Raw genomic sequence first — 48,217 nt, forward strand, 5'->3', positions numbered from 1 at the left:
GTGCGCCGTTCAATAGCCCGGGTGCGCTCATCAAACCGATCCATTGACTCGCGAAAAAACTGGGCCAGCATCGCCTGTCCTTCCCGCAGCTCTTGAATCAAAACCTGCTGGTTTTGTTGGACAAGGCGCAGCTCCTGCTGAGCGGCCTGCAATTCTCTTTGGGAGGCTTGCAATTCTCTCTGGGAGGCTTGTAGCTCCTGGATGGCTTGAATCAGCCACTGCTCTTGCTCAGGGGTCATGGTTGCTGAAGCACTACAGAATAAGGAAATCCTACCACTGCCAATTCTCCTCTCCCTCTGGGTGAGGGCCTCAGCAGCGCGGAGCGCTCGAACACCCCCTTGGGCCACCCAAAACAAAAACCCCTCTCTCTTTGGAAGAGGGGCTGGGGTTGAGGACGGAAATTCAAGCTCGATCAGTAAAGGGCTTCTTCTTGGTGGGTGATGATGGTGCAGTCGGAAGTAGGGTAAGCCACACAGGTCAGCACATAGCCCTGCTCGATCTGATCATCATCCAGGAAGGACTGATCGCTTTGATCCACCGTGCCGCTCACCAGCTTGCCGGCACAGGTCGAACAGGCACCGGCGCGGCAGGAATAGGGCAGCTCGATCCCTTGCTCTTCCGCCACGTCCAAAATGTACTCATCGTCCGGCACATCGATGGTGACGTTTAAGCCTTGCTCCTCGTTGATCAGAGTGACCTTGTAGGTAGCCATCCTGGGTGTGTCTCCAGAAAAAACATCCACTCCTCATCCTGCCACCCTTCTGCCCCGGATCAAGCATCCTTTTGTGAGGAAATAGGCAAATCTTCCGGTTTTTTCCAGGTGGATCCGCAAAAGCCATGCCGGGCAAGGATTCTGACTGCTCTTCCGGTGGCTCCACCTGCTTTGCTCCCAGAAGCCGCCACCCGACTCCTTCCCGGGACCCTGCCCGGTGTCTGTGACCCACGTCACCTTTGATCTTGTCCAGAAAAAATCGGCAGTACTTGCCAAAGCGAGCTGATTGACTTGTATGATAAGCAGAGTAAACGGACGAGCCGCTTATCCAAGCGCGTGTGCGTCTTCCCTCGATTGGCTCTTTCCTACGGCCTGGCTTGCCCTGGGCGAGTTGATCGGGTAAGTTAAGGGAAGTGTTCAGCCGAACCCTACTTTTTTGGTTAAGAGGAGAACAATGAACGGAACAATGCACAAGTGGCTGCTGAAGTCACTCGGGTCTCTGTCTCTGGCTTCCACAGTGGTGCTGCTGCCCCTGCTGCTCACCGGCTGCGGTGAAAGCAGCACCGGCACCGTCACACCCGTACCGCCGCCGCCCCCACCACCCCCACCGGCTCCCCCGGCTCCCCCGGCTCCGCCGCCACCAACTCCAACCCCGGTGGGACGGGTTATCGCCATTACCCCGGCGGATGGCACCACCAACGTTTCTATCACCACCAGCATTGTTATTCGCTTCAGCGAGCCGGTGCGCGAGGCTCCCTTCACTCAGGCCTTGAGCATCACCTCGGTGGCGCCGCAAGCGGGAGTTGTGCCGGCTCGCGACTTGGCCTTCAATGCCGACCGCACTCAGGTCACCATCACCTTCCGCACGCCGCTCACCAACGATGCCGTGTACCGGGTTGTCATCTCGCGGGCAGTGCCGGACTTGTTTGCTTCTGGGCGCAGTCTGCCGGAAGACTTTGTGGCCACCTTCACCACCGGTGCTGTGGCAGCTCCGGAGGGTCCCATCAGCCTGCTGCCGACGCAACTGGCCGCCATCACGCCAGGTGGACAGATTTTCTCCAGCCCAGTTGTTATTCCGGTAGGTTATGGCATTCGCCGCGCAGGTGCGGCTGAGAACCTGCCGGTGGGGGTTTACAGCGACTATCGGGCGGTGCTGTCCTTCCCGATTCCGGCCAGCATTCCGGGCAATGCGGTGGTGCAGGCAGCCCAGTTGACGCTGGTGCAGTTGCCCTCCAACGACTCGGCAGTGTTTGGTGATTTTGGCGACAGGGGACGGGGCTTCTTCTTCCTGGATCCGACACCGCACAACCTGCCGTCCAACAACGTGGTGTTCCAGGAAGTGACCTTGGGTGCGCCCAACAACGTGGTGTCCAGCGACTTCTTTGCGCCGGCTTCCACGCCCACCTTTGTGGCTCTGAGCATCAACGGCAACGTGTTGGGTGGGGATGTGTCGGCGGGGCCGCGCACGGCGGATGTGCGGCCTGGGGTGCAGCGGTCGGTGTCGGCGCCAGGCCCGCGCTTCTACCAGGTGCGGCTGCAGTGTGCGCGGGAAGTGTGGAACAACCAGGCGACCCCGGTATTTTTGGTTACCACGGGGACGACGTCGGTGACCACCACGGGCATTGTGACGGCGACGCAGCGCTTCAATGTGACGGCAACGCAGACCTTTGCCATCACGGGCGTGGTAAGCGCGACGGTTTCTCAGACCGTCACGGGCGCGGTAACACTCACCATCTCGGGTACTGCTAGTGCAATTACATTAGGTCAAACTTTCATCTTCACTGGCATTGGGATTGCCTCGATCTTCTTTACCGGTTCCCTCACAGGGGGCTTTGGTGCGACCTCTGTAGCCTCGGCAACGGTGTCGGCTGCTGTCACCGGTACGGTTGTCGGCTCCGAAACCCGCTCCGAGACGGTCACGGTCACTGGCTCCGTCACGGCTTCTGCCACCACCACCGTCTCTCCCTTCGAACGTCTTTCTCCCCCCAATCCTGGCTTTGAAGTCAGCCAGGGGACCAGCGGGGTCTGCCGCGCCGAGTTCGACAGAGAGCCGGCTGCTGGAACAGGCGCTCTGCCGATTACCACCGCTCGCGGCCCACGTCTGGACATCACCTTCACCATCCCGCGGTAGTCCATACACTCTATCTGGCTTTAGGGCTGGGTCTGTTGACTTTTAGGCGGCAGGCGTTCAGATGGAAAAGGTGGGTGGGTCTTAAGTGCCTACCCACTTTTCTAGGCTGTTAAGCCTACCAAAGGCAGGTGAAGCACTATTCGTTTGATAGAATTGTCTAAGTTAAGACTCAGGGATATGGGAACCGAAATTCAAAAGCTCCTTAAGCAAGCATTTGGCCATCATCAGTCGGGCGAGTGGGATCAGGCCGAGGAATGCTACCTAGAAATCTTAAAGCTAGAACCCAACCATCTTGATGCTACTCAGTATTTGGGTATACTGGCCTACCAACAACAACAGTATGTCAAATCTGTAGAATACTTAGAACGGTGTATAGGTCTTGGTCAAAGGTCGGCATCGTTGTATGTCAACTTAGGTGCAGTCTACGAGAAGCTAGATCAGCTAGAAAAGGCCCTAGAATGCTACCGACAAGCTACCCAAATAGATCCAGAAAGTCTCAACGCAAACTTTAACTTAGGTCTGGCTCTAATTCAACTCGAGCAGTGGGAAGAAGCCCAGAAAGCCTTTCTAAAAGTTTTAGAGTTGAACCCTCAAGAGTATGAGGCAGCTTATTTTCTTGGGCAAGTCTTGCTGAAGTTAGGTCAGGTCAATAGTGCCATCAGCATCCTAAAAAAAGCAGTAAAGGACAAGTCGGATTACGTTGAGGCTCATCTTCAGTTGATTGATGCCCTCTCTTTAGCTGGAAACAAAGAAGAGGCAATTCAACACGCGAGACAAGCAGAACCGCAATTTCCGGCTAGTGCTGATTTACAGCTTAAGCTAGGTTTATTGCTGGCAGAGTCGATGCAGTATGAAGATGCGATTGTTGCCCTAGAGAAAGCCTTGATGATCAAGTCTTCTGCTGTTATTCATCTAAATCTTGGGAAAATCTATGGCGAAATTGGTCAAGAAGATAAGGAAATAGCGCACTACAAAAAAGCTATAGCAATCAATCCAACCTATGCGAAAGCCTACAATAACTTGGGGGCGGCACTAAGCCGAAAGATACGACACCAAACTGCAACAGAGATAGCTGCACAGGAACTAAGCTTGGGAGGTAAAAAAGATCTTGAAAGTCAATGCCAAATTATTCAAGCTGCAAGAGACTGCTTTCAGATTGCTATTTCTCTAGATTCGGAATACGCTGAAGCTCATCACAACCTAGGTATTCTCTACAGGGCAGAAAAGCGGCTAGATCTAGCCAGATATCATATATGCCTTGCTATTGAGATCAACCCAGAAGAATCAGATTACTGGCACAGCTTAGGATGCTGCTACTTAGACTTGGCCATAGCCGACAAGGCAGTTAGATGTTTTGAGCGAGCGATCGGCTTAGATCCAACATCTGCTCGAGCATATAACAACTTGGGTCTTGCTCATCGACTACTGCAAAATAGAGAGGAAGCAGAGTTCGCTTTTCACAGAGCTGCAGAGCTTTCGCCGGACCTTGCAGAAGTCTATTGCAATATCGGAGTCAGACTCTTCGAGCAGAAAAAGTACGATGATGCTCTGGAGCACTTCCAGGAAGCGATAAGACTTAAGCCTGAGCTAGCCGATGCCTATTTTTACAAGGGCTTAACCCTTAGCAAGCAATCCCGGACTCAAGACGCGATAGATAGTTATTTGCTAGCTATCGAGAGGAAGCCAAACTTTGCTGCTGCATATCAGAGTTTGGGTGGTGCTTATCTAGAGCAATGCAGACTGGACGAAGCTCTAGAGAACTACAGGAAGGCCCTGGAAGTTGCTCCTGGCTTCGCAGGTGCAATGTCGAATATCCTAATGGTTTCACATTATTCTGAGAAGTTTGACCCTGTGGAAACATTTATAGAGCATCAAAAGTGGGGTATTTCCTACCAAAGCCAGTATCAAAGCCACTGGAGACCTTATGCAAACTCGCGAACTACCCAGCGTCCCCTCAAGATTGGCTATCTATCGGGTGATTTTCGATTGCACTCGGTACATTTTTTCATGAGCTCAATCTACGATTGCCACAACCAGGAAAAATTCCAAATCTACTGCTACTCAAATGTTGATCAACCTGACACAGTAACTGAGCAGCTCTCCAAATGGTCAACGGGATGGCGAGATATTCACAAGCTAAGTGACGAGAAAGCTGCAAAGTTAATCAGAGAAGATCAGATTGATATTCTAGTGGATCTAAGTGGCCATACCGGCGGCACAAGAGTACACTTAATGGCTTTGCGTCCGGCCCCTGTACAAGTTACGTACCTTGGCTACCCCGACACCACAGGTATGACCGTCGTGGACTACAGGATAACAGATAGTTTTGCCGATCCTTATGATGTAACCGATAGTCTGCACACAGAGAAGTTGATAAGGATGCCTCATAGCTTTCTTTGTTACAAGCCCTCTCGTGAGGCACCGGAGATTGTGGATCCTCCTGTGGTTAGAAACGGCTTTATCACGTTTGGATGCTGCAACAACCCTTCCAAGATCACTCCCAGAGTCATTAAGTTATGGGCAGATGTATTGAAGGCAGTGCCCCATTCAGTTCTGCGCCTGAAAAATCAGCGATATAGAGATGAAAGCACCCGTAAACTCTTTTTGGAAAGAATTGGAAGACACGGCATTCCAGACGAGAGAGTCAAGCTAGAATATGATAGACAGGGCTTTGCCGAGCATTACGCAGCCTATGGAGAAGTGGATATTGCTCTGGATCCCTTCCCTTACAACGGAACAACGACAACCTGCGAAACATTATGGATGGGAGTTCCGGTAATCACTCTGGAAGGTCTAGCACATGTTTCCAGAGTTGGAGTATCTATCTTGAGAACAGTGGACTTGCCGGAATTAATCGCACAGACGGAGCAAGACTACATTCGCATTGCCTCAAGGCTGTCTGAAGACATAGATCTTTTGGTCTGGATAAGGAGAACCATGCGGGAGCGACTCTCGCAATCACCACTTCTTAACGGCAAAACTTTTACAGCTTTCTTAGAGAAGGCTTACATCCTAATGTGGGAACAGTATTGCCAAGATAGAAAAGCTAGAATTAGGTTTACAGACTTGCCGTTCAAGTTTCGCAAGCACCCAAACTTAGCTCAACTCAGAAAGTAAGTTAGCTAGTAGGAGCAGACGACGAGAATGCTTAATCTACACATCGGTGGTAAAGAACCACATCCTGACTGGAAAATACTTAATATTTCGCCCTCTCCTGAGGTTGACTATGTTGCAAACGCAATAGATCTCAGTATGTTTGAGAACGAGAGCGTAGATCAAATATATGCCTCTCATGTTCTTGAGCATCTTAGTTGTCAAGAAGCAGGTGTGGCCTTAACAGAGTGGTATCGAGTCCTCAAGAAAGGAGGAAAGTTATTTGTTTCTGTACCTAATCTAAAGACGCTGTCCAAGCTTATACTAAGAGATGATCTCTTGTACGACGAATTGATACATGTTATTAGCATGATTTACGGCGGTCAAATTGACCAGTATGACTTCCATAAATACGGCTATACCATTGAAAACCTGACTCACCTGCTTAAGACCGTTGGTTTTGGCTTTATCATTCAAGTAGACCAATTTGGCATGTTTAGAGATGCAAGCACAATTGTCTACTGCAACGAACTTATCAGCCTAAATGTAATTGCCCACAAAGAGTGAGGGGAACCATGTCTGAGCTGTCCATAGCCTCTGTTTTGGGAACCTCAATGCCTCGGATTAAAGTAATTGCCGTAGGGGCATCTGATATTGGAGCTCCTGAGATATATGCCGAAATCATTCGGAAGGACTATGGAGAGTTAATTGGATTCGAGCCTGATCCTGAGGCTTACAACCGCTTAATTGAGAGAATTCGACAAGGTGATGGCAGTTCTAACGTCTTATACCTTCCTATGGCGGTTGGCGATGGTTCTGAATCTAACCTTTACCTGACCAACAGCGGAATGACATCCTCTCTGTTTAGACCCAATTATCATCTGTTGGAAAAGTTTCACGATCTGGCTGAGCTTTACCAAGTTGTCTCAGAGAAGAAAGTAAAGACTGTTCGATTGGATGATTTGGAAGAAGTCTCAGACGCTGACTGGCTTGTTATGGATACTCAAGGCAGTGAGCTAAATATTATTCGCGGAGCTAGCCGTCTCCTAGAGGAGAGCATTGTAGTAGTTCAAACTGAGGTTCTATTTATCCCTCACTACATCGGCCAGCCGTTGTTCTCTGATATAGATATCGCTCTGAGAGAATGCGGCTTTCTAATTCATAGCTTAACCGGGATTTCCTGTCCACTTATGAAGTCATTTCCGAAGAGCCTTACGTCTTTGCGCACTCAGGCATCTTGGACAGACTTTATTTATGCAAAAGACTTTATGCGATTGGGAGAGCTGACATCAAGAAAGCGGCTAGCGCTTGCCACGATCCTCCATGAGGTCTATCGTTCTTATGACTTATGCTCTCACGTTCTCAGAACTCATGATGAGATAGAAGGTACTTCATTTTACGACATCTACATTTCAAAGCTCTAGGATCTTAGACTTTTTGCCTTTGATTTGAGGAAAGACCACATTCGCTTAGCGGCCTGTTCCCAGGTCATGCTTTTCGTATAATCTAATCCTCGTGAGACTATGGTATTTCTATACCTTGTATCTCTTAGCTGATCAATAGTCTGCGATATGACATGCGGCTGCATGGATATCTCAATCCAAGGGTCAGTTTCTGTAGGCTGCCTTAATTGATGATCTTCAGATTCTCTCAAGATAATGACCGGGCAACCGCATCTCATTGCCTCGAAAGTGTAATTGCCCATTCCAAGTTCAGGTTCAATCTCAAACAATCCAACAGCTCCTGTGTAAAGCAGTGGTAAATCATCAGAACAAAGCCTAAGGTTATGGATTCGAGATCGAATTGGCTTGGATAAATCCATAACAGATTCTAGTGGCACATCAACTTTACTTCCATCAACTGATAGGTAAACAAGCTCAGGGACTTGTCCAGATACTAATTCGCTTACACTATCCAAGAGAGCAAATAGAGCTATCTTTCTTCGTTCCCCCGTTCCCGCTCTAAAAATGATATAGGGACGAGTTAGGTCTTTTTCTTCCCGAAACTTTCTTACCTTTAGAGGGGGCGATGGCATCAAGTCACTGTGCAGACCTGGGTAGATAACCCCAATATCTTCACTAGAAATACCTGGATATTTCCTCATTAAATCTGATGACACCCGCTTGGAAGGACATATAAATGCCGATGCAGCCAAAATGGTATTATGTTTCTCCTGTGCTGCTAAGCTTGGTAAGAACTCTTGGACTTCGTCCATACTATAAACCATAGCTACGCTTGAGGTTTTGAGGGGATACGTATACAAAGTTGAGATAAAAATGGATGCATTGACTTGATCACAGGCACTTTGCAGACCTATATGATCAGACTCAGCATTCTCATAGCTGTAATCAGGGATTAGGGCTACAACAGTGTCGCCTGGAAAACCTATACGTTGGCTTTCTCTCACTAAGACTATAAAGTCTCGAGTATATCCAAGCCTTACCCACTCACCTATGACGTTGCACCAGAAACTTGTAATAGAGGGTGGAGTCTCTAAATTAGGCTGTAGGGCAACACCATCAACAACGATCATTGCTTTTCCTCAACCAGATCCCAAAGTAAAGAAGACAGGCTTGGATCAAGCTCTTTGGAGGGGAATGAGCCTTCTTCTAAGATACCCTCTCTCTTAAGGTTCACGTAGCGAGCTTCCGGCACCGCCACTAAGTTTACAGTCGAGAGGTTGCGAGCTTGTTTGCGAGCCATTGATAACTCATTCAAAGCGGGGTTATATGCAAAGAAAGTATATCCTAGCTCTGATAAGTAAGAAGAAACTTCTCGTGATGCAGATCCTAAATCACCTTTTGCCTCTACTTGAATGATGGGGCTACAACTCTTTATGAGTTCTCGGCCACCTCGTATAACGTCAAAGGAGTCGGTAAAAACATCCACCTTGATCATATCAACTGAGGGGCATTCCAGAGAGCGCCACCATTCGTCTAGTGTAACTTTTTGAACGGTTTTTACAGGATGAGTTATTCCAACTAGACTTTTTACTACTCGATTACACGCGCTATCATCACTTTCTAGGAAGTATGCCTTTCCTGACTCACTATCCAGCGCACAAGGGATTACTGTAACTTGTGGTAGCTGATTCATGTTTGCATTGTGTTTCAGTATTTCCACACAAGCCTGAGTCGGCTCAAATGCAACTACCTTTCCTTCAGAACCTACTGCCTGAGCCGCAACAAGAGTGTATGAACCTACGTTTGCCCCCACATCTATAAATGTCATTCCCGGTTTTAGGTAAGACTTGACAAAGTCAATCTCCGCCTCAAACCATCTTCCTTGGGCCAAATGACAATGGGTAACGACCGAATCCAGACTGCCTTCCAGACTCATGATGTGGTTTTCATATGGCACATCAATAACTTCTATTGAGTTCTTTTGACTTGATAGCTTTGGATTATCCGTTTTTCCTCGAAAGAAACTCACAGATACTTGAAAGCAAGCCTCAGTCCACTTTCTAATGGCTTTTGTGGTTGCTTGGGCTTGATTTTGCCTCAGGTAATGTATACCTTCGACCTGCAAACTTCTGGATAATCCAAGACCTACGACTGCTTGGGCTTGTAAATCCTTTGGGTAAATGGCTGCGGCAATGCGCCAGAAGGGCATCGCCTGAGGTTGGTAGTATAATGCTATCCTTTCAGCTATCCAACGAGCTAGGTAGTACAGGTACTGATCTACAGACGGAAGAGCCAGACCAAAATCGTCTTCTAGCTGAAAGTAGGGAGAATCAATCCGCCATGCTAGTTCGTAACCTTCTGTGTTGGGAGGGGGAATATCTCTCCACTTCTCTGGGTCTAGCTCTAGCTGGTTCAGAAGCTTTACTGCTTCTTCCATAACAGTGAAAGAGACCCCTAGAACCCAAAGCGAATGGAGTCTATTTAATAAGCAAGGCAGATGATTTGGTTCAACGTCAGAGCCTTGGTTCCAGTAGTAAAGCGCTACTGACCAAGCATTTCTTCTTTCCTTGGACGTGGGAGCTGTCGCCGCTATGCGAATTTGATTAATCCCAAGGGTGTTCCAGGTTGAGCCTGTTTCGAAAGATGTAGCTACCATTCTCTATACCTAGATTTAACTCAGAGTCTGGACAGGATTAGACCACCTAAAATAGGTACCGGTAAGAGCTCTTGACTTCGCCATCTAATCACCTTAATCATTGCTGAGCAGGCTCAAATTTTTCTTGATCCAAAACCTATGTCTGGGGAAATCTTCATTACATAAGAACTGTGCCGGAACTATTCCGAATGAGTATCATTCCGAATGAGTATCATCTTTGAACATATAAACTCACCACTCTCACCAACATGAGGGAACCGCAGCCACAGTCTTTCCGAGGACCACTAAATGCTATCATAGTTTTCATCCTGTAGGATCCCGTTAGAGAGTCAGCTTGGGTAAGTCTAGGTTAAGTATTGTGTAGGAAGCACTGCGCAAAGTTGGAGGATCCCTTGTCTGCCCGTTGTCTGTGGAGTTGTCTGGCCAGGTTTTGGCAGGTTGGGTATCTCTTCAGCCGCATCTCAGAGCTCAAGCTGTATAATTCGCCTTTGCCTTCTCAGCTAACATCTGTCGAACTTGCCCTGAGGCAGTGCATTTTGCGAGGTTACACTCATGTCGCGATACATCAGTACCTATGCTCTCATCTTTACCTTGGGCAGTGTAATCGCCTGCACACAGGCAGCTCCTGTGCAAGCTCCTGACCAGGTGGTGAAAACGTTTATCGCAGCCACCGAGAAGGGAGACTGGGGCACGGCAGACGGCTACCTGACGGAGCGCTTCAGCAATGCCCTCCGGCCGGGATCCCTGCCTTCGATTTGGGGCACGGTGGGGGAGAACGTGCAGGTGCGCAACCAAGAGGTGACCGGGAAGACGGCCTATGTCTGGGTGGAGGGCACCGACTCGCTGGAGGATGCGGCCCAGCGCCTGGGGCTGGATCCCTTGACGTTGCGCAAGTATTTGACCCAGCCGGATCTGGCGGATCCCACCTATCAGCAGTTGGCCCCGCAGTTGGTGGGGATGCGCCTGGAGGGAGAGACGGTAACCTCCCGCGTCAAGATCACCCTCTACCAGCAAGACCGCGGCTGGCGAATTGAAGTGTGGCAGCCGGATAAGCCACCTGCTGCTTCGGGATCCCAGCCGGAAAAGCCAGAAGAGACGGAAGCAGCGGATCCCGGTGAAAATTCTGCATCTCCAACCGAGAACCCCTAGGACTGTTACCTGCAGGGAGATTGGGGAGGGTGTGGATGTGAGAGCGTGGTTTTTCTTGGTGCTGGCTCTGCTGCCCCTGGGGGGTTGCTGGCAGGCCAAAACGGCGGAGGAAACGCTGCAGGCGTTCGTCCAGGCGGCCAATGCTCGGGATTTTGCCACGGCAGAAGCCTTGCTCACCCCGCGGCTGCTGAAAGGGATCCCTCCGGGGGCCTTGGATCAATCATGGCCCTCGGCGGAGGAGTTCACCCTCACCCCTATCCAAGAGGTGGGCAATACGGCCATTTTCCGGGTGGACTCGATCCTAAGGCCAGAAGCAGTGGTACCGACTTTGCGCTTCCAGTTCACCACCGAGGAGCTGCAACAATTTTTAACAGACCCGGAGCGGGAGGATCCCCGTTTTCGCCCTTTTCGCTCCCAGTTGGGCTTCTACGAGCCTTTGCCGGAGGGTCGTCTGCGCTCGGTTATGGAGGTTACCCTCTATCGCCAGGCTCAAGGGTGGCGGGTGGAGTTGGCTCGGCTGCAGCCTTTAAATACAGAGGTTCTCTACGAGCCAATCAAGTTAGCGGAAGAAGCACAGCCTTTCCAACTAACTGGGACGGTGCGACTTCTCAACCGCAAGGAGGGCTGGATTGGGGTCAACTTGGAAAAAGTCAGCCCCAGCTTGGAGCGCTACGCGGGCACGTGGGTCTCGGTGGTTCCTGCTGAGGATGTTCAAGTGACCCGCCTTGGCCGTTCTGCCAGTTGGCTGGATCTGCGCCCAGGCGATGCGGTGGAAATGGAAGGCACTGTTCGGTTCGCCGTCAACGTCGATGCGGAAGGATCGATCCCAGCGGCCATTCGGGCCGAGCAAATCAGGGTACTCAAAGCAGACTCAAAAGCAGACTCAGAGGGATCCGGATCCCAGCCTTAGGTGGGACAGCTCCTGAGGGAGCAAGTCCTGTTAACGCAGGGGAGAGTCCAACAGCACCACCAGCCGCTCTTCCAGGAACTTGAGATTGGCCACCACTTGGTTAAAGGCCTCTTCGGGGGTCCAATCCATGAGATCTACCGCCTTGGCCGCCAGGGCCTGTACAGGAACAGGCTCTTCTCCAAAAACATCGATCAACCAGCGCACCGAGAAGGGATCGATGGTGATGTTGCCCTCGGAGCCGGGCCAGCCGTTGATGTTGACCGGGCCATTGTCGCGGATGGCATTCTCAAAGGCAGCCTTGGCATTGAGCCTCAGCAGCAGGGGATGGGCGTGTACCGAGCCATTTCTCCATTCCTCGCTGCTGAAGGGTTGAGGAGAAGTCGCTCCGGTGGGGTGGCCACACCAGAAGTCGATCAGGCGGGTCAGGTTAGGAAAGATTAACTCGATAAAGTGCAGCAGCTCCTCTTGGTTGAGCTTTTTGATTTGGCGCAGAGCGTAGGGAACGGGCTTGGTGAGGACCCGCTCCAGCTTCCACTGCTGCCAATTGACCATACTGATGAACTCCAGCCCGGCCTGGCGGAGCATCTGGAAAACCTGAGGCACGGTAAAGCCTTTGTCGCTGCGCAGCAGAAAGTTGGCCAGGATCCCATTGGTGGTTTTGATGGCATCCCCCTGCCAGTGGCTTTTGACGAAGCTGCCCTCGTGGAGGGCATCCATCACTTCCCTCAAGATGGGAACGGCTTTGGCAGCCGGCTCATCCATCACCCCCAGCAGCTCCATGGCATCCTGCATGTTGAAGATAAACTGGCGCTGGTAAAGGCTGTGGACATTGGTGCGGATGATGCCGTCCGGTTTGAGGACTTGGCGCATGCCTTTCAGCCCCGCCACCGGATCGTCCAGCAGGTAGAGCACGTCGTTGCAGGCGATGAAATCGAATTGCTCCCCCAAGGCCCTCAGGTCGGTGATGTCCATCACCTCGAAGCGCACGTCTGGAATCTGGTGAAACTCAAAGCGCTGCCGGGCCATTTTCAGGGATTCTGCCGAGATGTCCACCCCGACGAAGGTGGCACCCGGATTGGCCGTGGCCAGCACAAGGGTTTCCCAGCCGGAGCCACAGCCGGCGTTGAGCATTACTTTGCCCTCCGGTTTCACCACCTTGCGGTTGCGGCGATAGTAAGCGGTGGTGAGGCTGTTGGCAAAAAGCGCGAAGTTATCCGTAACCGTCTGCTCAATCGGGACATTCGGGTAGGGAAATTCGTCAAACTGCGCCTGAACCAAGCGGGACGTCGATTGCTCCGGCATAGGGATCCCTGCCTCTGTAGGACTGATTAGGATTCTAAAGCGATTCCAGGGTTTAACCTAGGCGCTGCTCGGTTTCGGGATCGAACAGGTGGAAGCGATCCATGTCGAAGATCACTTCCGCCCACTGGTTGACGCGCAGCTGGGTACGGGGATCCACGCGGGCAATAAACTCCTGCTCGGCCAGGATCCCTTCTCGGTCGCTGGTGCTGAGATAGAGGATTACTTCATGGCCCACCAGCTCCGTTACCGAGACCTTAGCCCGCACCGGGGCAGGTTGGATCCCTGGGGGTTGGTAGTGGGGATCGTGGATGTTTTCCGGGCGGATGCCGAAGATGACCGACTTGCCGACGTATTGCCAATAGGGCTCTGCCTGGTGGGGCGGGATGGCCACGCGGAAGGCGCCGGTATCGATCCAGAGGGTGCCCTCCTGCTCCCGCAGCTTGGCCTGGAAGAAATTCATGGCGGGGCTGCCGATGAACCCGGCCACAAACAGGTTGGCCGGGCGGGTGTAGAGGGTGTGGGGGGTATCCACCTGCTGCAGGCGGCCATCCTTCATGACGGCGATGCGGTTGCCCATGGTCATGGCCTCCACTTGGTCGTGGGTGACGTAGATGAAGGTGGTGCCCAGTTGCATGTGCAACTTGCTGATCTCGGCCCGCGCCTGTACCCGCAGCTTGGCATCCAAGTTGGAGAGGGGCTCATCCATCAAAAACACCGCCGGATTGCGCACAATGGCCCGCCCGACGGCAACCCGCTGCCGTTGCCCACCCGAAAGTTCCTTGGGCTTGCGGTTGAGCAGGTGTTCGATCCCAAGGCGCTTGGCCACCCCTCTGACCCGGCTTTCGATCTCCGCCCGTGGCAGGCCGCGCAGCTTGAGGCCAAAGGCCATGTTCTCGGCCACGGTCATGTGGGGGTAGAGGGCGTAGGATTGGAAGACCATGGCGATATCCCGATCCTTGGGGGGGACATCGTTCACCCGTCGATCGCCAATGTAGATGGAGCCGGCGCTCACTTCTTCCAAGCCGGCCAGCATGCGCAGGGAGGTGGTTTTGCCGCAGCCGGAGGGGCCGACAAAGACGAGAAATTCCCCGTCTTCGACGGTGATGTTCAGGTCATGGACGGCGGTGGTGTCTCTGTAGCGCTTGGTAACGTGTTCGTAGGTAACGCTGGCCATGCTCTCAACCTTGGCTCCGTTGCGCACTCAAACCCTATCCAAAGCGGCGGGCAAAAGTCAAATGGGGTTCGGTTTAAGTTCGCTAGGGAAGGCTGGGGATCACTGCAGCGAACCCGATTTATTCCTGCTTGAAATGAGCGCAAGCTGAAAAACCAAAACGCAAAAAAGGACTAAAAAAGGGTAGGCGATGAGCCTACCCCTATGGGATCTTTTTTCCTCATGGAAAATTGCCTAACCTCAGAGCAGCTTCAGCTACGCCCATCAGGAGACAACGCTCACTTTAACCACTTGGGCTTTTTCAGAGTCTGCCTTGGGCAAGGTGAGGGTGAGGATCCCATCTTTGTATTCGGCTTTCACCTGATCGTGTTTGATCCGGTTCGGCAGTGGGATCACCCGTTGGAAGCGCCCATAACGGAATTCAGTCCGGGTTACCCCTTTGTCTTCAGAGCGCTTCTCAAATCGCCGTTCCCCGGTGATGGAGACCGCTTCGGCTGTCGCTTGGATATCCAAGTCGTTGGGGTTCAAGCCGGGCAGCTCCAGCTTCAGGGTAATGGTTTCGGGATCATCGTGCATCTCCACTGCCGGCATGAAGGCGAAGCCGTCAGCTTCGGTGGTGCGAGGGATCAACCGGTCGAACATCCGGTTCATTTCCCGTTGAATTTCGTCAATTTCACGAAATGGATCCCAGCGGACAAGAGCCATAGAGCATCCTCCTCCTCTGTTTTGCTTTTTTTGACTTCCACTTCGAGTTTGGAGCTTAGCTTTTGGGGCTCAACTTTAGAGGTGCAAGCAAAACCTCTATGCTTCTAGTGTAGTCAAATCCGTTCCGGGAAATGTAGGGTTTTCTGGAATGTTTCTTAGGTATTTACCCTACAGGTTTATCTATCCAAAACCCTCTAGGACTCCGTATGTTTGGGGCGGCGATGGGGTTTTGTTGGTAACCACATACTGAGGCCGGTTGCCACCATCACCAGCAGCCCCAGTCCGTTTAAGAAGGGGTAAACCGCTTGCAGGTCGAGGGGGCCCCACTGCCCTTTGTGGATTTGGATCAGCCAGTAGTAGTCGAAGTTTTCGTTAAGGCGGGCAATTTGATAGAGGGATCCCGTTAGCACCGTTACCACCAAAGGCAAGGCCAGGATGGGGGCAAGGGTGCGGTGGATGCGGCGGATCCTCTTTGGATTCAGGGCCATTGAGCTTTCTCCAGGGCAATGGGGCGATCCCTGCCATGCTATCAGGGCAGCTAGCCCCTATTCTCGCTCAAGAACGGCTCCTGGACAGCTCCTCCACGTGCTGCCGCGGGATGACCCGTCCTTCGTCCTCAAAGCCAGGGATCTCGTGGAAGTTGAGGTAGCGGTACAGCTCGCCGGCAAAGGGCTGGATCTTGGTGGAGACGATCTCTCGGTACTCCTCAGGGGTGGGGATCCGGCCCAAAAGGGCGCAGGCGGCGGCCAGCTCGGCGGATCCCAGATAAACCCGCGCGTCTTTGCCCATGCGGTTGTTGAAGTTGCGGGTGGAGGTGGACATGACGGTGGCCCCGTCTTCCACGCGGGCTTGGTTGCCCATACACAAGCTGCATCCCGGCATTTCCGTTCTGGCCCCGGCGGCAGCAAAGATGCCGTATACGCCTTCCGAGCGCAGTTGTGCCTCATCCATGCGGGTGGGCGGACAGATCCAGAATTGGCGCACCTTGGCCCGCCCTTGGCCTTCCAGGATTTTGGCGGCGGCGCGGTAGTGGCCGATGTTGGTCATGCAGGAGCCGATGAAAACTTCGTCAATCTTGATCGGCGTATCGGGGTTGCCGGCGGCGTGTTGGGCATGGACTTCGCTCAGGGTCATCACCTTGTCGGGATCGTTGGGGGCACAGACAATTGGCTCGGTGATGGTGCTGAGGTCGATTTCGATGACTTCGGCGTATTCAGCGTCGGCATCCGCCTCCAGGAGGGTGGGGCTGGCCAGCCAGGCTTCCATTTTGGCGATGCGCCGCAGCAAGGTTCTCGCATCCTGATAGCCGCGGGCGATCATGTTCTTCAGCAGCACCACGTTGGAGCGCAGATATTCTGAGACCGTCTCGAGGCTCAGCTGGATGGTACAGCCGGCACAGTTGCGCTCTGCCGAGGCATCGGTAAACTCAAAAGCTTGCTCCACCTTCAGATGCGGCAGGCCCTCGATCTCCATGATGCGCCCGGCAAAGACGTTTTTCTTGCCTTTTTTCTCAACGGTGAGCAGCCCCCTCTGAATGGCCACGTAGGGGATGGCATGGACAATGTCCCGCAGGGTGATCCCCGGCTGCAGTTCCCCCTTAAAGCGCACCAGCACCGATTCCGGCATGTCCAAGGGCATCACCCCCATGGCGGCGGCAAAGGCCACCAGACCGGATCCCGCCGGGAAGGAGATCCCCAAGGGGAAGCGGGTGTGGGAGTCGCCCCCGGTGCCGACGGTATCCGGCAGGAGCATGCGGTTGAGCCAGGAGTGGATAATGCCATCGCCGGGACGCAGGACAACGCCCCCGCGGGAAGCGAAAAAGTCGGGCAGCTCTTTGTGGATCTGGATGTCCACCGGCTTGGGATAGGCGGCGGTGTGGCAGAAGCTCTGCAGCACTAGGTCGGCGTTGAAGCCCAGACAGGCCAGCTCCTTCAGCTCATCGCGGGTCATGGGGCCGGTGGTGTCCTGGGATCCCACCGTGGTAATGAGGGGCTCACAACTGGTGCCCGGGCGCACGCCTGGCAGCCCACAGGCTTTGCCCACGATTTTTTGCGCTAGGGTATAGCCTTTGCCGGTGTCTGCCGGTGGAGTGGGGCGGATAAACAAGGTCGAGGGAGGCAAACCCAAGGCTTGGCGGGTTTTGTCGGTGAGGGCACGGCCAATCAACAGGGGAATACGTCCCCCCGCCCGCACTTCGTCGGGGAGGGTCACGGGCCGCAGGGAAAAGGTGGAGAGAACCTGGCCGGCCTCAGAGCGGATCACGCCTTCGTAGGGGCAAATGGTAACCACCATGCCGGTTTCCAGGCGGGAGACATCGCACTGGATGGGCAAGGCCCCGGCATCTTCGGCGGTGTTGAAGAAGATGGGCGCAATGGTGCCCCCCAGGATGACCCCCCCAGCCCGCTTGTTGGGCACATGGGGAATGTCGTGGCCGATGTGCCAGAGGAGTGAGTTGAGGGCGGATTTGCGGGAGGATCCCGTGCCTACCACATCCCCCACAAAGGCGACCGGATGGCCACGGCGCTTCAGCTCGGCAATGGCGGCCAGGGATCCCGGAGCGCGGGACTCCAGCATGGCCTGGGCGTGGAGGGGGATATCCGGGCGGGTGGTGGCGTGGGCGGCGGGGGAAAGGTCGTCGGTGTTGATCTCGCCGGCAACTTTGAACACCGTCACGGTGATGGCTGCGGCCAGGGGGTCTTTGGCGGTAAACCATTCGCCATTGGCCCAGGACTCGATCACCTGTTGGGCATAGGCATTGCCGGACTGGCTCAGCTCCAGCACGTCGTGAAAGGCATCGAAAACCAGCAGGGTGTGGCTGAGGGCGCGGGCTGCTGCCGCTGCAATCTCACTCCGGGGATCCCGCAACAGATCCAGCAAAACCTGGACGTTGTAGCCCCCCAGCATGGTGCCCAAGAGCTCCACCGCCCGCAGGGGAGTGATCAACGGGGATTCAACCTCCTCCTTGGCCACAGCGGCCAAAAAGCCCGCTTTCACATAGGCGGCTTCATCGACCCCCGGCGGGACGCGCTCTGTTAAGAGGTGCAACAAAAAGGCTTCTTCGCCAGCAGGCGGGGCCTTCAGGAGCTCGCACACCTGGCTGGTCTGGGCAGCGTTTAAGGGCAGCGGCGGGATCCCTTGGGCCTCGCGGGCAGCGGCGTGTTGGCGGTATTCGGCCAGCATGGGGGTTTAGGCACTCGACGTGGGTATTTATTCTACCGCTAGCTCGGCAGAGGAAAGGTCCTCGAGAAGGGATCCCATTCGCTGGCGGTAACTCAGTTTGGCCTAGGATAGCTCCGCCAACAGCTCTTTTTGGTAAAGGCCAATACAAGCTTGGATCAAGTCGTCCAGCTCCCCATCCAAGATGGGCTGCAGAGGGAAATTCTGGTTAAGGCGGTGGTCGGTAACGCGGTTGTCCTTGTAGTTGTAGGTGCGAATTTTTTCCGAGCGGGATCCCGTTCCCACCTGCATGCGCCGAGCAGAGCTGATGGAGGCCTGTTGCTCCTGCAGCTTCATCTCGTAGAGTTTGGCCCGCAAAATCTGCATGGCCCGCTGGCGGTTCTGCAGCTGGGAACGCTCCTCGGTACAAAACACCCGGATCCCGGTCGGCTTGTGAATGAGATCCACTGCCGTCTCCACCTTGTTGACGTTTTGGCCGCCTGCCCCCCCGGAGCGTGCCGTTTTGATTTCGATGTCTTTCGGGTCGATCACCACCTCCACTTCATCCACTTCCGGCATCACCGCCACCGTTGCCGTCGAGGTGTGGACACGCCCTTGCGCTTCTGTAACAGGCACCCGCTGCACCCGATGCACGCCGGCTTCAAACTTGAGCTTGCTGTACACCTGATCCCCTTGAATCTCCAGGATCGCCTCTTTGTAGCCCCCCAGCTCTCCTTCGGAGAGGCTGGCCAGACGCACCGACCAGCCCAGCTTCTCGGCGTAGCGGGTGTACATACGGGCCAGATCTGCCGCCCACAAAGCGGCCTCCTCTCCCCCCGTGCCGGCGCGAATCTCCAACATGATGTTCTTGTCGTCGTTGGGATCCCGGGGCAGCAGCAGCAGAGTGAGTTTTTCCTCCAGTTGCTCTTGGCGGGCACGCAGTTGCTCCAGTTCTGCTCTTGCCATCGCCTCCAGCTCCGGGTCGGAGGCCGATTCCCGCAAGAGCTCTTCCGTCTGCTGCAGATCGCGGTTCAGCTTTTGCCAGTCGTGAAAAGCCTCGACGGTGGCCTCTAGGGAGGAGCGGGCCTTGGCGATCCGCTGCAGCTCAGCGGGATCCGTGGCCACGTCCGGATCCGCCAAACGCACCGTCAGCTCCTGAAAGGTGGCTTCAACATTCTTAAGCTGGTCGATCAGTTGAGCAGAAGCCATAGATTCGCAATACCCAGGGATCCAAGCGTTGCCCACACCCGGAGGGGGGAACCTCTACTTGGCCTTTTTGCCACCTCCCATGCCGTATTTGCGCATGAACTTCTCCACCCGGCCTTCGCTGTCGATGATCTTCTGGCTGCCGGTGAAAAAGGGATGGTTGCCCGACCAAACATCCACCTTGAGCTCCGGCTTGGTGGATCCCACCGTCATCACCACTTCGCCGTTGCAGATGACTTTGGCTTCTGGATACCACTGCGGGTGCAATCCTTTCTTGGGCATAACCCTTTCCTCCTCTGGGCCTGTTTCTATACCCTTGTCTATCAACATCTTCCTCTAAAAACAACGGCAGGGATCCCTAGCGCTTCGAGTACTGGGGAGCCTTGCGGGCCTTGCGCAGGCCGTATTTCTTCCGCTCCACGGCGCGCGGATCCCGTTTCAGATAACCCTCTACTTTCAAAGGGCCGCGATTGGCCGGATCCACCTCGCAGAGGGCGCGCGCCACCCCCAGCTTGATCGCATCCGCCTGGCCGTGAACGCCGCCGCCATGGGCTCGCACCAGAATATCGTAGGAGTTTTCCAGACCAAGGATCTCCAGCGGCCCCTTCACACTGGCCAGCAGGGCTTCTTGATACTGCAGATACTGGTCTCCCGGCCTGTCGTTGATGATGATTTTGCCCGTGCCGGGCACCAAACGCACGCGGGCAACGGCGGTTTTGCGGCGTCCCGTTCCCCAATAAACGGCTCGTTGGCTGCTCGCTTGAGTCATGCTTTGGCTCCTGGGATCGTGTTGAGCGGATAAACTTGGGGCTGCTGGGCCTCATGAGGGTGGCTCGGCCCGACATAAACTTTCAACTTGGTGAATTGCCGCCGGCCCAAACGGGTGTGGGGCAACATTCCCTTGACCGCTTTTTCCACCACCCGCTCCGGCAGGCGCGCCTGCAGTTGGGCAAAGGTTTCTACTTTCATGCCGCCAGGACGGCCGGAGTGGCGGCGGTAGAGCTTTTGGGTGCGCTTTTTGCCGGTGACCACCACTTTCTCAGCGTTGATCACAATTACATAGTCCCCCGTATCCAGGTGAGGGGTGAAGTCCGGTTTGTGCTTACCCCGCAAGAGGGTGGCCACAGCGGCGGCCAAGCGGCCCAGGCGCTGATTAGCAGCATCCACCAGATACCAGCGGGGCGCCAGAGTTTCGGGGTTGGGAAGGGGAGTTTTGTTCATGGCAGGCAAGGAAACATATCAGGACAAGCTTGGAGATCGCCCAGATCAACCGCAGGAATGGGCCAACGCAGCCGGCGACCGGAGGGCGGAGGGAGGCTCTGTGGGCAAGGCCCAAAAGGGCAGCGAGTGGGCGAACTGTTGACCGAAGGGATCCGCAGCATAGCCCACATCCGTCAGGCACAGCCCTTGCGGAGGAGCGCTGTAGCGGGTGCGCATCTGGCTCCAGTCGTTGTGTTGCCACAGGTGGACAAACTGTGCCGGGCTGAGCTGGCCCCGGCCCACCACCTCTAGGGATCCCACCAAGAGCCGCATCATCCGGTAGAGGAAGCCGCTGGCCTGCACCTCAATGCTGATCAAGTCCCCCAGCCGCTGGCAGAGCACCTCCTGCACCTGTACCCGCGAGTGGGGCCGATCCGATCCCCGCCGCCGGAAGGCTTCCAAGCTGTGCTCCCCCAGCAGGGAATTCAGGGCTTCCGCCATCGGCTCCACCTGCAGAGGCCAACGCACTTGCCAGCTAAAGAGGCGCCAGAACACATCCGGTCGCTCCCGGTTCAGGATCAGGTAGCGGTAACGGCGCCAGCGAGCCGAAAAGCGGGCGTGCCAGGAGTCAGGCACTTGAGCAGAAGCCAGCACTACCACATCTTCCGGCAGACAGTCGTTCAGCACCCTCGACCACTCCGCCGCAGGGATGCCGGAGGTGGTGTCGAAGTGGGCCACCTGGCCTGCAGCATGAACCCCCGTATCGGTGCGACCGGCCCCATAGAGGGTTACCGGATGCCCCGCCCGCGACGCAATCGCCTCCTCCAGCACCCCTTGCACGGTACGGCGGGCTGCCTGGCGCTGCCAGCCATAGAACCTGCTGCCGAGGTACTGAATTCTCAGGGCAATGCGACGGTACGGCATGGATCCCTTTCCGCTACACCAGCTCGATGACCGCCATTTCTGCTCCATCCCCCCGCCGATGCACGGTGCGCAAGATGCGGGTATAGCCACCGGGCCGATCCCGGTAGCGCTCAGGAGCCTGCTCAAACAGGGAGCGCACCAGCTCCTTGTCGTAGATGTAGGCCAGCGCCTGTCGCCGCGCCGCCAGGGATCCCTCTTTGGCCAGGGTAATCATCTTCTCAGTGGTGGCCCGAATGGCTTTGGCGCGGGCTTTGGTGGTGGTGATCCGCCCTTCCCGCAGGAGAGCCGTGGTCAGCGCCCGCATCAGGGCCTTGCGCTGGTCGGCGGGCTTGTTGAGGTGGGGGGTACGACGGCGGTGGCGCATGGTAACCTCTGCCTTTTGTCCTACAGTCTTCGGGGATCCTTGGGTTTTGACGCGGTCGTGCCGGCGGTGCCGATACTTTGGACGGAACCTGAACCCTACGCCTTGCCCTTTTCGCGGGTGCGGGGCAGCGTCAGACCAAAGCGGTTTTTCAAGGCCTGCACCACCTCTTCGGCAGATTTCTGGCCAAAGTTTTTGATCTCCAGCAGATCTTCCTCGGTGTAGACCAGCAGATCGGCCACCGTGTTGATCTGAGCTCGCTTCAGGCAGTTGTAGGCCCGCACCGATAGCTGCAGCTCCTCGATGGGGATCTGGTTTTTCTGGTTGTCCTCGGCTGGCTGGGGCGGCACAGGGGTATCGAAGCTGACCTCCTGCAGCGGCGAGAACAAGCCCACCAAAATGCGGGCGGCTTGGCTGAGGGCCTCTTGCGGGGTGAGGCTGCCGTTGGTCCAGACTTCCAATATTAGCCGATCTTTTTCCAAAGATTGGCCGACCCGGGCTGCTTCCACGGCGTAGTTCACCTTGCGCACCGGCATGAAGACAGAGTCGATCTGCAGAAAATCGATTGCCATCGCCTTGCTGTCAGAGTAATCGACGGCGCGGTAGCCATGTCCTCGGCCAATCATGAACTCCATTTCCAAAATTGCCCCTTCCGCCAGGGTGGCAATGTGGTGACGGGGGTTGATCACCTCCACGTCGCTGGGCAATTGCAGCTTCTCGGCGGTGACTTCCCCTGGCCCCTGAGCCACCAAACGGCCCACCTGAGTATCGGGAGCGGTGGAGCGCAGCACCAACTCCTTCATGTTCAGAAGGATCTCCATCACGTCTTCCCGCACCCCCGGCACCGTGGAAAACTCGTGGCTCACCCCGGCAATGCGTACAGCGGTCACCGCCGTCCCTTCTAGATTGGAGAGCAACACCCGCCGCAAAGCGTTGCCCACCGTGATCCCTTGGCCGCGCTCCAGTGGCCCCAGAGCAAATTTGCCGTAGTGAACGCCGTTATCATCCCGATGAGATTCAACACACTCGGTCTGGTAAGCAACAGCGCTTGAGCTCGCTTTGCTGCCGAGAGAGTGGGGGAGGGTTCGGCTGGTTTGAATCATCATAGTGGCCCCGTCCGTCTGGCTCGATATCCGTTTGGAGAACTGATGAAACTTCGAGGTCATCTCACGCTTGGGCAGACCTTCGCTGGGGCATGGCGTAGCTCTGGAGAAAACCCCCTACAGACGCTCGACCAGCCCTCAACGCGGGATCCTTCAGACACGCCGCCGCTTGGGAGGACGGCAACCGTTGTGGGGAATGGGGGTAATATCTCGAATCAGAGTAATTTCCAGGCCCGTTGCCTGTAGAGCGCGAATGGCGGTTTCCCGACCGGCTCCCGGCCCGCTCACCATCACTTCGATCTGGCGCATGCCGTTCTCCATGGCTTGACGCGCCGCACTTTCTGCTGCCATTTGGGCGGCGAAGGGAGTGCCCTTTTTGGCCCCTTTGAAGCCCGTAGAACCTGCCGAGGCCCAAGACACCACATCGCCGTTGGGATCCGTGATGGTGACGATGGTGTTGTTGAAGGTGGACTGAATGTAGGCCACCCCATTGGGGATGTTCTTTTTGACTTTACGTCCGCGCCGTTGCTGCCGAGCCATGATCCAGGTGTCCTTGCAATCGACTGTTTGGGGTTGGGATTCGGGATGGTGGAAGAGTTTTGCCTTCCGCGCAAAGCCGAGCGACTACTTCTTGGCAGGAGCTTTCTTCTTGCCGGCCACCGTTTTCCTGACCCCCTTGCGGGTGCGGGCGTTGGTGCGGGTGCGCTGACCACGCACGGGCAGACCCAGGCGATGGCGACGACCTCGATAGGTGCCGATGTCGATCAGCCGCTTGATGTTCATCGCCTCCTGGCGGCGCAGATCCCCTTCTACCTGGTATTCGCCCTCCACCACCGTCCGTAGGGCGGCCACCTCAGCGTCGGTGAGGTCGCGGGTACGAGTATCCGGATTGATACCGGTCTTCGCCAAAATCTGGCGGGAGCGGGTTAGCCCAATGCCGTAAATGTAGGTGAGGGCAATCTCCACTCGCTTTTCTCGGGGGATGTCAACTCCCGCAATCCGTGCCATAGTCAGGGGTACCTTTCAAATCAAACCAACTCGAACACACTTGCCCAGTAAGGATTGAGTTGCCTGCCTGAGATGGGATCCTCATTCAGAGAAATGTTGCTGTAGAGATGCCGGTCTTGGGATCCATGCTCACCGAGAGGTCTAGCCAACGTTTTGCTCGGTTGTGTCGGAAGCCTTTGCCTCTGTCTCCCGTTGCAGGCTGAACCCACCCACCATCGACCCTCTAGCCCTGCCGCTGCTTGTGCTTGGGGTTGGAAGAACAAATGACCATCACCCGACCGTGGCGGCGGATGACCCGGCATTTTTCGCAGATCCGACGGACGGAAGGCCGTACCTTCATGGTTGATCCTGACAAAACCAGCGAATATCCATTCTATGTTCGTCTGGGCAGCCTGTCAAAAAATGGGTTTGGGCTTTCCGGCACCGAGGGGACGGTCGGGTTGGCTATGCTGGTTGGGCAAGGATCTCCTGAGTCAAAGCAGGCGCGGCTGTGGAGTGAGGAAGGTCATGCGGTGGCAATGGCTGGTTGTGCTGAGCAGCGTGCTGGGGCTGGGATCCCCCGTGCTGGGGCAAGGGATCCCTTTGCCGGCAGCAGGCTCCTCCTCTGCGGTGGAGAACTTTTCGACGGACGGGAACGGCCTGAGGACAGAGGGGGATTGGCTTTTGCCCTTGCGCAGCTCTGCCGATCGCATCGATGGGGTACCGGATCGGGGCTGGGTCGCGGTTGGGCTGTTGGAGGAGCAGGCCGTGACCCTGCTGGATGGGGCCAGCGGGGATCCCCTGTGGCAGGTGGCGGTGGGGTTTGCTCCCAGTGTGGTGCGGGTGGATGAGGCACGGCAGGTGGTCTACGCCTCTGGCCCCAATGCCCCTGGGCTGGTGGCCCTCGATCTGCTGACGGGGGAGCTGATTCAGGCTTATGGGTTGCCGGCGGGAGTTTTGGATATTGCCGTGGATGGGGTCACAGGGCGGGTTTTCGCCTCCATGCCTTCTGCCCAGAGTTTGGCGGTGATGGCTGCTCCCCTTCGCAGCAGCGGTGCGGAGCACAAACGCCAAAGCGACCCCTCAGAGCAGCCGCAAGCCCGCAATTTGCCGATGCCCGGCCCCCCTTTGGCGCTGGCCTACGATGCGGAGCGGGGATCCCTGTTTGTGGGTCTAGCCGGGGAGGATCCCCTCAGCTTGCTGGTGGTCAACCCGGACAATGGGGAGCTGTTGGCCCGTTGGCGGGGCGGTCATACTCCGGAAGCCATGGCCCTGGATGCGGAACGGCAACGCTTGGTGGTGCTCAACTCCGGCAGCCAAGATCTAACAGTGCTGGATCTGAGCCGCAGCGGCGAGGCCCTGCAGCGGGTTGGCCTGGATTGGCGACCGACGCGGCTGGCCCTTTCCCCGGATGGACGTTGGGCTTACGTGACCTCCCGCGATAGCGACCGCCTGCAGCTGGTGGATTTACAGACGGGGCGATTGGTGGCCTCGCTGCGGCTGCAGGGACAGCCGACGGGTCTGGTGATGCTGGGGGAGCGGGATCTGTGGGTGGTGGCAGCAGGGATCCCAGCTTTGCGCCGTTTGCAGGATATTCAGGCTCAAGTTGGCGACGGCGGGACAGAGGTCCTGAACGGGGGAGTCCCCTCTCCAGGCAACCGCGGTGTGGTGACCGGGCGGGTGCTGGATATTGCCGGCCAACCTGTTCAGACGGGGGTTTTGCACTTGGCCGCCACGCCAACCCAACCCCAGCAAACTGTTCGCATTGCTGCCGACGGCACTTACGTGCTGCCGGAACTGCCGGCCGGCCTGTATTTGGTGGATGTGGAGGTGCCGGGTTTTCCCCTGACCAGCACCCAGGTGGAAGTCCGGGCCGGCTTTGTCTCCACTCAGGATATTCGTCTGCCGCCCGGGGAACCGACCCGCCAGCCGGAGGGCATTGGCCTTTTGCCCGATGAACCCGTTTACTCGGATGAGCTGGCCCGCCACCTCAGCATGGCCCTGAAGGAGTTGCAGCCCCAGCGACCGGTGATCCTCTTGAAGGGGCCTTTGGGGCCGGATCCTCGGTTTGAGCCGCTTCTGCCCCTCACCCAGGGCCTAACGTTGTTGGATCGGGATGAGCGCTACACCGCCGACTTGGCCAAGCTGAAGGCCATCGGGGATGCCCTGGGATTGCGCTATATCCTCTTGACCCAGATGCAGATCTCGCGGGACTACAACCGCCAGGGCAACTCTCTGCTGAATACGGCCTTACGCTTTGTGGCCCCGACGGTGCCGGTGGAAATTCCCAACTTCACCCCCAACCAGTTGCGCAGCCGCGGGGTGGTGGTGGTGGTGGACTTGCAGAGGGATCGGCCTGGGGATCGGGCTCGCTACTACGAAGCCTATGGGCGGGATGATGTGGGCGGGGATCCGATGTTTGAAGATGCGGCAGCGGGCCTGTTTCGGCTGCAGGTGCGCAACATGGTGCCGGTGTTTGTCCAACAATGGCAAGCCAACAACCCCTTTTCGGGGTGAGGATCCCTGCAGCACCCGTCAGTGGCGCAAAGCAGAATAGAACCGACTGCTATTACCGGATGCAACCTTCGCCATGCCTCTTCTCTTCTTCCATCCTCTCCGGCGCAGGATCAGCTATCGCTACGCAACGCTCTCGCGAACAGGCAGTCTGGCCCTCTGCGGCTGGCTGGCACTGGCTTCAGGAGCGCTGGCTCAGGCTCCGGCCACCCCCATTCCGCGGTTGACGCCGTTGTTTCCCTTTCAAGACAAAGGGCAGCCCCAGGGAACAGCACGGCTGGTGGGGCAGGTGAGCAACAGCGTGGGACAACCTGTGGCGGGGGCACAGGTGCAGTTGGAGGGCATGGAGAACCCCAATCAGCCGATTCAAACCGATGAGCGGGGCGCTTTTGAGCTAGACCATGCCCCAGCCGGGCGCCGGATGTTGACGGTGTGGCACCCCGACTATGAAAAGGCAGAGCAGGAGATCCTCCTGCAAGCGGGCCTGACCACCCCTGTGGATGTGGTTTTGCAGGTGCCCATTCGGCCTCAACCCCGTCGTCGCCTTGGCATTTTGGGGGTGGGAGGGTTGGAGCACACCCAACTGTTGGGCCAGCGCCTGGCCATAGAGGCAGTGCGTCTGGGCTTGATCCCCAACGGCGAGAAGGTGGTGCCTCTGGACAACCGTCGCATTCAGCCCATTTTGCAGAAGGTGGGCTGGCCCATCTACGAACTGTTTGAGTGGGATCGCCGCAAGCCGGAGGCGGTGGGCCAATTTTTCGATTACCTGGGCCTGGAAGCCATCGTCATCGCCCGCGTCGATGTCCTCACCCGACCAGCTTCGCCAACGGAGTTGAGCCTGCGTTCCCGCAGCCGCCTGGAACTGTGGCGGTTTGATGAGCAAGGCAACCTTGTGGTAGATATCCTGGCCGAGGCCAGTCGCGATCAGGTGGAGCGGAGCAACCTCAATGCTGCCGAGCTGGCCCAGCTTTATCAAATCCAAGTCACCCAGATGGCTGCTGAGGTGGGATCCCGCTGGAAGGAGCATCACCCGCTGGCCCAGTACCTAGAACTGGCTCAGGGAGAAGCCCCACCCCCACGCTCTCGCCTGGATACGGCTGTGGAGCTGCGCATCCCCTCTGCCACACCGACTCCCTAGGTCTTAAGCAGAACAGCTCCGGGATCTCTTCTGTTGTCGTGAAAGGGATTGTCCTCTGAGTTCGTCTGGCAACGACGGGAGGAGCCGCCCGAAGAGTGGCGAGAAGAGCTGCCCCCCGATGAAGGGCGGGAGGAGGAGCCGAAAGAGCCAGAAGAGCGCGAGGAGCCGCCACAACAGGAGCTTGCAAAGCTTGGATCTGGTTTTGCAGTTGTCTGCAGCGACGCTGCCTGCGCCAGTACATTGTGCCGCCGATTATCCCTGCAGCACCTGCCCCCACCCCTACCAACGGCCAGGGCGAAGGGGGAGGCGGGTAGGTCATGCCTCTGTTGAATTGCTGCCCGGCGCTGCAGCCGGCCTGACCGCGTCAGCGCTGCAGTTCCCCCCCCAGCGCTTTGCTCCTGACGCCAGCTGTCCCATGGGCTATTTTTGCTGGGGATCCCTTCCGATGGCGCGATAGGGCGAGCCACCCCAGTTTCAAGGCCAGCCCCAGCACCTGCCAGCCGCGCAACCGGATCACCAGGGATCCCCATCCGTGCCAACCGATGCGAGCGAAGGTCAAGCGCAGGTGTTGGGCCAACTGAGGGGGTAGAGCGGCGATTAGTCCCAAGCATTGCCCCGTCAAAGCCGGATCGGCAAAGCCAATTTCCACCCCTCCTTGCCAAGATTGGATGTGGAGCTGCTTGCCCAGCTTCCACAGGTAGGGCCAATCTCTGGGGGAGCAACGTTCTCCCCGCTGCGCCGGCCAACGGCCGCGAAGGCGCAGGGATCCCCAACGCCATTCCCAGCCACGGCGGCTGCCCCGCACGGCCCAGCCTCCCCAGCCGTGCCATTTCCAGATCCAGGCAAGGGGGCCCTGCCAGGGTTTGCGGTAGCGCAGAATGAGCTGTTGAGGCCAGAACAAGAGAGTTCCCACAAAGACGGCCAGCAGCAATCCCAAAGGACTCCGTCCCGCTAACGCGAACAGCTTGAGCACCGACTGGGATCCTCCGCGGTCAATCCATAGCGGGCCAGAAAACGGGGCAAATCGACCACCAGGCAGGTGTAGGATCCCTGCATCACCAGCCGCTCCTGTTGGGTAATCTCGACCTGAAACCGAATGCGTCTTCCCTCCACGGCCACGACTTCGACCCGAACCTGCAAGGGATCCCCCGCCACCGCTGCCGACCGATGTTCCAAGGCAAAGCGGATCCCGACCGCCGCTTCCTCCGGCTCGTAGAAGGGCTGCAAGGTGGTGTGGCTGCACCGCTCGATCAACGTCAACAGAGCTGGGGATCCGATCACCTTCACACCGGGGTTGCCCAGGGCTGCAGCGGTTTGTTCCGGGCCGAGGATCCCCTGCCAGGTGCCGAGGGTGCCCAAGGGAACGGGTTTCATCTCCGCACAACCAGAGTGCTCCGCACCGCTAACGCGAACAGCGGGCAGGGGCGCGCATTCTCCTGGATTGCCACAGGCTCCAGCCTTGCCAGAGCAGGAGAATCAACGCCAGGATCCCGACCACCCCGGCCAGCACCAGCGCCCGTTCCAGGCGGGTGGCATGGAAGCCGGTTACCGTCCAATCGCGGCTGAGGTTGGATCCCAGAATGGCAAGCACAGCCAGGCCCAAACCTCGGATCCCCAGAGATTCCGCCCCTCTTCCCTCCTGCTGCAGGAGGATGGGCTGCAGCGCCGCCAGGATCAAGGCGGTGGTCAAGGCTCCCAACAGGAAGGCCGCTTGCGGCTGAGCGTGAATGAAGTAGCCCACCCCCACCGGCAGAGCCAGGCTGGCCAGCGTCAGAGCGATCCCCGTCTGCAGGGGTTTGTCTGGCCCATACAGCCAGTGCAGGAGCGCCGCCAGCGCCATGGCCGCCATTCCCAGGTACAGCGCCGCCGACACATAGGGTTGGGTGAGGTCGATCCCGGCAACCTGCAGGTTGAACTGGTGCAACAGGTTTTGCAGCAGAGGGCGGGCCGACAAGAAGAGGGCTGCCATCGCCCCCCAGCGGCTGGGAAAAGCCAGACACCCCAGCCCCAAGAGCGCCGCCCCGTAGGATCCCCCCAATCGCAGCGCCAGCAGCGCTCCTCCGCCCACCAGCGTTAGGCCCACACAGGCCCGCCAGAGCAGCCGTCCTTGTTGCTCTGCAACGCTGACGCGACTGGCTGAAGCCTCCGGCCCGCTGACGCCAGCAGGTTCCCCTGCCGGCGCGGGGATCCCCTGTCCCGTCTGGTTTTCCAAGGCAAGCAAGGCCCACGAGAGCAGCACCCCTGCCCCGTAGAGCAAGGCCCAAAAGGGATCCTGGTATAGGCCGTTGCGGGTCAAGGCCAAGGCCAGCGCCAGCGCCACCAGCCACCCCACCCCATGCCCCACTGCCGACAGCAGCCTGGGGGAGTCTTCTGCGGCGGTCAAGAGGGGCACAGTGCCTGCCACCAAGCTGAGGGCGGCCAGCCCCACCGGCAACAGCACCTGCCAAGGGAGATCCGGCTGGGATCCCATTTCCAAAGGGCTCTGCCCCGCTAGCGCGAACAGGCGGGATCCCCAGGTTAAGGCGGCAATGCCGCTCCACCCCTGGCCCAGCGCCATCAGCAAGGACAGGGCTTCTGTTTCGGCCAAGACCCCCAGCAAAGGGATCCCCACCAAGCCCATCCCCAGGCCGCAGCCCCACAGAAACAGCATTCCATGTTGCTCCGCAACGCTGATGCGACCGGGGGAGCCGACAGCCAGACTTTGCCAGGCCGCCAAACTGAGCAACAGCACCACCAGCCCCTGTCCAGCCCGACCGCAGCCACTCAACCCCAGCAACCCCACCCCCACCAGGCCCCCCAACAACAGGGCCAGGGGGATCGGCTCCGGCAACTGACCCAGCCAGCACCCCAGCGCCGCCAACGCCACCAAGCCCAGCCCCACCGCCGGTTGCCAACGGCGAACGGATCCCCAGCGGCGGTAGCGAATTGCTTCCAACAGCAAGACCACCAAGCCAATCGCAGCCGCAATCGCCAAAACTCCGCCCAGCATGTGCTCCCTCCTTTCAAGCCCTGCACCAACTATCGCCTATCGCTGTCCGGTCATCATCGCCATTCAGAACCAATCGAGCGGAAGCGTTGCCTAGCATCAGGTTTGCTCCTTGCCCCAGACCCGATGGGGAGCAAATGCGTTTGCGTTTGTGAAAGCATCGCGCAGCGATAACGCAAAGATAAGCTGGAGAAGAGCAGCGAGCGGGCGTTCATGTCTTCAGAGCATTACAAGTTCGACCTTTTCTTGCGCTACCACCGAGAGCAAGCCCGGTGGGCGCGTCAACTGGCGGAGCGGCTGGATCGCGAGGGTTTCAAAGTCTGGTTTGACCGCTGGATGCTGCAGCCGGGGGATAACCGCAAGCTGGAGCTGCAACTGGCCATCGAACAATGCCGCTGGGTGGGAGTGGTGGCCTCTCCAGAGTTTGTTGCCGATCCCTGGCCAAGGGATGAGCTGTACAGCGGGTTTCCCCATGCCCCGGCACGACAAAACCAGCGCCTGCTGACGCTGCTGCACACCCCCACTGAGCTACCCCGCCCCCTGGAAGAGGCGCCCCTGCTGGATTTTACTGGCTCAGAAGAGGATCCGGTGCTGTTTGAGTACCGCGCCTTGGAGCTAATGCACTTTTTGGATCCCAGCTTCCCTGCCCCCGGGGATCTGCAGCGGTTCCGGCTGCAATACCGCCGCCGTGAGGGGAAAGAGTCCCTGGAAGATGAAGAGGTGCGGGGATTTCAGGCCTTTTTGCGGGCCATCCAGATGGCCATCCTGCGCATTGCCACAGGCGAAACCCCCTCCGCCACGCCAGAAGAAGGAGCGCGTCAGATCGCCATTTTGCAGTTCATTCAGCGGCTGTTTCAGTGGAACAGTGCCGACATCCAATTCGAGCGGGGGGAAGACTGGCGTCGCCGCGGCAACCTGACGGAAGCCCTGGCCGCCTACGACCGGGCTCTGAACATGGATCCCAACTTCGCCCTGGCTTGGAGCCGCCGTGGGGATGTGCTGGTGCAGCTGGCCCGCTACCGCGAGGCGGTGGACAGCTACAACGGATCCCTGAGCATCAACCCCTACGACGAAGAAACCCGGCTGCGCCTAGCCCTGATTCTGGGGCGCTTGGGGCAATACAAGTCGGCGGTGGTCAACTACGACAAGGTGCTGGAGAGCAACCCGGAAGATGCTCTGGCCTGGCACAATCGCGGCATCCGCCTGCTGCAACTGAAGCGGTCGAAGCTGGCCCTGAACAGCCTGAACAAGGCGCTGCGCTACAACCCCAAACAGCCCCGCACCTGGCTGGCGCGTGGGATCGTGCTGCGGCGGCTGCGTCGGCCCAGCTCGGCAGCGGCTAGTTTTGCGCGGGTTTTGAAGCTCAACCCCAGAAGTGCGCGGGTTTGGCGCTACCAAGGCAATGCCCTCTTCCACTGCCACCGGCTGCGCTCGGCTGTCGAGTGTTACAAGCGCTCGCTGCGGCTGCGTCGCCGGGATCCCATAACCCTGCACAACTTGGGGGTGGCCCTGCTGCGCTTGGGGCAGTATCGGCTGGCCAGCAAGGCCCTAGAACGCGCTCTGCGCTACGATGCCGACAACTACAAAAGCTGGTACGCCCGCGGTGTGGCCTTCCAGAAATTGGGCTACCTGAAAGAAGCCTGCATCCACTTCGAGGAAGCCCTCAAGATCAAGCCGGAGCACTTTCCGGCCCGCTATGCCCTGGCAATGGCCCAGCAGGAGTTGGGGCAATATGAGGCCAGCCTGCAGCATTTCCAGCGCTTGGTGCAGCAGCGTCCCGGCAGTTCTGCCTGCTGGTTTGGCCAGATCACCAGCCTGCGGCGTCTGGGCCGGCTGGAAGAAGCCCGTGCCGCCTGCCAGCAGATGCTCCGCCTCAACGAACGGGATCCCTGGGGCTGGTTTGCCCTGGGCTTGCTCTACGGCGAGCTAAAGGATCCCGAACAAGCTGTGCAAGCCTACTCGCGGGTTTTGCAGCTCACCCCAGAAGATGCTGTGGCCCTCAACAACCGCGCCTGGGAAGCCTTGAAATTGGGGAAGCTGGAACCTGCCCTGGCAGACGCCCAACAGGCCACGCACCTGGATCCGCAGCGGCCCGCCTTTTGGCATACCCTGGGGCTGATTCAACTGCGGGCCGGCCAGCGAGCAGCCGCCCAAGCCAGCTTGCAGCGCTGTCTGGAGCTGGATCCGCAATTTCAGCCGGCCCAAGCCGCCCTGCAGGACTTGGCCCAGGAAGACTCGGCCTCGCCGGCGGGAACAGCTCTGCCGGATTTGGAAACCCTCACTCCCCAGTCGGAGCCGCAGCCAGTTGACCCCAACCCCTAGCAGGATCCCCTGGGCTTTCAGACCCCAAGGACAATGCCTGCAGCAGGCAGACGGGAGCAGAACATGCCACACTGGATCCCGCCCCCCAGGACCGACACGCATGGATCCCTATCTGATCCCTGTCAAGCTTCCCCACAGCTCCTACGATATTCTCCTCCAGTCTGCCGAAGGCCCCCCTGGCCACAGCCTCATCCAGCTGGGATCCCAAATGCGAGCTAGAGGGCTTTCCGGCAAGGCTCTGGTGGTGAGCCATCCCGGCATTGCCAAACACTTTGCCGAGAAGTTGCTGCAGGGGCTGCAACAAGCGGGGTTTGCCGCCCACCTCTGCCTATTGCCTGCCGGCGAACGCTACAAAACCCTGCGCTCGGTGGCCAAGATCTACGACGCCGCCCTAGCCTTTGGCCTGGAGCGCTCCTCCACCTTGGTGGCTCTAGGAGGGGGGGTCATTGGCGACATAGTGGGGTTTGCCGCCGCCACTTGGCTGCGCGGGATCCCTTTTGTGCAGGTGCCCACCTCACTTTTGGCCATGGTGGATGCGGCCATTGGTGGCAAGACCGGCGTCAACCATCCTGGCGGGAAAAACCTCATTGGGGCGTTTTATCAGCCGCGCCTGGTGTGGATTGACCCGACGGTGCTGAAAACTCTGCCCCCACGGGAGTTTACTTCGGCTTTGGCAGAGGTGATCAAATACGGCGTGATTCAGGCTGCCGATGTGTTTGAGTTTTTGGAAGATCGACCCCAACTGAGCCGCTACACCGACTTTGCCCCTGACGATCTGCACTATCTGTTGCGGCGCTCTGCCGAGTGCAAAGCCTGGGTGGTGCAGCAGGACGAGAAAGAAGCGGGCCTGCGGGCCATCCTCAACTACGGCCACACCCTCGGCCATGCCCTAGAAGCTGCCACCGGCTACCGCCGCTATCTGCACGGAGAAGCTGTCGCCATCGGCATGGTAGCTGCCGGGGAGATCGCCCGCCGCCTGGGGTGGTGGAGCGCTGCTGAAGCCGAACGGCAACGACGCCTGATCGAGAAAGCAGGACTGCCCAGCCGGTGGCCGGCCGGGATCCCTTGGGAGGCAGTGCTGCAGGCAATGCAGGCCGACAAGAAAGTCAAACAGGGGCGGATTCGCTTCGTTCTGCCCCGCCGCATCGGCCAGGCCGAGCTGACCGATCAAGTCGAGCTGGCAGAGGTGCAGGCTGCTTTGGCCTCGATTACAGCAACCTCTGGAACCCTAGAATTAGGAAAACCTAAGGACAAGAAAGCATGGCACGGCAACAACGGGTAGCCATCTTGGGGGCCACAGGAGCAGTAGGGACGGAGCTGCTGACGCTATTGGAAGAGCGCCACTTTCCTGTAGCCGACCTAAAGCTTTTGGCCTCTCCCCGCTCTGCAGGCACTTATCTAACCTTCAAGGGGGAACGGATCCCGGTTGAGCCGGTTTCAGAAGCGGCCTTTCGAGGCATGGATCTGGTGCTGGCCTCTGCCGGAGCCGGTGTCTCCAAAACCTGGGCCAAAACCATTGTGGATGCGGGGGCGGTGATGGTGGACAACTCCAGCGCCTTTCGCCTGGATCCCAATGTTCCGCTGGTGGTGCCGGAGGTCAACCCCCAGGAAGCCTTCCGTCACCAAGGGATCATTGCCAATCCCAACTGCACCACCATCCTAATGTGCGTGGCCATCTACCCCCTGCATCGCCACATCCCCCTGCGCCGCGTGGTGGCCGCCACCTATCAATCGGCCAGTGGGGCCGGGGCCCGCGCCATGGTGGAGCTGCAAGAGCAAACCCACGCCTACCTCCAGGGGCAGCCGTTGCAGCCCCAGGTGTTCCCTTACCCCATTGCCTTCAACCTCTTCCTCCACAACAGCCCCCTGCAAGAGAACGGCTACTGCCAGGAAGAGATGAAAATGGTCAACGAATCCCGCAAGATTATGGGATCCCCCAACCTGCGGCTCACTGCCACCTGTGTGCGGGTGCCGGTGTTGCGCACCCATGCCGAAGCCTTGAACCTGGAGTTTGAACAGCCCTTCCCCGTGGAAAAAGCCCGGCAAATCTTGGCCCAAGCTCCAGGGGTGGTGCTCATCGAAGATTGGCAGCAAAACCGTTTCCCCATGCCCATCGATGTGGCCGGCAAGGACGCAGTGGCCGTGGGCCGCATCCGCCAAGACATCTCTGAGCCCAAGGCTCTAGAGCTGTGGCTGTGCGGGGATCAGATCCGCAAAGGAGCAGCCCTCAACGCCGTTCAAATTGCCGAGCTGCTTTTGAAGGACTAATTCACCACAACCGTCCAGGTTACCGGTCCTGCTGTGGCAGGGGCGGCCTGAGCGTTGGTCAATGTTACTGGGGAGTTGGGGTAGGTGTAGGTGCCGGGTGAGGTCAGAGGTCCCGTTTGGACAGGGATGGTCACTGTGCAGGTTGCGCCGACAGCCACTTGTCCTCCGGTGAATTGAATGGTGTTCCCACCCACCGAGGCTGTGAGGGTAGCTCCAGCACCACAGGAAGCAGGTAAGGGAGGAGGTGCACCAGGCCCTACGGTTAAAGGCGGCGCTCCCGGCAAGGTGTGGTTAAAGGCCAAGCCCGTCAATGGAATGGCAGCGTTGTTGGTGATGGTAAACGTCAAAGTTCCGGTGCCGATAACGGGAGCTGGGCCAATTGGGCCAAGCGGGTTGGGAGAAAAGGCCATGGTAAAGGTGGGAGCTGGCACCGTTACCGTTAGGTTGATAGCCGCAGCGGTAGCATTGGGCGCTTGGCTGCTGCTGAGGGTGACGGCTGGGCTGGTCAGGGATCCGGCTGCGGTGGCCGTAACTTGAAGATCCAGGCTGATGGTGCAGCTAGCGTTGGATCCCAGTGAGCCGTTGACCAACGAGATGGAAGTGGCCCCTGGTGGAGCTATCACCGTCCCCCCACAGCCATTGTTCAGGTTATTGGGGGTGGCAACGATCAAGCCGGCAGGCAGGGGATCGGAAAAGGCTAGACCCGTCAGCGGCAGAGCGGCTGTGTTGGTGATCGTGTAGGTCAGAGTTGTTTTGGCAGTAGGGCCAGCAGCTACCGAGGTGGGGCTAAATGCCTTGGTAAAAGTCGGGGCACCCGGTGTGGGCGTAGGTGTCGGGGTTGGGGTGGGTGTTGGAGTTGGGGTCGGTGTAGGTGTCGGTGTAGGCACTATCGTCCCACCGCTTCCGCCTCCACCGCAGCCGGTCAGTCCTAGACAGGCCGCCCCTAGACTCAAAGCCAAAAGGTTTGTAACTGCTTTTTTCTGCATCGCTTTTTCACTCCTCATCATCAGACTTGACTTTAGTTTTCTTTAGTTTTTGTCGACCCGCCTTACTAAAGTATAGCCTGGTCAAATTGCTGCTTAGGATGCTTCTGCGCCCACGCAATCTACCACTGTTGGGAATAAACCTTGCCTCAGATGGCAAGCTCCAACTGGGGAATAGAGCCTTCAGACTTGCTCTTGTGTACCTTGCTCATAAACACAAAATCTGGCGCTCCAAGCCAACTTTCAGAACCTCGCCTATGCCGCTCGAGCCAGCAATGTTCACACAACGTTGGAAAGGGAGGAGAATTGAAAAGCATTCGGCCTTTGTGGAGATTGGCTTGTGCATCCAATCGCGATGGGATCCCTGGCTAGCTTGATCGCCGGGTTGGCAACCGGGTTAGGGGCCTTGCCCGCTCTGTTTCTCCCCTCGCTCTCGGAAAGGGCGCAAGGGATCCTGCTGGGGTTTGGGGGTGGGGTGATGCTGGCGGCCACCTCGTTTTCGCTGGTGGTGCCGGGCACCGAGGCAGCCATAGCGCTGGGGTATTCCCCATTTGGGGCGGCTGTGGTGATGGTGGCAGGCCTGTTGTTGGGGGCGATCTTCCTGGAGAGTGCCCACCGCCTCTTTCCTCACGAGCACTTTTTCAAAGGGGTGGAAGGGGAGAACCGCGCCCATTTGAAACGGATTTGGCTGTTCATCATTGCCATCGCCCTGCACAATTTCCCGGAAGGACTGGCGGTGGGAGTGGGTTTCGCTACCGGCCAAGTCGGCGATGGGTTGGCGTTGGCGTTGGGGATCGGCTTGCAGAACATGCCAGAAGGGCTGGTGGTGGCTTTGTCACTGGTGGGCCAGGGGTACTCGCGGCTGTTCGCTTTTGGCATCGCCCTGCTGACCGGACTGGTGGAGCCCATCGGCGGGATCCTGGGAGCAACGGTGGTCTCTCTGGCGCAGCCCCTACTACCCTGGGGCATGGCTTTTGCGGCGGGGGCGATGTTGTTTGTCATTTCCGATGAGATCATCCCTGAGTCGCACCGGCAGGGGTTGGAGCGGGAGGGCACCTTTGGGGTCATCAGTGGGTTTGTGGTGATGATGTTGCTGGATATCACCTTGGGCTAGCAAGGGATCCCGTCGCGAAGTGGAACGGAGTTTTATTTTTTTTTATGTTGAGTAACGAACCCTTTTTGTGGCGAGGAGCAGGGGAACACGCCTGTCTGCTGCTACATGGATTGGGGGGCGGTGTTTACGAGTTGCAATGGCTGGCAGAGCGGCTGTTGGCGGCTGGCCTGACGGTGCAGGGATTTAACTATCCCGGCCATGACAGTGCTCCGCATCGCTTACACGACCGCCGGTCTGCCCACATGCCCCCTTCCTGCTGGACGGAGTGGTACGGGCGGGCTTTGGAGCATTATCTGGCTTTGCAGCAGGAGTATCCCCGCGTTTCCTTGGTGGGCTTTTCCACCGGCTGTCTGCTGGCTTTGCACCTGGCTTTTGCCCATCCCATCCATAAATTGGTGCTGCTGGCGCCATTTTTCGCCATTCGCCACCGCTGGTACTATCTTTTTCGCCCTGAGCAGTACCTGAACAGCCTGGGTTGGCTATTGAAGGAGGTGCCCCGCCTCAGCTTGCCGATTCGGGATGGGGACGCTCGAGCCTTGGCAGAAAGAACGGCCTATTTCCGCAGCTTTAATCTGTCGGCGGTGCGCAGCGCCCTCGAGCTCATCGAGCGGGTCAAGGGAGAGGTGGCCGGCATCCGGGTTCCCACTCTGATCCTGCAATCTCGCCAAGATACAGTAGTGGATCCTGAACAGGCAGCGTGGCTCTATCAAGAGCTGGGATCCGAGGAGAAGATCTTGCATTGGCTGGAGCACTCCGACCACATCCTCACTTTGGACGGGGAGCGGGAAACGGTGTTTGCCCAGGTTTGCGCCTTTCTCAAACGGGATCCCTCTGCGCCCGGATCAGCGTAACCCCTTGCCAAGCACCGCGGGCATCGTAGTCTCGGCTCAAACGCAAGAGACAGTGGCAGTCTTCCGGCTGCGGAAACCAGCTCAGGCTCACCGAAAAGCTGCGATCCCGGTGGGCGGTAGGGATGGGCAAGGGATCCGGCCCGCCAATCCACAGCCCCCCAGGCAAGGGATCCCAGTTACTCAACCACTCTGCCCCCGAGGAGTCCACCTCGGCTTCGGCAAACCGGCCCTCAGCAACCGTAAAGCTCTGGGCGATCCCCCGCCATCTCCCCTGGAGGCAGGCTCTCAGCTGCTCTCTGCTCAGGGGTGCACAGTCTGCAACGGGATCCAAAGCTTGGCCGCGCCGCTCCAGGATCGCGGTTACCTCTACCAGACGACCTTGGGCATCCCACTGTTGCACCAGCCGCGCCTTGCGATCCCCCCAGAGAAAGCCCTGCTCGACGGCAAAATCACTAAACGGCGCCAGCTGCAGCCGCCCATTGGAAAAAGATCCATCGGGGAAAAAGCGCAATCCCGGCGAGAAATCCTGGTAGACCCAGCTCTGGGAGCTTTCGGGAGTGGGGGATCCCTGTAGGGGGTAGTAGGCGTTGGTTTGGCGGATCGCGCTCCCTGCCGCCGGACTTCCTGAAGAAGAGGATGGAGCCAAGGCCTCAAAGGTGATGAGGCTGCGCTTTTGGCCCCCCAGCTCCCAGCCGCCGGCGGTGGGTCGATAGTTGGAGAAGAGGCCGTGCCACACTCCCAGGTGGAGAGCCAGACATTGTTTTTGGGTTTTCATGAAGCAATGTGAAGCTAAGATTGTGAGGACGTAACGCTGGAGAGCAAGACCTATGGGGAAGAAGCTCCGAGGTGGCATTTTACTGATTTTGGGGTTTATGCTGTCTCCCCTTTCCTGGTGGAATGACTTGTTTTTCAACCTGCCGATTGCCTATGGGTTTGGCTACCTTTGTAGCCTGTGGCAGCCACAGTGGTTTTTGGGCGGAACCCTCGTGGGGTACTGGCTCTCCAACTTGATAGGCATTCTCATGATGCAGTTTGGCGCTACGGATGTCGTCGAGAAAGGCGAGAAACCCCGCAATATGAAACGCGATCTCTTGATTGGGCTGGCTTCTTCTACCGCCTATACTTCGGCAATTGTTGGGCTGCTTCAGTTTCACCTCGTCGATATCAGCGCCATCTTCCCTATTTCTTAACCCTATGCCGCTGGCAATTTTCTGGGCAACTTTAGTCGAAGGGATCCTCGCTTTTGTTGCCACCCATATCGACGACTTTTTCTTGCTGGTTCTGTTGTTTGCCCAGGCGCAGCTGCAACCCCTGTGGAAGGGCTGGCACATTTGGCTGGGAGGCTACTTGGGCTTGGCAGGGTTGATCCTGCTCAGCTCTCTGGGATACCTGGGGGGCCTGCTGTTGCCGCCACCTGCGATTGGGCTGCTGGGGTTGATCCCGATTGCGGTAGGCGGTTGGAAATTGTGGCAACCTGAGCTGGAAGAAGCCCTGGAAGAAGAGCTGGAAGAACTGCAAGAGCGCCCAACCCAAAAGGCTTGGTCAGTTTTTTTGCCCCCACCAGCCCTGATGTCCATGCTCCTCACCTTTGCCAATGGTGGAGATAATGTCAGCCTGTACGTTCCTCTGTTTGCCGGCAGCACCCCTCCTCAGTTGGCCCTTTTTTCCACGATCTTTTTTCTGATGAATGGATTGTGGTTTGCAGTGGCTCAAAAACTGACAATGCAACCTGAAGTAGCCAAGGTTTTGGCCGAGCGGGGAGAGCGCTGGGTGCCCTGGATTCTCATGGGCTTGGGGGTGTGGATCCTGTTCAAAAATGAGACTTGGAGATGGCTTCTGTCTTAGATCCCAAGATCTCAGCTGAGCTCCCGATCGCAAGAGCAGGATGGAGTTCTCTCGAGGCTTAGTCGTTGTGTCGGTCTAGGGAGGGATCCCAGTCCAGATCTTCGTGGCGGTGCTCCCGTTCCCAGCGATGCACCCAGTCCCAAATGCGATAGTGCTGCTCGGCGGTGAGTTGCTTGGGATCTTGGGCCAAAGCGGCAGCCTCTTCCGGGGTGAGCAAAGCAGCCAGGCTGCCGATCTCCACCAAATAGCGGCGTTCTTCCGCAGTGGTGTGGGACTGATTGAGCCGTCGAATTAAACGACGTAAAGTGGCTACATCTTGACTCATAAGCCGATAGGAAAGAATCGACGAGCATCTAAGCTGGTAAGAACAGTTTAAGAGCAGAATCATCAAAATCACCAAAAGAAAACAGTCCAAATTGTCTGCCCAATGCTCCTCTAATCCTCAAAGGATCCCAGAATGCGCACTTCCGGCTCCAAAAGCACCGACCATTGTTGATAGACCTTTTCCTGGGCCAAGCGAATCAAGCGGTAAATGTCCTTGGCACTCGCCTGATGGCAATTGAGGATGAAGTTGGCATGGCGCTCTGAAATTTGGGCCCCACCGATGCGGTACCCCTTCAAGCCGACCTGCTCGATTAGCCAGCCGGCAGGGTGAGACTCTGGGTTGCGAAAGACGCTGCCACAACTGGGCAAATGATAGGGCTGAGAGCTTAGGCGTTGGTTGAGGTAGCGCTGGGTCTCCCATTGCACTTGGGCCGGATCCCTGTCTGGGATCAACTGCAACGTGGCCCCTGTCACCGTCCAGGGGGAGTCCTGTAGGCGAGAGCGGCGATAGCCAAATTGCAGATCGGCAGGTTCTAGGCGGCAGGGCTCTTGTTCCTCGTCCAAAATCTGCACTTCCACCAGCACATCCGCCATGGCGCGTCCGTGGGCACCCGCATTCATCACCACGGCTCCCCCCAGGGTGCCCGGGATCCCGATGGCCCACTCCAAACCGCTCCAGCCTTGCTTGGCGGCTGCCCGCGACAGATTGACCAAAGGCTCTCCGGCAGCGGCCCAAATTCTCCCCCCTTCCAGCAGTTGCATCCCGCGCAGACGGCGGGTACCGATCACCAGCCCCTTCAACCCCGCATCGCTGATGAGCAGATTGCTACCTGCCCCCAGCAGCGTCGTGGGGATCCCTTCTGCTCGCGCCCAAGCCAAACACTGCTGCAGCTCCAGATGGCTACGGGGCTCACAATACCACTCCGCTTTGCCGCCCACGCGAAAGGTGGTCAGAGGAGCCAACGGGATCCCCGATTGAATTCGTCCAGATAGCAGAGCCGCCGGCCCGCGGGGGAGAAGCCTGTCTTCAGCGGTAAGACTTGCCGCCTCAGACTCACAGGAACCGTCCCGCTGAGGCACCACCGGAGCCGTCGTCATGATTCAATACCTCAGAAGCAGCTATCTTTTCAGCTGAAGTTTGGATTTTTGGCTTGCCCAGGCTGTTCCCTCACCTGAGCCGCATATGCCCGCATCGTAGCGATTATCTGCTGATTTAGGTCCCCTGCGCCCAAAAAAACGGCGAGATCTCCAGGCTGCAAAACAGACGTCAGCACTCCCGGCAATTGCGGCAAAGACAACACATAGCGCACATGGGGGTGGTGCTCCGCCACCGCCACGGCCAAACGCAAGCTGTCGGAACCCTCAGGCGCCGGCTCTCCCGCTCCATACGTAGGCACGATCACCACCACGTCCGCCTCCCCAAAGCAGCGGGCAAAATCCTGGAACAAGGCAGCCAAACGGCTGTGGCGATGAGGCTGAAACACGGCCACCACCCGCCGCTGTTGCAGACGGGCTGCCTGCAGAGTGGCCCGAATCTCGCTGGGATGGTGGGCATAGTCGTCGATAAAGGTGACTTCTTCCACCTCGCCTTTGACTTCAAATCGCCGCTGCACCCCTCGAAACTCGGCCAGAGCCGAGGCAATCACCGCAAACTCCAAGCCCAACTGCCGCCCCACGGCGACCGCCGCCAGGGCATTGCTGAGGTTATGGGACCCCAGCACCTGCAACTGGAGCTGGCCGAGCAGGGATCCCCTTTCCCAAATCTCGGCGCAGGTGAAACTGGCAGTGTAGAGGATTTGGCGAGCTTGGTACTGGGCTTGGGGATGACCGGTCAGGCTGTAGCCCACATCCACCCTCAGGTGAGCCGCCACGTTGGGACAGTCCAGACAGGCCACCAGGGTTTGGCTTTGCTGCCCATACTGTTGAAAAGCCCGGATCACCTGCCCCAAATCGGCGTAGTGATCGGGGTGATCCAGCTCAATGTTGGTGATCACCCCAATCTTGGGATAGAGCCGCACCAAGGATCCATCCGACTCATCCACCTCGGCCACCCAATACTCCCCCTTGCCCAGACGGGCATTGCCATCCCAGGCATCCACTTCCCCGCCGATAATCAAGGTGGGATCCCAGCCCGCCGAGAGCAACACATAGCCGATCATGCTGCTGGTGGTGGTTTTGCCGTGGGTGCCGGCCACCCCAATGCCAGAGCGACGGTTAAACAGAGCCGCCAACAAGTCTGCCCGGTGCCAAACCGTCAATCCCTTGCCCAGGGCAGCAGCCAATTCTGGATTGGTGGGGCGAATGGCGCTGGAATAGACCACCTGGGGATCCCCGACCAATCCCTCCGAGCTGTGGCCCTGAAAGAAGCGCACCCCCAAAGCTTCCAGGCGGCGGGTACGGCCATTGGCGACAATGTCGGATCCCGAAACGCGAAACCCTTGCTTAGCCAGAATATAGGCCAGAGCCGACATCCCCACTCCACCAATGCCCACAAAGTGATAGGTGGACAGCAAGGGATTTAAGGGATCCAAATGCAGGGGCAGAGGCTGAGACGGAACCGGCAACGGCGGGATGGGATCCCCTCCTCCAACTGTTTCCACCATCGCAACTCCACCCCACTCCTAAAACCGCCACACTCCAAAAAAAGGACTGCGTTCTGCTGACTACAAACAGGTTCGAACAGGCCACATCATATCAGGAATCCCCAGAGCTAGGTAGGCTGCGCCCCACCGGTTGCCGTGATCTGCCGGCACCTTGGGGAACCCACAGGGGGTGAAAATACGGTGAGCACAAGCAACACAGAATACAGCTGGACATTTTCATCCCAAAAACTTTACACTTATTTAAGAAAAAGAGGCGGCGTTTGTCGTCTGCAAAGCCACAGCGGGTAAAAGGCCATGAACCCACGAGCGCTTTGGTCGCTGGCAGGAGTCGGGCTGCTTGGTTGTGCGGGTCTGGCATGGCTGGGATTGAGCCAACAGGGAGCCACACAGTCGGTATCGGGAAGTGCAGAGGCAACGGTGGAAATGCGGCTGCCTCCGCAAGTTGGTGCTTTGGGTCGCCTGGAGCCGGAGGGGGAAGTGCTGCGCATTGCCGGTTCCCCCGGAGAACGGCTGGGAGAGCTGCTGGTGGCCGAGGGGGATCGCGTGGTGGCAGGCCAAGTGCTGGCCCGCTTGGAAAGCTACGCCGAGCGGTTGGCGGAGCGAGAGTACGCTGCCGCCCAACTTCAAGAGGCCCGCGCCCGGTTGCAGGCCGAGACCCGTTTCAGTCAGGCCCAAATCCAAGAGGCACGCACCCGCCTCAGCCGTCTGGACGAGCCGCAACAGATGCAAATCCGCTCCCAGGAAGCGGTGGTGGAACGTATCCGGGCAGAACTGGCCGATGCCGAGGCCAATCTGGCCCGCTTTCAGGAGCTCTGGCAGGAAGGAGCAATCTCGCAACAAGAGCTGGATCAACGCCGGCTGCTGGTGCGGCAACGACAGGAGGACTTGCGGGCTGCCGAAGCCACCCTGAGCCAACTGCGCCTGGCCCGCGAGCGGGATCTGCTCAATGCCCAAGCCCAAGTCCAAGCTGCCGAGGCGGGACTGAGTCTGGCCCAAGCCCAAGTCCAACTGGGATCCCTGGCCCGCAATCTGGAACTGGCAGAAGCTCGCCTAGAGCGCACCCTCATCCGCGCTCCCCGTGCTGGACAGGTGCTCAAGATCCACACCCGCCCTGGAGAGGTCATCCCCGCCGGCGAGGGCATTCTCGAGCTGGGCAACACCGACCAGATGATGGTGGTGGCGGAAGTCTACGAGACGGACATCTTGCGGGTTCGGCCAGGCCAGCAGGCCACCATTAGCAACCGCGCTCTGCCAGAAACCCTGCAGGGCCGAGTGGAGCGGGTAGGCCTGCAGATTGGCAAGAAAGATGTGCTCAACACCGACCCAGCTGCCGATGTGGATGCCCGTGTGGTAGAGGTGTATATCCGCCTGGATCCGGAGAGCAGCGCCCGCGTGGCTGGCCTGACCAACCTGCAGGTGAATGTGGCCATCGATGTCGAGGGGTAGGCTCAGCCCATGTACAGCCTGTTCAGTGTGGCTTTTATCGCCCATCGGATCCCGTTGGCCTGGCTGCAGTTGACGCGGGAGAAGATCCGCCTGCTGGTGGCCCTGGCGGGCATTGCCTTTGCTTGCATCTTGATGTTCATGCAGTTGGGCTTCCAAGACAGCCTGCTGGAAAGTGCCATCCGCTTCCACGTGGCCCTGAAGGGAGAGATCTTCCTGGTCAGCCCTCAGTCCAACGCCCTGATTGCCATGAACACCTTCTCCCAGCGGCGACTCTATCAGGCTTTGGGCTTTGAGGGGGTGCGGGCCATCTCGCCTGTCTATGTGGGCTTTGCCCTCTGGAAAAACCCAGAGACCCGCCGTACCCGCAGCATTTTTGTGGTAGGAGTGGATCCCTCGGCTGATCTGTTGGACTTGCCGGAACTAACACCGGACAAGCTGGAAGAGATCAAAAAGGCGGACGTGGTGCTTTTTGACCGCCGCTCCCGCAGCGAGTTTGGCCCCATCCCAGAGTGGTTTGAGTCCGGGCGAGAGGTGGTTACTGAGGTGGGAAACCGCCGCGTCCAGGTGGGGGGCCTGTTTGAGATGGGGGCCACCTTCGGAGCCGACGGCACCATCCTCACCAGCGACCTCAATTTCCTGCGCATTTTTCCGCAGCGGGGGCGTGGCCTGGTGGATATCGGCGTGGTGCAACTCCAGCCGGGGGTGGATCCGGATCCCTTGGTGCGGCAGATGCGAGCTTTGCTGCCGGAAGATGTGCGGGTGCTCTCACGGGCGGAGTTTATCGATATGGAGCAAACCTACTGGGAAGAGGGCACAGCCATCGGCTTTATTTTCGGCCTGGGGGTGGGCATGGGCTTTATTGTCGGCATTGTGATTGTCTATCAAATTCTCTACACCGATGTGTCGGATCACCTGGCGGAATATGCCACTCTCAAAGCCATGGGCTATACCGATACCTACCTGCTGGGGGTGGTATTTCAGGAGGCGCTCCTGCTGGCCGGCTTGGGGTACATTCCTGCCTTTGCCCTGTCGGTTTTGCTCTACGATTTGACGGCCAATGCCACGTTGCTGCCTATTGCCATGACCTTCAACCGGGCAGTGCTGGTGCTGGGGCTGGCGGTGAGCATGTGTTTCATCTCAGGAGCGATTGCCGTGCGACGGCTGCGGGCAGCCGATCCTGCCGACATTTTCTAGAGTTTTGGCTGTGGGCAGGGCGCCGGGGCGTTGGTAAGTCAATAGTCTGCCAAAGGGGATCGGATGGATGGTGAAGGGTTTGAGCTAGGCTGTCTAAAAACTTCTGGGATCCTCATCAACGCTCTCCGGCCAAAGGTTTCTAAATGGTCTCATCTCAACGCTCCAAATGACGGCCTAAGTGGTCAATGAGTTGTCAACGCAAAGTTTTGAGATTTTGAGTTTCCTATGCTGACTCCTCTTCTCGATCAAGCTGCCCTTGCTTCTGCCCAGAATGCCGTTGAGCCAGTGGTGAAAGCCGAAGGTGTAAACCACTATTTCGGCGAGGGATCCCTGCGCAAGCAGATTCTCTTCGACATTAGCTTTGCCCTGCAGCCAGGGGAGATCGTGCTGCTGACTGGCCCTTCCGGCTCCGGCAAAACCACCCTGCTGACGCTGCTGGGGGCCTTGCGCTCGGTGCAGGAGGGCAGCTTGCGGGTGTTGGGACAGGAGCTGCGGGGAGCTCAGCCCAGTACTCTCATTCAAATCCGCCGCCAGGTCGGGTACATTTTCCAAGCCCATAACCTGCTGCGCTCGCTGACGGCAGCTCAAAACGTGCGCATGGCTCTGGAGCTGCACAACGGCCTTGCTCCTCAACAGGTGCAGCAGCGGGCAGAGGAAATGCTGGCGGCAGTGGGCCTAGGGGATCGCGTCCACTCTTACCCTGAGCAGCTTTCGGGAGGACAGAAACAGCGGGTGGCCATCGCGCGGGCCTTGGTCAGCCATCCCAAGCTGGTGCTGGCGGACGAGCCCACGGCAGCCCTAGATAGTAAGTCGGGCCGCGAGGTGGTGACCCTGATGGAGAAGCTGGCGCGGGAGCAGGGCTGCACCATCCTCATGGTGACCCACGACAACCGCATCCTGGACATCGCGGATCGGGTGCTGCACATGGAGGATGGCCGGCTGGAGAGCCAAGGGGTTGCCTAGCTTTGCCCAGAGCAGGCGTGGCGGCGGTACCAGTCGATGGTGCGCTGCAGCCCTTCCCGCAAGCCGACTTTGGCCACAAAACCCATCCTCTCTCGGGCCTTGGAGACATCCAGACAGCGGCGGGGTTGGCCATTGGGCTTGTCCGTTTGCCAGCGGATCTCTCCCCGGAACTCCATCAGCTCGCAGATGAGGGCAATCAGATCCCGGATGGAGATCTCTTCACCGGTGCCCAGGTTCAAGGGATCCGCCCCGTCGTAAAGCTGGGTGGCCATGACAATGCCGCGGGCCGCATCTTCAGCGTAGAAAAACTCGCGGGTGGGGCTGCCATCCCCCCACACTTCGACGTAGTTTTGGCCCCGTTGCTGCGCTTCGTGCACTTTGCGGATCAAGGCTGGGATGACGTGGGAGCTTTCGGGGTCGAAGTTGTCCATGGGGCCGTAGAGGTTCACCGGCAGGAGGTAGATGCCGTTGAAGCCGTACTGCTGCCGGTAGGCCTGCAGCTGCACCAGCAGGGCTTTCTTGGCGATGCCGTAGGGGGCGTTGGTCTCCTCTGGGTAGCCGTTCCAGAGATCCTCTTCCTTGAAGGGAACGGGGGTGAACTTGGGATAGGCGCAGATGGTGCCCACGCAGACAAACTTCTCCACCCCGGCCAGGTAGGCGGCGTGGATGAGCTGGGATCCCATAATGAGGTTGTCGTAGAAGAGTTCTGCCGGCTTGGCTTGGTTGAGGCCGATGCCACCCACGTGGGCGGCCAAATGGATGACGATCTCCTGCCCTTGCACCACCTCTTGGCAGACTTCCCAACGGCGCAGATCCTGGGTGCGGGAGCGCGGGATGCGCACCTGCTCCGGCTTTACCCCCAGCACCTGCAACTGTTGCAGCACATGTTTGCCCAAAAAGCCGCTGCCCCCTGTGAGCAAAATGCGCTTCTGGCTGAGATCGACGGAGCTGGGCAAGCTGTTGGGCATAGATCCGACGCAGAGAACTCCCGGCTTTCATTATGCGGCAGAGGGGATAGCCGTATTTCAGCTTACTAGCGCAGGAGCCCCGCCCTCTGTCCGTAGGACGAGGGTCGGGAGGAATGCGGAGTTACGATACAACCATGACCCAAGTCCTGACCCTTTCCTGCAAGCTCAAGGTGTCCCAGTCGCAAGCCGCAAAGTTGGACGCGACCTTGGATGCCTTCGGCCAAGCCTTGAACTGGGTCAACCAAAACACACCCGAGAAAGTCGCCAACGCCGTTAAACTTCAATCTCTGGGCTACCACCAAATCCGTGCCCGGTTCGGCTTGTCCAGTAACTTGGCTCAGCAGGTCTGCAGACGGCTGGCAGGTGCCCGTAAGGTCGCCCGACAGAAAAACCGCCCGGTCAAAGCGTTCAAGGGGGGCTTTGCGACCTATGACGCTCGTATCTTTTCATTTCGCGAGAAAGACTGGACGGTGTCGCTGACCACGGTGGAGGGTCGAGAACGCTTTGAGCTGGCGATTGGTCATTACCA

45 protein-coding genes and 2 pseudogenes are annotated in these 48,217 nt (G+C 58.0%); 19 read left to right on the plus strand and 28 right to left on the minus strand.

Annotation, left to right across the window (positions count from 1 at the left end; translation table 11 throughout):
* Together NW816_RS10365 and NW816_RS10370 are read right to left on the minus strand one after the other, a co-directional pair.
* Positions 1-239: pseudogene (locus NW816_RS10365) on the minus strand (hypothetical protein); the annotation flags it as partial.
* A gap of 173 nt (positions 240-412) precedes the next feature.
* A complete protein-coding gene (locus tag NW816_RS10370) occupies positions 413-712 on the minus strand; it encodes a ferredoxin (protein WP_011433206.1) in 300 nt (99 codons plus the stop codon).
* A gap of 454 nt (positions 713-1,166) precedes the next feature.
* On the opposite strand from NW816_RS10370, the gene NW816_RS10375 reads away from it, so the two are divergent.
* The 4 genes from NW816_RS10375 (at position 1,167) to NW816_RS10390 (ending at position 7,360) form a co-directional block, all read left to right on the plus strand.
* Positions 1,167-2,843, plus strand: a complete 1,677-nt coding sequence (locus NW816_RS10375) for an Ig-like domain-containing protein (RefSeq protein WP_414409102.1) — start codon at positions 1,167-1,169, stop codon at positions 2,841-2,843.
* Between the two features lie 177 nt (positions 2,844-3,020).
* Entirely contained in the window at positions 3,021-5,960 is a 2,940-nt protein-coding gene (locus NW816_RS10380) for a tetratricopeptide repeat protein (protein WP_414409103.1), read from the plus strand.
* 27 nt (positions 5,961-5,987) lie between these two features.
* A complete protein-coding gene (locus NW816_RS10385; RefSeq protein WP_414357124.1) occupies positions 5,988-6,503 on the plus strand; it encodes a class I SAM-dependent methyltransferase in 516 nt (171 codons plus the stop codon).
* A gap of 8 nt (positions 6,504-6,511) precedes the next feature.
* Complete coding sequence (locus NW816_RS10390) at positions 6,512-7,360, plus strand: FkbM family methyltransferase (RefSeq protein ID WP_414409104.1); 849 nt, start codon at positions 6,512-6,514, stop codon at positions 7,358-7,360.
* On the opposite strand, the gene NW816_RS10395 is transcribed toward NW816_RS10390, so the two are convergent.
* Positions 7,357-8,469 (minus strand): hypothetical protein, encoded by a 1,113-nt coding sequence (locus tag NW816_RS10395; protein ID WP_414409105.1) that lies wholly within the window; start codon positions 8,467-8,469, stop codon positions 7,357-7,359. The genes NW816_RS10390 and NW816_RS10395 overlap by 4 nt on opposite strands.
* On the minus strand, positions 8,466-9,995 hold the full coding sequence (locus NW816_RS10400; protein WP_414409106.1) for an FkbM family methyltransferase: 1,530 nt from the start codon (positions 9,993-9,995) through the stop codon (positions 8,466-8,468). The genes NW816_RS10395 and NW816_RS10400 overlap by 4 nt, the downstream gene beginning before the upstream one ends.
* 552 nt (positions 9,996-10,547) lie before the next feature.
* Between NW816_RS10400 and NW816_RS10405 the strand changes: the two genes are divergently transcribed.
* Together NW816_RS10405 and NW816_RS10410 are read left to right on the plus strand one after the other, a co-directional pair.
* Positions 10,548-11,144 (plus strand): hypothetical protein, encoded by a 597-nt coding sequence (locus NW816_RS10405; RefSeq protein ID WP_414409107.1) that lies wholly within the window; start codon positions 10,548-10,550, stop codon positions 11,142-11,144.
* Positions 11,145-11,175: 31 nt separating this feature from the next.
* Positions 11,176-12,054: a hypothetical protein gene (locus NW816_RS10410; RefSeq protein ID WP_414409108.1), complete on the plus strand. Its 879-nt coding sequence runs from the start codon at positions 11,176-11,178 to the stop codon at positions 12,052-12,054.
* Between the two features lie 30 nt (positions 12,055-12,084).
* Here the strand turns inward: NW816_RS10410 and NW816_RS10415 are convergent, their stop codons facing one another.
* The 15 genes from NW816_RS10415 to rpmJ form a co-directional block, all read right to left on the minus strand.
* Positions 12,085-13,356, minus strand: coding sequence for a class I SAM-dependent methyltransferase (locus NW816_RS10415; protein ID WP_414409109.1), 1,272 nt, complete (start codon positions 13,354-13,356; stop codon positions 12,085-12,087).
* A 52-nt stretch (positions 13,357-13,408) separates the two neighbouring features.
* On the minus strand, positions 13,409-14,530 hold the full coding sequence (locus NW816_RS10420) for an ABC transporter ATP-binding protein (RefSeq protein WP_414409110.1): 1,122 nt from the start codon (positions 14,528-14,530) through the stop codon (positions 13,409-13,411).
* A 261-nt stretch (positions 14,531-14,791) separates the two neighbouring features.
* On the minus strand, positions 14,792-15,232 hold the full coding sequence (locus tag NW816_RS10425) for an Hsp20/alpha crystallin family protein (RefSeq protein WP_011433199.1): 441 nt from the start codon (positions 15,230-15,232) through the stop codon (positions 14,792-14,794).
* A 194-nt stretch (positions 15,233-15,426) separates the two neighbouring features.
* A complete protein-coding gene (locus NW816_RS10430) occupies positions 15,427-15,720 on the minus strand; it encodes a PepSY domain-containing protein (protein WP_414355795.1) in 294 nt (97 codons plus the stop codon).
* Positions 15,721-15,787: 67 nt separating this feature from the next.
* Positions 15,788-18,412: a bifunctional aconitate hydratase 2/2-methylisocitrate dehydratase gene (acnB, locus tag NW816_RS10435; protein ID WP_414409111.1), complete on the minus strand. Its 2,625-nt coding sequence runs from the start codon at positions 18,410-18,412 to the stop codon at positions 15,788-15,790.
* A gap of 102 nt (positions 18,413-18,514) precedes the next feature.
* A complete protein-coding gene (gene prfA, locus NW816_RS10440) occupies positions 18,515-19,597 on the minus strand; it encodes a peptide chain release factor 1 (RefSeq protein ID WP_414409112.1) in 1,083 nt (360 codons plus the stop codon).
* 54 nt (positions 19,598-19,651) lie between these two features.
* The gene (gene rpmE, locus NW816_RS10445; protein ID WP_414409113.1) at positions 19,652-19,876 is read right to left on the minus strand and encodes a 50S ribosomal protein L31; all 225 of its coding nucleotides are present in this window, start codon (positions 19,874-19,876) and stop codon (positions 19,652-19,654) included.
* 76 nt (positions 19,877-19,952) lie between these two features.
* A complete protein-coding gene (gene rpsI / locus NW816_RS10450) occupies positions 19,953-20,363 on the minus strand; it encodes a 30S ribosomal protein S9 (protein WP_011433194.1) in 411 nt (136 codons plus the stop codon).
* Entirely contained in the window at positions 20,360-20,815 is a 456-nt protein-coding gene (rplM, locus tag NW816_RS10455; RefSeq protein WP_414355792.1) for a 50S ribosomal protein L13, read from the minus strand. The genes rpsI and rplM overlap by 4 nt, the downstream gene beginning before the upstream one ends.
* Positions 20,816-20,860: 45 nt before the next feature.
* Positions 20,861-21,718: a tRNA pseudouridine(38-40) synthase TruA gene (gene truA / locus NW816_RS10460; RefSeq protein ID WP_414409114.1), complete on the minus strand. Its 858-nt coding sequence runs from the start codon at positions 21,716-21,718 to the stop codon at positions 20,861-20,863.
* 13 nt (positions 21,719-21,731) lie between these two features.
* A complete protein-coding gene (gene rplQ / locus NW816_RS10465) occupies positions 21,732-22,082 on the minus strand; it encodes a 50S ribosomal protein L17 (protein WP_011433191.1) in 351 nt (116 codons plus the stop codon).
* 95 nt (positions 22,083-22,177) lie between these two features.
* Positions 22,178-23,185: a DNA-directed RNA polymerase subunit alpha gene (locus tag NW816_RS10470; RefSeq protein ID WP_414409115.1), complete on the minus strand. Its 1,008-nt coding sequence runs from the start codon at positions 23,183-23,185 to the stop codon at positions 22,178-22,180.
* 150 nt (positions 23,186-23,335) lie between these two features.
* Positions 23,336-23,722 carry a 30S ribosomal protein S11 gene (rpsK, locus tag NW816_RS10475; protein ID WP_011433189.1) on the minus strand — a complete coding sequence of 129 codons (387 nt, stop codon included), beginning with the start codon at positions 23,720-23,722 and terminating at the stop codon, positions 23,336-23,338.
* A gap of 84 nt (positions 23,723-23,806) precedes the next feature.
* On the minus strand, positions 23,807-24,190 hold the full coding sequence (rpsM, locus tag NW816_RS10480) for a 30S ribosomal protein S13 (protein ID WP_011433188.1): 384 nt from the start codon (positions 24,188-24,190) through the stop codon (positions 23,807-23,809).
* Between the two features lie 223 nt (positions 24,191-24,413).
* Entirely contained in the window at positions 24,414-24,530 is a 117-nt protein-coding gene (gene rpmJ, locus NW816_RS10485; protein ID WP_011433187.1) for a 50S ribosomal protein L36, read from the minus strand.
* A 167-nt stretch (positions 24,531-24,697) separates the two neighbouring features.
* Here rpmJ and NW816_RS10490 point away from each other — a divergent pair, with 167 nt between their 5' ends.
* Both NW816_RS10490 and NW816_RS10495 read left to right on the plus strand, forming a co-directional pair.
* Positions 24,698-26,686, plus strand: coding sequence for a carboxypeptidase regulatory-like domain-containing protein (locus NW816_RS10490; protein WP_414409116.1), 1,989 nt, complete (start codon positions 24,698-24,700; stop codon positions 26,684-26,686).
* Positions 26,687-26,759: 73 nt separating this feature from the next.
* Positions 26,760-27,821 (plus strand): carboxypeptidase-like regulatory domain-containing protein, encoded by a 1,062-nt coding sequence (locus tag NW816_RS10495; RefSeq protein WP_414409117.1) that lies wholly within the window; start codon positions 26,760-26,762, stop codon positions 27,819-27,821.
* A 364-nt stretch (positions 27,822-28,185) separates the two neighbouring features.
* Here NW816_RS10495 and NW816_RS10500 read toward each other — a convergent pair whose 3' ends face one another.
* From NW816_RS10500 to NW816_RS10510, 3 genes are read right to left on the minus strand one after another with little or no spacing between them, the layout of a single operon-like run.
* Entirely contained in the window at positions 28,186-28,794 is a 609-nt protein-coding gene (locus tag NW816_RS10500) for a hypothetical protein (protein ID WP_041436487.1), read from the minus strand.
* Positions 28,773-29,195: a thioesterase family protein gene (locus tag NW816_RS10505; RefSeq protein ID WP_414409118.1), complete on the minus strand. Its 423-nt coding sequence runs from the start codon at positions 29,193-29,195 to the stop codon at positions 28,773-28,775. The genes NW816_RS10500 and NW816_RS10505 overlap by 22 nt, the downstream gene beginning before the upstream one ends.
* A 28-nt stretch (positions 29,196-29,223) precedes the next feature.
* Positions 29,224-30,810: a hypothetical protein gene (locus tag NW816_RS10510; protein ID WP_414409119.1), complete on the minus strand. Its 1,587-nt coding sequence runs from the start codon at positions 30,808-30,810 to the stop codon at positions 29,224-29,226.
* Positions 30,811-31,020: 210 nt separating this feature from the next.
* Between NW816_RS10510 and NW816_RS10515 the strand changes: the two genes are divergently transcribed.
* From NW816_RS10515 to NW816_RS10525, 3 genes are all read left to right on the plus strand, one after another.
* Positions 31,021-33,129 carry a tetratricopeptide repeat protein gene (locus tag NW816_RS10515; RefSeq protein ID WP_414409120.1) on the plus strand — a complete coding sequence of 703 codons (2,109 nt, stop codon included), beginning with the start codon at positions 31,021-31,023 and terminating at the stop codon, positions 33,127-33,129.
* A gap of 100 nt (positions 33,130-33,229) precedes the next feature.
* Positions 33,230-34,411 carry a 3-dehydroquinate synthase gene (gene aroB / locus NW816_RS10520; RefSeq protein ID WP_414409121.1) on the plus strand — a complete coding sequence of 394 codons (1,182 nt, stop codon included), beginning with the start codon at positions 33,230-33,232 and terminating at the stop codon, positions 34,409-34,411.
* On the plus strand, positions 34,390-35,397 hold the full coding sequence (locus NW816_RS10525) for an aspartate-semialdehyde dehydrogenase (RefSeq protein ID WP_414409122.1): 1,008 nt from the start codon (positions 34,390-34,392) through the stop codon (positions 35,395-35,397). Before aroB ends, NW816_RS10525 begins: the two co-directional genes overlap by 22 nt.
* Here the strand turns inward: NW816_RS10525 and NW816_RS10530 are convergent.
* On the minus strand, positions 35,394-36,383 hold the full coding sequence (locus tag NW816_RS10530; RefSeq protein ID WP_414409123.1) for a hypothetical protein: 990 nt from the start codon (positions 36,381-36,383) through the stop codon (positions 35,394-35,396). The genes NW816_RS10525 and NW816_RS10530 overlap by 4 nt on opposite strands.
* 337 nt (positions 36,384-36,720) lie before the next feature.
* On the opposite strand from NW816_RS10530, the gene NW816_RS10535 reads away from it, so the two are divergent.
* Together NW816_RS10535 and NW816_RS10540 are read left to right on the plus strand one after the other, a co-directional pair.
* Complete coding sequence (locus NW816_RS10535; RefSeq protein ID WP_414409124.1) at positions 36,721-37,494, plus strand: ZIP family metal transporter; 774 nt, start codon at positions 36,721-36,723, stop codon at positions 37,492-37,494.
* Between the two features lie 44 nt (positions 37,495-37,538).
* Positions 37,539-38,345, plus strand: a complete 807-nt coding sequence (locus NW816_RS10540) for an alpha/beta hydrolase (RefSeq protein ID WP_414409125.1) — start codon at positions 37,539-37,541, stop codon at positions 38,343-38,345.
* Here NW816_RS10540 and NW816_RS10545 read toward each other — a convergent pair.
* Complete coding sequence (locus NW816_RS10545) at positions 38,311-39,120, minus strand: DUF3598 family protein (protein WP_414409126.1); 810 nt, start codon at positions 39,118-39,120, stop codon at positions 38,311-38,313. The genes NW816_RS10540 and NW816_RS10545 overlap by 35 nt on opposite strands.
* Before the next feature lie 52 nt (positions 39,121-39,172).
* Between NW816_RS10545 and NW816_RS10550 the strand changes: the two genes are divergently transcribed.
* Positions 39,173-39,535 carry a hypothetical protein gene (locus tag NW816_RS10550; protein ID WP_414383331.1) on the plus strand — a complete coding sequence of 121 codons (363 nt, stop codon included), beginning with the start codon at positions 39,173-39,175 and terminating at the stop codon, positions 39,533-39,535.
* Positions 39,536-39,539: 4 nt separating this feature from the next.
* Positions 39,540-40,190, plus strand: coding sequence for a cadmium resistance transporter (locus tag NW816_RS10555; protein ID WP_414383329.1), 651 nt, complete (start codon positions 39,540-39,542; stop codon positions 40,188-40,190).
* Positions 40,191-40,248: 58 nt separating this feature from the next.
* On the opposite strand, the gene NW816_RS10560 is transcribed toward NW816_RS10555, so the two are convergent.
* The 3 genes from NW816_RS10560 to murC all read right to left on the minus strand — a co-directional run bounded on the left by NW816_RS10560 (position 40,249) and on the right by murC (position 43,078).
* A complete protein-coding gene (locus tag NW816_RS10560) occupies positions 40,249-40,515 on the minus strand; it encodes a hypothetical protein (RefSeq protein ID WP_041436475.1) in 267 nt (88 codons plus the stop codon).
* A gap of 110 nt (positions 40,516-40,625) precedes the next feature.
* Entirely contained in the window at positions 40,626-41,612 is a 987-nt protein-coding gene (gene murB, locus NW816_RS10565) for a UDP-N-acetylmuramate dehydrogenase (RefSeq protein WP_414409127.1), read from the minus strand.
* A 29-nt stretch (positions 41,613-41,641) separates the two neighbouring features.
* Complete coding sequence (gene murC, locus NW816_RS10570) at positions 41,642-43,078, minus strand: UDP-N-acetylmuramate--L-alanine ligase (protein WP_414409130.1); 1,437 nt, start codon at positions 43,076-43,078, stop codon at positions 41,642-41,644.
* A 333-nt stretch (positions 43,079-43,411) separates the two neighbouring features.
* On the opposite strand from murC, the gene NW816_RS10575 reads away from it, so the two are divergent.
* From NW816_RS10575 to NW816_RS10585, 3 genes are all read left to right on the plus strand, one after another.
* A complete protein-coding gene (locus NW816_RS10575; protein WP_414329074.1) occupies positions 43,412-44,563 on the plus strand; it encodes an ABC exporter membrane fusion protein in 1,152 nt (383 codons plus the stop codon).
* Between the two features lie 9 nt (positions 44,564-44,572).
* Positions 44,573-45,757, plus strand: coding sequence for an ABC transporter permease DevC (devC, locus tag NW816_RS10580; protein ID WP_011433169.1), 1,185 nt, complete (start codon positions 44,573-44,575; stop codon positions 45,755-45,757).
* Between the two features lie 225 nt (positions 45,758-45,982).
* Complete coding sequence (locus tag NW816_RS10585) at positions 45,983-46,720, plus strand: DevA family ABC transporter ATP-binding protein (protein ID WP_414355769.1); 738 nt, start codon at positions 45,983-45,985, stop codon at positions 46,718-46,720.
* Here NW816_RS10585 and NW816_RS10590 read toward each other — a convergent pair.
* A complete protein-coding gene (locus tag NW816_RS10590; RefSeq protein WP_414409128.1) occupies positions 46,717-47,688 on the minus strand; it encodes a GDP-L-fucose synthase family protein in 972 nt (323 codons plus the stop codon). The genes NW816_RS10585 and NW816_RS10590 overlap by 4 nt on opposite strands.
* A 134-nt stretch (positions 47,689-47,822) precedes the next feature.
* Here NW816_RS10590 and NW816_RS10595 point away from each other — a divergent pair.
* A pseudogene (locus NW816_RS10595) lies at positions 47,823-48,217 on the plus strand (RNA-guided endonuclease TnpB family protein); the annotation flags it as partial.

This window comes from Synechococcus sp. W55.1 (genome assembly GCF_047461655.1).
GTDB lineage: Bacteria > Cyanobacteriota > Cyanobacteriia > Thermostichales > Thermostichaceae > Thermostichus.

What these genes read in the sequence shown, in the direction of transcription:
- rpmJ (WP_011433187.1), bottom strand. Translation starts at nt 24,530, where the DNA reads ATGAAGGTACGGCCTTCCGTCCGTCGGATCTGCGAAAAATGCCGGGTC.
- NW816_RS10495 (WP_414409117.1), top strand. Translation starts at nt 26,760, where the DNA reads ATGCCTCTTCTCTTCTTCCATCCTCTCCGGCGCAGGATCAGCTATCGC.
- rplQ (WP_011433191.1), bottom strand. Translation starts at nt 22,082, where the DNA reads ATGCGCCACCGCCGTCGTACCCCCCACCTCAACAAGCCCGCCGACCAG.
- NW816_RS10555 (WP_414383329.1), top strand. Translation starts at nt 39,540, where the DNA reads ATGCCGCTGGCAATTTTCTGGGCAACTTTAGTCGAAGGGATCCTCGCT.
- NW816_RS10530 (WP_414409123.1), bottom strand. Translation starts at nt 36,383, where the DNA reads ATGCAGAAAAAAGCAGTTACAAACCTTTTGGCTTTGAGTCTAGGGGCG.
- rpsK (WP_011433189.1), bottom strand. Translation starts at nt 23,722, where the DNA reads ATGGCTCGGCAGCAACGGCGCGGACGTAAAGTCAAAAAGAACATCCCC.
- NW816_RS10375 (WP_414409102.1), top strand. Translation starts at nt 1,167, where the DNA reads ATGAACGGAACAATGCACAAGTGGCTGCTGAAGTCACTCGGGTCTCTG.
- NW816_RS10590 (WP_414409128.1), bottom strand. Translation starts at nt 47,688, where the DNA reads ATGCCCAACAGCTTGCCCAGCTCCGTCGATCTCAGCCAGAAGCGCATT.
- NW816_RS10490 (WP_414409116.1), top strand. Translation starts at nt 24,698, where the DNA reads ATGCGGTGGCAATGGCTGGTTGTGCTGAGCAGCGTGCTGGGGCTGGGA.
- rpmE (WP_414409113.1), bottom strand. Translation starts at nt 19,876, where the DNA reads ATGCCCAAGAAAGGATTGCACCCGCAGTGGTATCCAGAAGCCAAAGTC.
- truA (WP_414409114.1), bottom strand. Translation starts at nt 21,718, where the DNA reads ATGCCGTACCGTCGCATTGCCCTGAGAATTCAGTACCTCGGCAGCAGG.
- NW816_RS10370 (WP_011433206.1), bottom strand. Translation starts at nt 712, where the DNA reads ATGGCTACCTACAAGGTCACTCTGATCAACGAGGAGCAAGGCTTAAAC.
- NW816_RS10385 (WP_414357124.1), top strand. Translation starts at nt 5,988, where the DNA reads ATGCTTAATCTACACATCGGTGGTAAAGAACCACATCCTGACTGGAAA.
- NW816_RS10505 (WP_414409118.1), bottom strand. Translation starts at nt 29,195, where the DNA reads ATGAAACCCGTTCCCTTGGGCACCCTCGGCACCTGGCAGGGGATCCTC.
- aroB (WP_414409121.1), top strand. Translation starts at nt 33,230, where the DNA reads ATGGATCCCTATCTGATCCCTGTCAAGCTTCCCCACAGCTCCTACGAT.
- NW816_RS10515 (WP_414409120.1), top strand. Translation starts at nt 31,021, where the DNA reads ATGTCTTCAGAGCATTACAAGTTCGACCTTTTCTTGCGCTACCACCGA.
- murB (WP_414409127.1), bottom strand. Translation starts at nt 41,612, where the DNA reads ATGACGACGGCTCCGGTGGTGCCTCAGCGGGACGGTTCCTGTGAGTCT.
- NW816_RS10390 (WP_414409104.1), top strand. Translation starts at nt 6,512, where the DNA reads ATGTCTGAGCTGTCCATAGCCTCTGTTTTGGGAACCTCAATGCCTCGG.
- NW816_RS10425 (WP_011433199.1), bottom strand. Translation starts at nt 15,232, where the DNA reads ATGGCTCTTGTCCGCTGGGATCCATTTCGTGAAATTGACGAAATTCAA.
- NW816_RS10470 (WP_414409115.1), bottom strand. Translation starts at nt 23,185, where the DNA reads ATGATGATTCAAACCAGCCGAACCCTCCCCCACTCTCTCGGCAGCAAA.
- NW816_RS10525 (WP_414409122.1), top strand. Translation starts at nt 34,390, where the DNA reads ATGGCACGGCAACAACGGGTAGCCATCTTGGGGGCCACAGGAGCAGTA.
- NW816_RS10430 (WP_414355795.1), bottom strand. Translation starts at nt 15,720, where the DNA reads ATGGCCCTGAATCCAAAGAGGATCCGCCGCATCCACCGCACCCTTGCC.
- NW816_RS10550 (WP_414383331.1), top strand. Translation starts at nt 39,173, where the DNA reads ATGGGGAAGAAGCTCCGAGGTGGCATTTTACTGATTTTGGGGTTTATG.
- NW816_RS10585 (WP_414355769.1), top strand. Translation starts at nt 45,983, where the DNA reads ATGCTGACTCCTCTTCTCGATCAAGCTGCCCTTGCTTCTGCCCAGAAT.
- NW816_RS10395 (WP_414409105.1), bottom strand. Translation starts at nt 8,469, where the DNA reads ATGATCGTTGTTGATGGTGTTGCCCTACAGCCTAATTTAGAGACTCCA.
- rplM (WP_414355792.1), bottom strand. Translation starts at nt 20,815, where the DNA reads ATGAACAAAACTCCCCTTCCCAACCCCGAAACTCTGGCGCCCCGCTGG.
- NW816_RS10420 (WP_414409110.1), bottom strand. Translation starts at nt 14,530, where the DNA reads ATGGCCAGCGTTACCTACGAACACGTTACCAAGCGCTACAGAGACACC.
- NW816_RS10560 (WP_041436475.1), bottom strand. Translation starts at nt 40,515, where the DNA reads ATGAGTCAAGATGTAGCCACTTTACGTCGTTTAATTCGACGGCTCAAT.
- NW816_RS10400 (WP_414409106.1), bottom strand. Translation starts at nt 9,995, where the DNA reads ATGGTAGCTACATCTTTCGAAACAGGCTCAACCTGGAACACCCTTGGG.
- devC (WP_011433169.1), top strand. Translation starts at nt 44,573, where the DNA reads ATGTACAGCCTGTTCAGTGTGGCTTTTATCGCCCATCGGATCCCGTTG.
- NW816_RS10545 (WP_414409126.1), bottom strand. Translation starts at nt 39,120, where the DNA reads ATGAAAACCCAAAAACAATGTCTGGCTCTCCACCTGGGAGTGTGGCAC.
- NW816_RS10415 (WP_414409109.1), bottom strand. Translation starts at nt 13,356, where the DNA reads ATGCCGGAGCAATCGACGTCCCGCTTGGTTCAGGCGCAGTTTGACGAA.
- NW816_RS10540 (WP_414409125.1), top strand. Translation starts at nt 37,539, where the DNA reads ATGTTGAGTAACGAACCCTTTTTGTGGCGAGGAGCAGGGGAACACGCC.
- NW816_RS10380 (WP_414409103.1), top strand. Translation starts at nt 3,021, where the DNA reads ATGGGAACCGAAATTCAAAAGCTCCTTAAGCAAGCATTTGGCCATCAT.
- rpsI (WP_011433194.1), bottom strand. Translation starts at nt 20,363, where the DNA reads ATGACTCAAGCGAGCAGCCAACGAGCCGTTTATTGGGGAACGGGACGC.
- acnB (WP_414409111.1), bottom strand. Translation starts at nt 18,412, where the DNA reads ATGCTGGCCGAATACCGCCAACACGCCGCTGCCCGCGAGGCCCAAGGG.
- NW816_RS10405 (WP_414409107.1), top strand. Translation starts at nt 10,548, where the DNA reads ATGTCGCGATACATCAGTACCTATGCTCTCATCTTTACCTTGGGCAGT.
- NW816_RS10575 (WP_414329074.1), top strand. Translation starts at nt 43,412, where the DNA reads ATGAACCCACGAGCGCTTTGGTCGCTGGCAGGAGTCGGGCTGCTTGGT.
- rpsM (WP_011433188.1), bottom strand. Translation starts at nt 24,190, where the DNA reads ATGGCACGGATTGCGGGAGTTGACATCCCCCGAGAAAAGCGAGTGGAG.
- prfA (WP_414409112.1), bottom strand. Translation starts at nt 19,597, where the DNA reads ATGGCTTCTGCTCAACTGATCGACCAGCTTAAGAATGTTGAAGCCACC.
- NW816_RS10510 (WP_414409119.1), bottom strand. Translation starts at nt 30,810, where the DNA reads ATGCTGGGCGGAGTTTTGGCGATTGCGGCTGCGATTGGCTTGGTGGTC.